The 57277-nt window shown below is 72.3% G+C and carries 45 protein-coding genes and 1 riboswitch (2 of these 46 cut by a window edge); of the genes, 24 read left to right on the top strand and 21 right to left on the bottom strand.

Features of this window, described 5'->3' with window-relative positions; translation table 11 throughout:
• A protein-coding gene (locus EDC50_RS00770) for a ligand-binding sensor domain-containing protein (RefSeq protein WP_123768576.1) crosses the window boundary here: on the bottom strand, positions 1–1529 show its start. The gene continues 2047 nt to the left of window position 1, outside the view; the window shows 1529 of its 3576 coding nt (coding positions 1–1529); the start codon lies at positions 1527–1529; its stop codon lies beyond the left edge, outside the window.
• Between the two features lie 300 nt (positions 1530–1829).
• Here EDC50_RS00770 and EDC50_RS00765 point away from each other — a divergent pair, with 300 nt between their 5' ends.
• Genes EDC50_RS00765 through EDC50_RS00755 form a run of 3 tightly spaced genes read left to right on the top strand, consistent with a single transcriptional unit; the run spans position 1830 to position 3654 of the window.
• On the top strand, positions 1830–2513 hold the full coding sequence (locus EDC50_RS00765) for a YceI family protein (RefSeq protein ID WP_123768575.1): 684 nt from the start codon (positions 1830–1832) through the stop codon (positions 2511–2513).
• Complete coding sequence (locus tag EDC50_RS00760; RefSeq protein WP_123768574.1) at positions 2510–3100, top strand: cytochrome b; 591 nt, start codon at positions 2510–2512, stop codon at positions 3098–3100. Before EDC50_RS00765 ends, EDC50_RS00760 begins: the two co-directional genes overlap by 4 nt.
• On the top strand, positions 3100–3654 hold the full coding sequence (locus EDC50_RS00755; protein WP_123768573.1) for a YceI family protein: 555 nt from the start codon (positions 3100–3102) through the stop codon (positions 3652–3654). Before EDC50_RS00760 ends, EDC50_RS00755 begins: the two co-directional genes overlap by 1 nt.
• 125 nt (positions 3655–3779) lie before the next feature.
• Here the strand turns inward: EDC50_RS00755 and EDC50_RS00750 are convergent, their stop codons facing one another.
• Positions 3780–4046, bottom strand: coding sequence for a glutaredoxin family protein (locus EDC50_RS00750; protein ID WP_123768572.1), 267 nt, complete (start codon positions 4044–4046; stop codon positions 3780–3782).
• 96 nt (positions 4047–4142) lie between these two features.
• On the opposite strand from EDC50_RS00750, the gene EDC50_RS00745 reads away from it, so the two are divergent.
• Together EDC50_RS00745 and EDC50_RS00740 are read left to right on the top strand one after the other, a co-directional pair.
• Positions 4143–5525: an L-serine ammonia-lyase gene (locus EDC50_RS00745; RefSeq protein ID WP_123768571.1), complete on the top strand. Its 1383-nt coding sequence runs from the start codon at positions 4143–4145 to the stop codon at positions 5523–5525.
• 177 nt (positions 5526–5702) lie between these two features.
• Positions 5703–6707, top strand: coding sequence for an alpha/beta fold hydrolase (locus EDC50_RS00740; RefSeq protein ID WP_123768570.1), 1005 nt, complete (start codon positions 5703–5705; stop codon positions 6705–6707).
• A gap of 93 nt (positions 6708–6800) precedes the next feature.
• On the opposite strand, the gene EDC50_RS00735 is transcribed toward EDC50_RS00740, so the two are convergent.
• Together EDC50_RS00735 and EDC50_RS00730 are read right to left on the bottom strand one after the other, a co-directional pair.
• The gene (locus EDC50_RS00735) at positions 6801–8669 is read right to left on the bottom strand and encodes a S8 family peptidase (protein WP_123768569.1); all 1869 of its coding nucleotides are present in this window, start codon (positions 8667–8669) and stop codon (positions 6801–6803) included.
• Positions 8670–8842: 173 nt separating this feature from the next.
• A complete protein-coding gene (locus EDC50_RS00730) occupies positions 8843–12937 on the bottom strand; it encodes an ESPR-type extended signal peptide-containing protein (protein ID WP_123768568.1) in 4095 nt (1364 codons plus the stop codon).
• Positions 12938–13305: 368 nt separating this feature from the next.
• Here EDC50_RS00730 and EDC50_RS00725 point away from each other — a divergent pair, with 368 nt between their 5' ends.
• On the top strand, positions 13306–14667 hold the full coding sequence (locus tag EDC50_RS00725; protein WP_158635687.1) for a sensor histidine kinase: 1362 nt from the start codon (positions 13306–13308) through the stop codon (positions 14665–14667).
• 73 nt (positions 14668–14740) lie between these two features.
• Here the strand turns inward: EDC50_RS00725 and EDC50_RS00720 are convergent, their stop codons facing one another.
• The 4 genes from EDC50_RS00720 to metX form a co-directional block, all read right to left on the bottom strand.
• On the bottom strand, positions 14741–15439 hold the full coding sequence (locus EDC50_RS00720; protein WP_242002998.1) for a response regulator transcription factor: 699 nt from the start codon (positions 15437–15439) through the stop codon (positions 14741–14743).
• A gap of 97 nt (positions 15440–15536) precedes the next feature.
• Positions 15537–16640: a homoserine dehydrogenase family protein gene (locus EDC50_RS00715; protein ID WP_123768566.1), complete on the bottom strand. Its 1104-nt coding sequence runs from the start codon at positions 16638–16640 to the stop codon at positions 15537–15539.
• The gene (locus EDC50_RS00710; RefSeq protein WP_123768565.1) at positions 16637–17830 is read right to left on the bottom strand and encodes an O-succinylhomoserine (thiol)-lyase; all 1194 of its coding nucleotides are present in this window, start codon (positions 17828–17830) and stop codon (positions 16637–16639) included. The genes EDC50_RS00715 and EDC50_RS00710 overlap by 4 nt, the downstream gene beginning before the upstream one ends.
• Complete coding sequence (metX, locus tag EDC50_RS00705) at positions 17827–18885, bottom strand: homoserine O-succinyltransferase MetX (RefSeq protein ID WP_123768564.1); 1059 nt, start codon at positions 18883–18885, stop codon at positions 17827–17829. Before metX ends, EDC50_RS00710 begins: the two co-directional genes overlap by 4 nt.
• A gap of 82 nt (positions 18886–18967) precedes the next feature.
• Positions 18968–19094: riboswitch (SAM riboswitch) on the bottom strand.
• 171 nt (positions 19095–19265) lie between these two features.
• On the opposite strand from metX, the gene EDC50_RS00700 reads away from it, so the two are divergent.
• Entirely contained in the window at positions 19266–20309 is a 1044-nt protein-coding gene (locus EDC50_RS00700; RefSeq protein WP_123768563.1) for an NHL repeat-containing protein, read from the top strand.
• Between the two features lie 5 nt (positions 20310–20314).
• Entirely contained in the window at positions 20315–21232 is a 918-nt protein-coding gene (locus EDC50_RS00695) for a peptidoglycan DD-metalloendopeptidase family protein (RefSeq protein WP_123768562.1), read from the top strand.
• 72 nt (positions 21233–21304) lie between these two features.
• Here EDC50_RS00695 and EDC50_RS00690 read toward each other — a convergent pair whose 3' ends face one another.
• A complete protein-coding gene (locus EDC50_RS00690) occupies positions 21305–22390 on the bottom strand; it encodes an HDOD domain-containing protein (protein ID WP_123768561.1) in 1086 nt (361 codons plus the stop codon).
• 288 nt (positions 22391–22678) lie between these two features.
• Here EDC50_RS00690 and EDC50_RS00685 point away from each other — a divergent pair, with 288 nt between their 5' ends.
• The 4 genes from EDC50_RS00685 (at position 22679) to EDC50_RS00670 (ending at position 27425) form a co-directional block, all read left to right on the top strand.
• Complete coding sequence (locus tag EDC50_RS00685; protein WP_123768560.1) at positions 22679–24283, top strand: peptide chain release factor 3; 1605 nt, start codon at positions 22679–22681, stop codon at positions 24281–24283.
• The gene (locus EDC50_RS00680; protein WP_199742077.1) at positions 24283–24570 is read left to right on the top strand and encodes a DUF1294 domain-containing protein; all 288 of its coding nucleotides are present in this window, start codon (positions 24283–24285) and stop codon (positions 24568–24570) included. The genes EDC50_RS00685 and EDC50_RS00680 overlap by 1 nt, the downstream gene beginning before the upstream one ends.
• Positions 24571–24686: 116 nt before the next feature.
• Positions 24687–25370: a PAQR family membrane homeostasis protein TrhA gene (gene trhA, locus EDC50_RS00675; protein ID WP_123768559.1), complete on the top strand. Its 684-nt coding sequence runs from the start codon at positions 24687–24689 to the stop codon at positions 25368–25370.
• A gap of 123 nt (positions 25371–25493) precedes the next feature.
• A complete protein-coding gene (locus EDC50_RS00670; RefSeq protein WP_123768558.1) occupies positions 25494–27425 on the top strand; it encodes an AsmA family protein in 1932 nt (643 codons plus the stop codon).
• Between the two features lie 83 nt (positions 27426–27508).
• Here EDC50_RS00670 and EDC50_RS00665 read toward each other — a convergent pair whose 3' ends face one another.
• Both EDC50_RS00665 and EDC50_RS00660 read right to left on the bottom strand, forming a co-directional pair.
• A complete protein-coding gene (locus EDC50_RS00665; RefSeq protein ID WP_123768557.1) occupies positions 27509–27937 on the bottom strand; it encodes a CBS domain-containing protein in 429 nt (142 codons plus the stop codon).
• A complete protein-coding gene (locus tag EDC50_RS00660) occupies positions 27897–28913 on the bottom strand; it encodes a glycosyltransferase family 2 protein (RefSeq protein ID WP_123768556.1) in 1017 nt (338 codons plus the stop codon). The genes EDC50_RS00665 and EDC50_RS00660 overlap by 41 nt, the downstream gene beginning before the upstream one ends.
• 66 nt (positions 28914–28979) lie before the next feature.
• Between EDC50_RS00660 and EDC50_RS00655 the strand changes: the two genes are divergently transcribed.
• The 4 genes from EDC50_RS00655 to arsB all read left to right on the top strand — a co-directional run bounded on the left by EDC50_RS00655 (position 28980) and on the right by arsB (position 31472).
• Positions 28980–29309: an ArsR/SmtB family transcription factor gene (locus EDC50_RS00655; protein WP_123768555.1), complete on the top strand. Its 330-nt coding sequence runs from the start codon at positions 28980–28982 to the stop codon at positions 29307–29309.
• A gap of 1 nt (position 29310) precedes the next feature.
• Positions 29311–29796 carry an ArsI/CadI family heavy metal resistance metalloenzyme gene (locus EDC50_RS00650; protein ID WP_123768554.1) on the top strand — a complete coding sequence of 162 codons (486 nt, stop codon included), beginning with the start codon at positions 29311–29313 and terminating at the stop codon, positions 29794–29796.
• A gap of 96 nt (positions 29797–29892) precedes the next feature.
• Positions 29893–30399 carry an arsenate reductase ArsC gene (locus EDC50_RS00645; protein ID WP_123768553.1) on the top strand — a complete coding sequence of 169 codons (507 nt, stop codon included), beginning with the start codon at positions 29893–29895 and terminating at the stop codon, positions 30397–30399.
• On the top strand, positions 30396–31472 hold the full coding sequence (gene arsB / locus EDC50_RS00640; RefSeq protein WP_199742078.1) for an ACR3 family arsenite efflux transporter: 1077 nt from the start codon (positions 30396–30398) through the stop codon (positions 31470–31472). The genes EDC50_RS00645 and arsB overlap by 4 nt, the downstream gene beginning before the upstream one ends.
• Before the next feature lie 22 nt (positions 31473–31494).
• Here the strand turns inward: arsB and mtgA are convergent, their stop codons facing one another.
• Positions 31495–32214 (bottom strand): monofunctional biosynthetic peptidoglycan transglycosylase, encoded by a 720-nt coding sequence (mtgA, locus tag EDC50_RS00635; RefSeq protein WP_123769582.1) that lies wholly within the window; start codon positions 32212–32214, stop codon positions 31495–31497.
• A 104-nt stretch (positions 32215–32318) separates the two neighbouring features.
• Between mtgA and hslO the strand changes: the two genes are divergently transcribed.
• The 5 genes from hslO (at position 32319) to EDC50_RS00610 (ending at position 41425) form a co-directional block, all read left to right on the top strand.
• Positions 32319–33242 carry an Hsp33 family molecular chaperone HslO gene (gene hslO / locus EDC50_RS00630; RefSeq protein WP_123768552.1) on the top strand — a complete coding sequence of 308 codons (924 nt, stop codon included), beginning with the start codon at positions 32319–32321 and terminating at the stop codon, positions 33240–33242.
• Between the two features lie 152 nt (positions 33243–33394).
• The gene (locus tag EDC50_RS00625; protein WP_199742080.1) at positions 33395–34207 is read left to right on the top strand and encodes an XOO1806 family protein; all 813 of its coding nucleotides are present in this window, start codon (positions 33395–33397) and stop codon (positions 34205–34207) included.
• Between the two features lie 248 nt (positions 34208–34455).
• Positions 34456–37554: a TonB-dependent receptor domain-containing protein gene (locus tag EDC50_RS00620; protein ID WP_123768550.1), complete on the top strand. Its 3099-nt coding sequence runs from the start codon at positions 34456–34458 to the stop codon at positions 37552–37554.
• 209 nt (positions 37555–37763) lie between these two features.
• Complete coding sequence (locus EDC50_RS00615; protein ID WP_123768549.1) at positions 37764–40703, top strand: TonB-dependent receptor plug domain-containing protein; 2940 nt, start codon at positions 37764–37766, stop codon at positions 40701–40703.
• A 140-nt stretch (positions 40704–40843) separates the two neighbouring features.
• Complete coding sequence (locus EDC50_RS00610) at positions 40844–41425, top strand: 2OG-Fe(II) oxygenase (RefSeq protein WP_123768548.1); 582 nt, start codon at positions 40844–40846, stop codon at positions 41423–41425.
• Here the strand turns inward: EDC50_RS00610 and EDC50_RS00605 are convergent.
• The 3 genes from EDC50_RS00605 to EDC50_RS00595 are packed head-to-tail and all read right to left on the bottom strand — an operon-like array spanning position 41410 to position 45706.
• Positions 41410–43179: a tetratricopeptide repeat-containing sulfotransferase family protein gene (locus EDC50_RS00605; protein ID WP_123768547.1), complete on the bottom strand. Its 1770-nt coding sequence runs from the start codon at positions 43177–43179 to the stop codon at positions 41410–41412. The two genes, EDC50_RS00610 and EDC50_RS00605, sit on opposite strands and share 16 nt — an antisense overlap.
• Positions 43180–43219: 40 nt before the next feature.
• Positions 43220–45019, bottom strand: a complete 1800-nt coding sequence (locus tag EDC50_RS00600; protein WP_242002999.1) for a phosphoenolpyruvate carboxykinase (GTP) — start codon at positions 45017–45019, stop codon at positions 43220–43222.
• Positions 45020–45064: 45 nt separating this feature from the next.
• On the bottom strand, positions 45065–45706 hold the full coding sequence (locus EDC50_RS00595) for a TetR/AcrR family transcriptional regulator (RefSeq protein ID WP_123768546.1): 642 nt from the start codon (positions 45704–45706) through the stop codon (positions 45065–45067).
• A gap of 212 nt (positions 45707–45918) precedes the next feature.
• On the opposite strand from EDC50_RS00595, the gene EDC50_RS00590 reads away from it, so the two are divergent.
• Both EDC50_RS00590 and EDC50_RS00585 read left to right on the top strand, forming a co-directional pair.
• Positions 45919–48387: an acyl-CoA dehydrogenase gene (locus tag EDC50_RS00590; protein WP_123768545.1), complete on the top strand. Its 2469-nt coding sequence runs from the start codon at positions 45919–45921 to the stop codon at positions 48385–48387.
• A 79-nt stretch (positions 48388–48466) separates the two neighbouring features.
• Positions 48467–48955: a hotdog fold domain-containing protein gene (locus EDC50_RS00585; RefSeq protein WP_199742079.1), complete on the top strand. Its 489-nt coding sequence runs from the start codon at positions 48467–48469 to the stop codon at positions 48953–48955.
• 240 nt (positions 48956–49195) lie between these two features.
• Here the strand turns inward: EDC50_RS00585 and EDC50_RS00580 are convergent, their stop codons facing one another.
• Positions 49196–50371 carry an MFS transporter gene (locus EDC50_RS00580; RefSeq protein ID WP_123768543.1) on the bottom strand — a complete coding sequence of 392 codons (1176 nt, stop codon included), beginning with the start codon at positions 50369–50371 and terminating at the stop codon, positions 49196–49198.
• Between the two features lie 361 nt (positions 50372–50732).
• A complete protein-coding gene (locus EDC50_RS00575; RefSeq protein WP_123768542.1) occupies positions 50733–52076 on the bottom strand; it encodes an NTP/NDP exchange transporter in 1344 nt (447 codons plus the stop codon).
• 686 nt (positions 52077–52762) lie between these two features.
• On the opposite strand from EDC50_RS00575, the gene EDC50_RS00570 reads away from it, so the two are divergent.
• Complete coding sequence (locus EDC50_RS00570; protein WP_123768541.1) at positions 52763–54139, top strand: serine hydrolase domain-containing protein; 1377 nt, start codon at positions 52763–52765, stop codon at positions 54137–54139.
• A 648-nt stretch (positions 54140–54787) separates the two neighbouring features.
• Here EDC50_RS00570 and EDC50_RS00565 read toward each other — a convergent pair.
• From EDC50_RS00565 to EDC50_RS00550, 4 genes are all read right to left on the bottom strand, one after another.
• The gene (locus tag EDC50_RS00565) at positions 54788–55189 is read right to left on the bottom strand and encodes a histidine biosynthesis protein HisIE (protein ID WP_123768540.1); all 402 of its coding nucleotides are present in this window, start codon (positions 55187–55189) and stop codon (positions 54788–54790) included.
• 374 nt (positions 55190–55563) lie between these two features.
• Positions 55564–56265 (bottom strand): hypothetical protein, encoded by a 702-nt coding sequence (locus EDC50_RS00560; RefSeq protein ID WP_123768539.1) that lies wholly within the window; start codon positions 56263–56265, stop codon positions 55564–55566.
• 200 nt (positions 56266–56465) lie between these two features.
• Positions 56466–56873 carry a glycine cleavage system protein GcvH gene (gcvH, locus tag EDC50_RS00555; protein WP_123768538.1) on the bottom strand — a complete coding sequence of 136 codons (408 nt, stop codon included), beginning with the start codon at positions 56871–56873 and terminating at the stop codon, positions 56466–56468.
• Between the two features lie 82 nt (positions 56874–56955).
• Positions 56956–57277: the 3' portion of a 2-hydroxychromene-2-carboxylate isomerase gene (locus EDC50_RS00550; protein WP_123768537.1), read on the bottom strand. The gene runs 299 nt beyond the window's last position; the window shows 322 of its 621 coding nt (coding positions 300–621); its start codon lies off the right edge, out of view; it ends in the stop codon at positions 56956–56958.

Genomic DNA, 57277 nt, shown 5'->3' with positions numbered 1-57277 from the left:
TCCGGGCCGCGGCCGATTTCGCGCACCACCGCATCCCTCGCCAGGCCGCCGTCCTCGCCGGGGCGCAGGGTCGCGCGCACGCGGCCGTCGGGCTCGCGCGCCTGCACGATCGACTGGTCGTCGACCAGCCAGACCGTGCCGTCGCCGCTCTGCGCCAGCCAGGTCTCGGTACCGGCGAGCGCGGGATCGTCCGGGTCGTCGTGCAGCCAGCGGCGGAACCGGCCGCTGTGCGGCTCGACCCGGGCCAGCCCGCCCGGGAAGCTGACCCAGACCGCGCCGGCCGCGTCCTCCATCACCGACTTCAGCACCAGGCCGTCGCCGAGATCGCGCGCGACGTGGCGCACCGCGCCGGTTTCGGGATCGAGCCGGTCGAGCACGCCGCCGCTGCCCACCAGCCACATGCCGCCGTCCGCGGCCGGCGCGATGCCGCTGAGCTTGGCGTTGCCGAGCGAGGCCGGGTCGCCGATGCGCCGCGACAGCACCGCGAACTGGCGCCAGTTCGCCGGCAGGTACCACAACCCGTTGGTGTAGCTGGCGAACCACAGGCCGCCCTCGTGGTCCTGGTAGGCGCCGACCCAGGACGGCCGCACCAGGCCCTGCGCGCTCTCGCTGTACAGCGGCACCACGCCGAGCGCGCCGCCGTTGTCGTAGCCCAGCCCCTGCGGCACGTCGAACCAGTACAGGCCGCTGCGGTCGCGCAGCAGCACGTGCAGGATCGGATCGGCGATGCCGAGTTCCGCCCACGGCGCGGCCGAGACGCTGCCGTTGGGGCGGCGCACGCCGACGCCGCGCGGCGTGCCGAACCAGAGCGTGCCGTCGTCCTCGGCGGTGATGCCGTTGATGATCGGCGAGGGCAGCGCCGCATCGGGCAGGCGCTCGAAATCGCGCCCCGTCCAGCGCGCGACGCCGTTCTTGGTGCCGACCCACAGGCTGCCGTCGGCCGCGGTCTCGAGCTGGACCACGCCGCCGCCGGGGAGGCTGCGCGGATCGCCCTGCCGGGGCGCGAAGCGCGCGACCCGGCCGTCCGGATCGAGCCGGTACAGCCCGCCGGCGTCGGTGCCGTACCAGAGCGCGCCGTCGGACGTCGAGGCGATCGTCCACACCGTGTCGCTGTCCATCGCCGGCGTGTTGCGGCGGTCGTAGAAGCGGAACCGCTTGCGCTCCGGGTCGAGCACGGCCAGGCCGGCGTCGTTGGTGCCGACCCATACGCGGTTGCGGGCATCGACGTGCACGTACCAGACGAAACTGTCGCGCAGGCCGTTCTCGGCGCGCCAGACGCGGAAGCCGAGGCCGTCGTAGCGCGCCAGGCCGTCGCTGGTGGCGATCCACAGGTAGCCGCTGCGGTCCTCGGCGATGCCGTTGATGCGGTTCGACGGCAGGCCGTCGGCCACGGTCAGCTGGCGCGGGCGCGGCGTCTCCGGCAGCCCGGCCACGGCCGGCGCCACCGACGCCGCCAGCAGCGCCAGTCCCGCGCCGATTCGACGCGCCCACGCGCGCGCCGCACCGCGCTTCCTTCCGCTCGCCCGCATCGCCCTCTCCCTCGCTTCGCTTTGCTTCCGGCCTGCGCGCCCGCGGCTCGTACCCGGATCCACGACGCGCCTTCCGCCGTCCCTCGCGGGGCCGGCGGCTCCCCTCGGCCGTGGCCGCTAGACTCGGCCAAGCGCGCCGGCGCATCAAGCCCGGGACCCACGACCGCAACGATCCGTCGCGGCCGGGCGCGCCCGCCGTCCGCGGGCCTGGGCCTAGAATCCCCCGAAGATCCGAACGCGCCGCGCGCGGCCGTTCGGCACGGCGGGCCCGGCCGGGTTCGCCCGCACCGGAGCCGTTGCATGCCCTTGCGTTTCGCCGCCGCCCTGCTCGCCGCCGCGCTGCCGTGGCCCGCGTTCGCCGCCGGGCCGCAACCCTACGCGCTCGACCCGGTGCACACGCGGGTGCTGTTCGCGGTCGACCACGCCGGTTTCTCGCGCGCGCTCGGCACCGTCAGCGGCAGCGCCGGCACGCTCTGGTTCGATCCACAGGACTGGCGCAGCGCGCGGCTGGAGGTGAGCGTGCCGCTGCAGCGCCTCGACCTGGGCGACGAGCATTGGAACCGCGCGGCGCTCGCGCCCGCGCTGCTGGACGCGAAGCGCCATCCACAGGCGCGCTTCGTGTCCAGGCAAGTCGAACCGGTCGACGCCGGACGGGCGCGCGTTTGCGGCGAGCTCACCCTGCGCGGCGCCACCGGACCGCTGTGCCTGGACGTGACCCTCAATGCGCTCAAGCGCCACCCGCTGCCGCCGTTCCGCCGCACCGCCGGCTTCTCCGCCACCGCCACCCTGAGCCGCGCGGCGTTCGGCATCGACGCCTGGAAGAACGTGATCGGCGACCGCGTCGAGCTGCGCATCGAGGCCGAGGCGGTGCGCATGCGCGCGGACGACGCCGCCGCCGGCGCGGCGGCGCCCACGCCCGAGCCGCGGCCGGCGGCGCCGGCCGCCGAGCCCCCCGCAGAACCCGAACCGGAGCCGACCCGATGATGCTGAAGAACACGCCCGAACGCTGGGGCGCGGTGAGCCAGCTGCTGCACTGGCTGAGCGTGGTGCTGATCCTGGGGCTGGGCGTGCTCGGCCTGGTGATGGTCGAGCTGCCCAGGTCGCCGCGCTGGTTCTGGGTCTACGACCTGCACAAGTCGCTCGGCCTGAGCGTGCTCGCGCTGGCGGCGCTGCGCCTGGCCTGGCGCGCGTACGCGGGCGCGCCGCGGCCGGTCCCCGGCACGCCGCGCTGGCAGGCGCGGGCCGCCTCTGCGACCCATGCGCTGCTGTACCTGCTGGTGTTCGCGGTGCCGCTGTCGGGCTGGGCCTACGACTCGGTCAGCGGCCTGCGCCCGCTGCGCTGGTTCGGCCTGTTCAAGGTGCCCAAGCTCGCCGCGCCGAGCCAGGAACTGCAGCCGCTGGTGCGCGACGCGCACGAATGGCTGTTCTGGATCCTGATCGCGCTGGTCGCGGTGCACGCCGCGGCCGCGTTCTACCACCACCTGTTCCAGCGCGACGCCACCCTGGCGCGCATGCTGCCGGGGCGCGGCGCCGCGTCCCCGTCCTCCACCCCCGCCGCGGAGATCCGCTGATGCCGTTCCGAACCGTTCCGCTCGCCGCCCTGCTCGCGTTCGCCGCCGCGCCCGCGCTCGCCGCCGACTACGTGCAGGCGCCGGGCTCCACCCTGACCTTCGCCAGCAAGTACGAGGGCGAGGCGTTCACCGGCCGCTTCGCGGGCTTCACCACCCGCTTCAGCTTCGACCCGAAGCAGTTGGCCGGCGCCAGGCTCGACGTGACCATTCCCCTGGCCGGCGTCACCACGAACAACGGCGACCGCGACGGCGAGCTCAAGGGAGCCTCGTTCTTCGACGTGGCCAAGTTCCCGCAGGCGCGCTACAGCGCCCGCAGGTTCCGCAGCCTGGGCGGCAACCGCTACGCCGCCGACGGCACCCTGACCCTGCGCGGGGTGAGCAAGCCGGTCACCCTGACCTTCGCCTGGACGCCCGGCGCGCAGCCGGTGCTGACCGGCCAGGCGACGGTGAAACGCCTGGAATTCGGCGTCGGCGGCGGCGACTGGGCCGATACCGGCCTGATCCCGAACGAAGTGGCGGTCAGCACCAAGGTGGTGTTCGCGCCGGCCAAGTAGCCGGGCGGGGCCTCGCCCCTGCAAGCGGGGAGAGCGGCGAAGGCCAGGAAGGCAGACACGTCACGGCGCGCCGCCGAAGCCCCTCTCCCGCTCGCGCGAGAAGGGTGGGGGGCAGCCCCCGCGCCTCACTCGGCCAGGAACCGCCGCACCGCGCCCGCGTCGAACGGCCAGTCCAGCTCGGCGCCGCGGCGCGCGTCGCGCAGCACCGGCACGCGGGCGCCGTAGCGCGCCTCCAGCGCGTCGTCGCCGTCGACGAACACGCTTTCGAACGCCGGCGCGCGCGCGGCCGCCAGCACGTCCAGCGCCAGGTCGCACAGGTGGCAGTCGTCGCGCTGGAACAGGACCAGCGCCGGCGCGGAAACGGGCGTCGATGCGGAGGCGGATTCGGGCATGGCGATGCGGCCTGGTACGGACGGGCGGCGGCGAGGGGCGGCGTAGAATAGCCGGATCGCCCGCCGCAGGCGGGCCCCAGCTCCGTGGAGTGGCCAGTGGCCGTCAGCAGTTTCGACCTGTTCAAGATCGGCATCGGGCCGAGCTCCTCGCATACCGTCGGGCCGATGCGCGCGGCCGCGCGCTTCGTCCAGCGCTGGCTGCTGGAGAACGGCGACCTGGAGCGCACCGCGCGCGTGCGCGCCGAGGTGTTCGGCTCGCTGGCGCTCACCGGGCGCGGCCACGGCACCGACAAGGCGGTGCTGATGGGCCTGGAGGGGCACCTGCCGAACCAGATCGACCCGGACATCATCCCGGCCGCGCTGGAGCGCATCCGCGGCAGCAAGCGCATCCGCCTGCTCGGCCGCCACGAGGTTGGCTTCGACGAGAAGCACGACCTGATCATGAACAAGCGCCAGAAGCTGCCGTTCCACACCAACGGCATGCGCTTCACCGCGTTCGACGCCGCCGGCGAGGCGATCGCCACGCGCGACTACTACTCGGTCGGCGGCGGCTTCGTGGTCAACCAGGACGAGGCCGCGGAAGACCGCATCGTCGCCGACACCACCGAGCTGCCCTACCCGTTCCACAGCGGCGACGAGCTGCTGGCGCAGTGCGCGCGCACCGGCCTGAGCATCGCCGCGCTGATGTACGCCAACGAGCAGGTCTGGCGCTCGCGCGAGCAGATCGACGCCGGGCTGGACGAGATCTGGGAGGCGATGCAGGCCTGCGTCGCGCGCGGCATCCGCGAGAAGGGCACCCTGCCCGGCGGCCTGCACGTGGCGCGGCGCGCGCCGGCGCTGTACGCGGAACTGGCGGCGCGCCCGGAAGCGGCGATGCGCGACCCGCTGACCACGCTCGACTGGGTCAACCTGTACGCGCTGGCGGTGAACGAGGAGAACGCCGCCGGCGGCCGCGTGGTCACCGCGCCGACCAACGGCGCCGCGGGCATCATCCCCGCGGTACTCCACTATTACGACCGCTTCATCGCCGGCGCCAACCGCCAGGGCGTGCGCGACTTCCTGCTCACCGCCGCGGCGGTGGGCATCCTCTACAAGGAAAACGCCAGCATCTCCGGCGCCGAGGTCGGCTGCCAGGGCGAGGTCGGGGTGGCCTGTTCGATGGCCGCGGCCGGCCTCACCGCCGCGCTCGGCGGCAGCCCCAGCCAGGTCGAGAACGCCGCCGAGATCGGCATGGAGCACAACCTGGGGCTGACCTGCGACCCGATCGGCGGCCTGGTGCAGATCCCCTGCATCGAGCGCAACGCGATGGGCGCGGTCAAGGCGATCAACGCCAGCCGCATGGCGATGCGCGGCGACGGCAAGCACAAGGTCTCGCTCGACAAGGTCATCAAGACCATGCGCGACACCGGCCGCGACATGCAGGACAAGTACAAGGAAACCTCGCGCGGCGGCCTGGCGGTCAACGTCATCGAGTGCTGAACGCGGCGGCCCTTGCGCCCGCCTGGACGCGCCCCGCCACGCGCGGAGCCGCACCGCCGCCGCGCACGGCCTGCGCTTGCGCGATCTGGCGGCAAGCGGGAGGGCCGCGCGCGCGCCGCCGCGCCGTCACGGTCGCGCCGCTATCGTAGCCGCCCCACCCTGCAACGGAGCCTGACGATGCGCCTCACGCTTCTCGCCTCGATCCTTCTCCTCGCGCTGCCCACCGCGCGCGCCGCCGAGCCTGCGTCCGCGCGCTACGGCCTGGAACTGGAAGGCTTCGACTACCCGTATCCGGTGCAGCGCCATCGCTTCCAATCGCAGGGCCAGCCGCTGCAGATGGCCTACCTCGACGTGCGCCCGCAGCGGCCGAACGGCGAGACCGTGGTGCTGCTGCACGGCAAGAACTTCTGCGCGGCGACCTGGGAGGCGACGATCGCCGCGCTGCGCGAGGCCGGCTACCGGGTGATCGCGCCGGACCAGGTCGGCTTCTGCAAGTCCAGCAAGCCCGAGCGTTACCAGTTCAGCCTGCACCAGCTGGCCGCGAACACGCATGGCCTGTTGCGCTCGCTCGGCATCGAGCGCGCGCACGTCGTCGGCCATTCGATGGGCGGCATGCTGGCCACGCGCTACGCGCTGATGTACCCGCAGGCCACCGCGCAACTGCTGCTGGTCAATCCCATCGGACTGGAGGACTGGCAGGCCGAAGGCGTGCCGTGGATCAGCATCGACGACAACTATGCGCGCGAGCTGAAGACCGACTACGCATCGATCCGCAGATACCAGCAGAACAGCTACTACGACGGCCAATGGAAGCCCGAATACGACCGCTGGGCGCGGATGCTCGCGGGCCTGTACGCCGGGCCGGGCCGCGAGCGCGTGGCCTGGACCAGTGCGCTGACCTCGGACATGGTGTTCTCGCAGCCGGTGCTCTACGAATTCCCGCGCCTGCGCGTGCCGACCACCCTGCTGATCGGCCAGCGCGACCGCACCGTGGTCCGCGGCGACACCGCGCCGGCGGAGGTGCGGGCCCGGCTGGGCCAGTACCCGCAGCTCGGCAAGCGCACGGCCGCGGCGATCCCGGACGCCCGGCTGGTCGAATTCGCCGACCTCGGCCACTCGCCGCAGGTGGAGGCGCCGGAGCGGTTCAACGCGGCGTTGCTGGAAGCGTTGGCGACGCGCTGACGTCCGGAGCCCGCACCCGCACGGGTCGACGCGCGAAGGGCCCCTCTCCCCGGGCGGGAGAGGGACCGGCGCACGGGCCCGAGGGGGCGCGCGTCAGTAGACGGCCAGCACCGACACGTCGGCGAATGCCGTCTCGCCCACCACCAGCAGGTAGTACGTGCCTGCGGCGGGGGCGCGGATCACCACCGCTTCGCTGTTGCCGGGCTTGGCCGATTTGCGGTCGTAGTCGGCCGTGGTCGGCGTGCGCTCGAACGCGGTGTACAGGGAGACGTCGCCGCTGCCGCCGTAGGTGCGCAGGTTCAGGCTGGTCTTGCCGGCCGGCACGACGACCCTGAACAACAGCGCGTCGCCGGGGGCGCCGGCCAGGCCGGGCTGCGGCATGCGGTTGTCGATCGGGCTGCCCGGGTCGGCCGGGATGTCCTGGGTGGCGGCGTGGACGGCGGCGGCGGCATCGACGATGCCGGGGCCCTGCGCCTGGCCCGGCGGCGGCGCCACCGTCCACGGCGTGGCCGTGGCACGCAGGATCGACTTCACCTGCGCCGAAGTCAGCGCGGGTTTGCCCGCGGCGACCGCCGCGCTCTGCATCAGCGCGACCACGCCGGCGACGTGCGGGCTGGCCATCGAGGTGCCGATCATGCCGACGTAGCGGTCGCCCTCCGGGCTGGCGACCGGCGCTTGGGTGCCGGCATTGCCCAGCGACCAGATCCAGCGGTCGTCCGGATCGGAAACGCTGGTGGCGTTGCCGCCCGGCGCCGAAATGGCGACGTAGGGACCGAAGTTGGAATAGTACGAACGCGCGCCGTCGACGCCGCTGGCGCCCACGGTGATGACGTTCCTGCAGCTGGCCGGCGAGTAGTACGAGGCGTCGTCGCCGTCGTTGCCGGCCGCGACGACCACGATCGTGCCGCGGCCGACCGCGCTGTCGATGGCGTTCTGGGTGACCGCGTCGCTGCTGCAGGGCCCGTAGCCGCCGAGGCTCATGTTGATCACTTCGGCCGGAGTGGCGTTGTCCGGCACGCCGTCGACGCTGCCGCCCGAGGCCCACACGATGGCGTCGGCGATGTCGGAGGTGTAGCCGCCGCCGGTGCCGAGCACGCGCACCGGCTGCACCTTGGCGTTGAACGCCACGCCGGCCACGCCGAGGGCGTTGTCGGTCACCGCCGCGACGGTGCCGGCGACATGCGTGCCGTGGAACGAGCTCGGCGAACTGCCGCGCCAGTCGCCCGGGTCGTGGGCGTCGGCATCGCGGCCGTCGCCGTCGTTGGCGACCGCCGCGTCGGCGATGAAGTCATAGCCGGGGACGACGTTGGCGTCGAGATCCGCATGGTCCAGGTAGCCGGTATCGAGCACCGCCACGACCACGCCCTCGCCCGTCGCGACGTCCCACGCGGCCGGGGCCCGGATGCCGGTCGCGGAGTCGCGGTAGTGCCACTGGGCGCCGTAGAGGGGGTCGTTGGGAGCGAAGTCGAGCGGCTGCTTGATGTAATCCGGTTGCGCGTATTCGACGCTCGGGTCGGCGCGCAGCTGGGCCAACAGGGCGTCGGCCTCGGTTGGGCCCAGCTTGCGCGACAGGCGCACCAGATCGGCGCCGACGCCCAGACGGCGCACGTGCTGCACGCCCAGCACGGCACGGCTGCCGTCGGGCTGGAGCGCAAGGCCGGCCACGCCGGCGCGCGTCGCGGCGGCGTTCACCGCCGCCAGCAGCGCATCCGGACTGCGCGCGGCGACGGCGCCGCTGCGGTACTTGACGATGAAGCGGTCGAAGCTGGCCTGCTTCGCCAAGGGGGCGGGCATGACCTTGCGGCCGGCCGGGGCTGCGCCCGCCGCCGTGCCGGCGCTCGCCCGGACGCCGGTCGTCGCCGGCGGGACGCCGCGATCGGCGGTGGCGGCAAAAGCGGACAGCGCGGCGATCACCGCGGTGGTCAGCGTGCCGGTGCAGAGAATGCGCGTGCTCTTCTTCATTGTGCTTCTACTCCCCGAGGATCGGTGGTGGAGCGAAAGGCGCCGGGGCCGCATCGGGGGATGCAGCGCCCGACGCCTTTCGCGAACTTTCCAGTGGCCATTCCCGCGCCGGGACCCCGGCGGCGCCGAAACGGGCCGCCGGATCCCGCCGCGCGCGGATGGCGCGATGACGGTTACAGGTCGATGCCGAAGCCGATGCCCGCCGAACGCTCGTCGCTGCTGAACGCACCGCCGATGCTCAGGGAGGCGCGATCGCCGACCGACTTCGAGTACCCCACGGACAGCGCGCTCTCGCCGTTCTGCCAGCCGGCGCCCACGGCGATGCGGCCGCGCGGACTGCGCGAATTGGCGGCGTTGATCGACATGTTCATCATTGCCGCGCTCATCGCGCCCTGGCGGTCGATGCGCTCGTCCTGCTTGCCCAGGCGGACGCCGATTTCGTCGCGCAGGCCGGTGAACTCGTCGGCCAACGCCTGGTAGCGGCTGTCCGTGTAGGCGTTCGCCCGGTTCAACGTCTGCGTCGCGGTGGTATCGGTGTAGGCGTGGGCCGAGGCCAGCGTCGCCGCGTCGCCGGCCTGCATCTGGCCGACGTTGGCGGCGTCGGTCGCCGCGGTGCCGGCGGCGACGTGGCTCACGCGACGCTCGTTGCCGGCGCTGCCGACCGAGACCGTGTTCGCCTCGTTCGCGACCGAGCCCTGGCCGATCGCCACCGCGCCCTCGGCGGTGACCGCGGCGCCCTGGCCGATCGCGGTGCCGGAGGCCGCGGCCACGTGGCTGTCGGCGCCCACCGCGACGGCGTTGGTCGCGGCGGTGCCGACCGCGCTGTTGTTGCCGACCGCGGTGCTGCCGTCGGCGCCGACCACCGCCCCGTTGCCGATCGCGGTGTCGCGCGCATCGGCGGCGACGCTGCCTTCGCCGATCGCGAGTCCGTCGCCACCGCCCATCGGCGGCCCGCCGCCGGGGCCGTTGCCGCCCGCCGCCTCGAGCGCGTCCACGCGGCCGGTCAGGCCGGTCAACGCGCTGTCCAGCGCACCGAGCGCGTCGCCGACGTTGCCGTACTTGCCGCCCTGGATCAGGTAGCTCGGCGCGTTCCACATCCCGTCCGCCCCCATCGCGCTGCCGCCGCCCAGCGCGGAGGCGACCGACGACAGTTGCCCGACGTTGGCTGCCTGGTCGGCCCGCGTGCCGGCCTTGAGGTTGCCGATCGTGGTGCCTTCGCCGCCGCCGAGGGTGATCGCCTCCTTGGTGCCGGCGTCGTCGTACTTCACCGCGGCGGCGTCGAGATCGCCCACCTCGCCGCCGACGCCGGCGATCGCCGCATCGAGTTGCCGCTTGTTGACCGCGTCGGTCGCCTCGGTGCCGTCGGCGACGTGGGTGATCTGCCGGTTGAGGCCCCAGCCGTTGCCGACCGATACGGTGTTGTCGCGGTCGGCCACCGAATCGGCGCCCAAGGCCACCGAGTTGGCGCTCCAGACGGCGGCGCGCGCGCCGAGCGCGACCGCCTCCGCGCCCGACGCATTGGCATAGGCACCCAGCGCGGTGCTGTAGGCCTCGTTGGCCTGCGCCCCGGCGCCCGCCGCCGTGCTGTAGTCCAGCTGGGCGCTGGCGCCCGCGCCGATCGCGGTGCTGTTGGCGCCCCATGCGCCGGTGTTGCGTTCGAGGCACATGAAGCCGGTGCAATGCATCGTCGTCCCCACCGCCACCGCACTGGGGCCGCCGGCCGAGGTCAGCGTGCCGATCGACACCGCATCCTGGGCGTACGCACCCGCCATGCCGCCCAGGGCGATGCTGCGGTGACCGCCGGTGTCCCACGGGTTGGTCTGGACGCCGATGGCGATCGAGTATTCGCCTGCGGCGCGCGCGTCATTGCCGATCGCCAACGCGAAGTCGCCGAGCGCCTGCGCATTCACGCCGTAGGCCGAGCTGGCCCAGCCGGCGGCGTTGCTCAGCGCGCCGGTGGCGGTGCCGTAGCTGCTGGCCGCGCTGTCGGCGCCGACCGCGACCCCGGCCACGCCCTGGGCCAGGCCGTTGCGGCCGATCGCGATCGCGTCCCCGGCCAGCGCCTGGCTGCCTTCGCCGTTCGCCACCGAGGCGTTGCCCGCGGCCACGCTGCCGTAACCGCTGGCGAGGCTGCGCTCGCCCAGCGCGTTGGCGCCGGCGCCGAACGCCGACGCGCCGGCGCCCAGCGCGAGGCTGCTGCCGCCGACCGCCGTCGCGTGGTCGCCCTCGGCAGCGCTCTGGAAACCGTAGGCGCTGCTTTCCACGCCGTTGGCGACGCTGTTGGCGCCGGCCGCCGTGGCGTGCTCGCCGGCGGCGACGGCGTAGTCGCTGCCGTCGCCCGCGCCGTCCGCATCGGCGTAGCCGGTGACCGCGTCCAGCTGCGCCTTGTTGACCGCATCGGTGGCCTCGGTACCGGCGGCGACGTTGGTGATCTGCCGTTCTCTGCCGGCGGCTCCGACCGAGACGGTGTTCTCGCGGTCCGCCACCGAGCGGAAGCCCAGCGCCACCGCGCCTTCGGCGGTGGCCGCGCTGAGCGTGCCGATCGCGGCGCTGTGGTCGCCCCTCGCTTCGGCGGCGGCGCCCAGGCCCATCGCGCCGGTGCCTTCGACGTAGGTGCTCTTGAAGATGATCTCGGAGTCGACCAGGCCGGCGTAGGTGCCGCCGATCGCCATCGAGAAATCGCCCGCCACGGCGGAGTAGACCCCCAGCGCGATCGAGTTCTGCGCCCCGGCCCGGACGCCGGAGAAGCTGCCGATCGCGATCGACTGCAACGCGCCGTTGCCGACCGAGGCCAGCAGGCCCATGGCGATGCCGCCGTCGGCATCGCTGCCGACCCGGCTCAACGTGCCGAAAACCAGTGCGCCGTTCGAAAGGGCGCTGACGTTGTTGCCGAGCGCGAGGCTGGACACGCCGCTGGCCTGGGCCGCGTTGCCGATGGCGGTACTGCCGTCGCCCGCGGCCAGGCTGCCGTAACCGATCGCGGTGGCCTGCGCGCCCAACGCGTTGGTGCCGGCGCCCAGCGCGGTCGCTCCCTGGCCCAGCGCCAGGCTGCCGCTGCCCACGGCCGTCGCGTGGTCGGCGTCGGCGTGGCTCTGGTAGCCGTAGGCGCTGCTTTCCACCCCGTTGGCGACGCTGTCGGCGCCGGTGGCGGTGCTGTTCTCGCCCGCGGCGATGCTCATGGCGCCCGCGGCGGTGGCATTCGTCGCCAGGGCCTGCGCCTGGCCGCCCAGCGCCACCGCGCCGTCGCCGGCCGCGGCCGCCCGGTAGCCCAGCGCGGTCGCGTGCTGACCGCGGGCGAATGTGGCCTCGCCCGGGCCGAGCGCGCCGTCGCCGTCCAGGTCGACGCCGGCACCACCGCCGAGCGCGACGCTGCCCGTGCCGATCGCGGTCGAGTAGTAGCCGGAAGCGAGCGCATGGTCGCCATCCGCCCAGCTCCAACCGCCCAGGCTCATCGCGCCCTCGCCCAGTGCGAAGGCCTCGCCGCCCAGAGCCACGCCGAACGGGCTGGCCACGATGGAATGGGCGCCCAGGGCGACGCCGGCCTCGCCGTTCATGCCGGCGATCGCGCCGAAGCCGCCGACCAGGCTGCCGTTGCCGTAGGCGCTGGCGCTGGCGCCCACCGCCGTCGCGCCGGTGCCGTAGACCTCGCTGGCCGCGCCGATCGCGGTGGCGGCCTGCTCGGCTTCGACCAGGGACGAGGCGCCGATCGCGATATTGCCCAGGCCGTTGATGAAGGCATCCGTGCCGAAGACCTTCGCGCTCTGACCGATGGCCACGGTCGCGTCGCCGAAGGCCGCCGCGCCCTGGCCGAACGCGCTCGCGCCGATGCCATGGGCGATGGCCTCGGAGCCTATCGCGGTGGCGGCGTTGCCGGCCGCGTTGCTGCCGCGGCCCGCGGCCAATGCCCCCTCGCCCGCCACGACCGGCGCATCGCTGCCGTCGCCGGCGCCGTCGGCGAGGAAATAGCCGTCGCCGGTCACCGCGCGGGTGCCAATGCCGCCGCTGGCCTGCTCGAACACGGCGCAGTCGATCGGCCGGGTCGATTCGCCGTCATGCACGGTGCAGGCCTCACCCTCGCGTTCGATGGTGAGCTGCTGTGCGTGCAGCGGCGGCGCCGCCATCAGGCCGCAGGCGAGCGGGACGACCCCCAGCGCCGCCGCCGAGGCGCGGCGGCGCGCGCGCTTCTTGCCCCGTGCCGAGGCAAGCTCCGAGGCGACCACCACGGTCTGCTTGGCGTGGCTCCACACACGGCTGAAAATCTTGTTCATCGAACCTCTCCAACTCACTCGCGTTTCTGAAAGCGAAACGACGCCCACCGGCCCGGAACGACCGGAGCCGGCCGCTGCCGCTGCATCGCATCGGATGGAATTGCTTGTGTCCCGGGGCAGACTTCCCCGACCGCGGCGGATACCCCTGGAACGGTGCGCGGTTGATCCCGACCGTAAGCGGCGGCCGCGAGGCTTGTCACGCTCGCGCCTCTCACCGGAAACTCACCGGAAACTCACCGCGAGGGCCCGGCTCCCGAGCCCGCATGCCGCGAGGACCGACGCCAGGCGCCTGTGCCACCCGGTCCGGACCGCCGCGGGAGCGAAGGGCGGACGCCCGCCTCGCCCACGGCCCCGGACGCACGCCACGCATGTTGAAGACGATCGAAACCTGGCTTCGCGACGCACCGGTCAGCGACGACGTGGATCGCCGCAATGCGCCGGTGATGCAGTTGCTGTTGTTTTTCTACGGCATCGCCCTGCCTTGCAGCTGGGCCTGGCACCTGTCGTCGCGATCGATCCCGCCGGGCTGGGGCATCGTTCTGGCGCTGGACATGGCCACCGCCGCGCTCGCCCTGGCCAGCGTCGCGATGATCCGGTGCGGGCATTTCCGCCCGGCGATCAAGCTGTTCCTCGGCGCGCTGCTGGCGTCGATGGCCTTGGCCTACCACAAGCTCGGCACGCAGGCGCAACTGATCGACCAGACGCCCATGATCCTGGTCCTGGCGATCGGCGGCCTGGTGCTCGGCCGGCGCGCGCTGTGGATGGTGTATGCGCTGGTGATGGCCGTGTTCGGCATCGGCTTCATCACCGATGCGCACAACACCGCGCAGGGGCCGCAGTGGATACGCCGCGCGCTCAACAACGCGCCGGCGGTGGCGGTGAGCTACCTCATCATCGCGATCGTCCTGGACCGCACGATCGCCGCGCTGCGCGAGAGCCTGGCCGAATCCAACGCGCGCGGCCGCGAACTGCAGCGCCAGATGGCCGAGCGCGAACGCGCGCAATCGCAGCTGGTCCACGCGCAGAAGCTGGAGGCGAGCGGGCGCCTGGCCAACGGCGTGGCCCACGACTTCAACAACATCCTCGGCGTGATCCAGGGATTCGCCGCGCAGCGGCATGGCGCGCTCGACGCCGGCGACGATGCCCGGCGCGTCGCCTTGCTGGTCGACGCGCTGGAGGGGGTGGAAGAAGCGGCCGGCCGCGGGATCGCGCTCACCCGCAAGCTGCTCGGCTTCAGCCGGAACGACGCGTTGCGGATCGAGACCTTCGACGCGGCGTCGGCGCTGGCCGACCTCAAGCCGCTGTTGCGCCAGCTGTTCCCGCCCTCGGTCGCCCTGGAGTTGCCGGCGCCGGGCGATACCGCGCCGCTCGACGTGCGGCTGGACCGCAGCGAGTTCGAGCTGATGGTCCTCAACATCGCCGCCAATGCGCGCGACGCGATGCCCGACGGCGGCCGCTTCCGCGCCGGCGTCTCGGCGGCGGCCGGCGGCATGGTCCGGATCGCGCTGAGCGACAGCGGTTGCGGCATGGGCGAGGACGTGCGGCGCCGCGTCTTCGAGCCGTTCTTCAGCACCAAGCCCGCCGCGGTGGGCACCGGCCTCGGGTTGTCGGTGGTGCACGACCTGGTCAAGACACTGGGAGGCGACATCCAGGTCGACAGCGCGCCGGGGCAAGGGACGACGGTCATGGTCTGGTTGCCCTCGCCCGAGCCCCTTGCCGCGGGCAGGTGAGGGGCCTGGCGCTGGAGCGACCGCCCCGGGCCCCGCCCGCCGGCGGGAGGCGTGGGCCGGAAGGCGAAAGGCCTCAGCGCGCCTCCCCGAGCACGTACCCCTGGCCATGCACCGCGACCAGCGGCAAGGGCTCGCCGCAGGCATCGGCGACCTTGCGGCGCAGGCGGTAGAGCAGCGAGTCGAGCCGGTGGGGATCGAAATCGAACACGTCGTCGGTCAGCGCCGCGATCAGCTGGTCGCGCATGACCAGTTGCCCCGGGGTACGGACCAGGCGTTCCACCACGCGTCGCTCGGTCCGGGTCAAGGCCACGGTGCGGCCGGCCGGGGACACCAGGCACCAGCCATTGCCGCCCAGGTGCCAGCCCTGGGGCCCGGCCGCGGGCGCGGCGCCGCGCAGGCGCCGCGCCAGGCTGTGCAGCGTCGCCGCCAGCAACTCGATCTCGACCGGCTTGGCCAGGTAGGCATCGGCGCCGACGCTGAGGCCGCGCACGCGATCGGGCGTCTCGCCGCGCCCGGTCAGCATGACGATGCCGAGATCCGGCCGCGCCGCGTGGATTTCGCAGGCGATGTCGAAGCCGTTGCCGTCGGGCAGGCCGACATCGAGCACGACGACGTCGAACTCGCCCTGTTTCAGCCGTTCGCGCAACGCGGCCGCGGTTTCCACGCCGAACGCGGCGAAGCCGAAGTTGGCGAGCCCGGGCAACAGGACGCGCTGGCGCAGCGTCGCGTCGTCTTCCAGCAGCAGCACGCGCAGAGCGCCTTCGGTCTCCACCACTCACCTCGTCCGGCCCGGTGCGAGCAGGCCGAGGATGGTAGCGAGCCGCGCCGGCGCGCGAAAATGAAGGTTCTTCGAAATCCCGCTGCGGGAATCAGCGCCGGGCCAGGCGCAGCGCGTCGTCGAGCAACGCCGCGGCGGTGACCTCGGCGCCGGCGCCGGGGCCCTGGATGGCCAGCGGCTGCTCGCGGTAGCGGTCGGACCAGATCGCGACGCGGTTGTCGGTGCCGGCGCCGCCGGCCAGCGGGTGCTCCGGCGGCAGCGTTTCGAGCCCCACGCGGGCGCGGCCGTGCTCGAAACGCGCGACGAAGCGCAGCTTCCCGCCGTGCTTGTAGGCATCGGCATAGCGCTCGCGCAGCGGCGCGTCGAGCGCGGGCAAGGCGGCGTCGAGCGCCTCGCGCGACAGGATCGCCAACTCCGGCGGCACCAGCGAGGCGACCTCGACCTCGCCGCTTTCCAGCTCGTGGCCCGCCGCGCGCGCCAGGATCAGCAGCTTGCGCCGCACGTCCTCGCCGGACAGGTCGTCGCGCGGGTCGGGTTCGGTGTAGCCGGCATCGCGCGCCTGCCGCAGCAGCGCCGAGAACGGGCGCATGCCGTCGTAGCGATGGAACAGCCACGCCAGCGAGCCGGAGAGCACGCCGGCGATGGCGTGGATGCGGTCGCCGCCGGCGCGCAGTTCGCGCAGGCTGCGCAGCAACGGCAGGCCGGCGCCGACCGTGGCGCTGTCGCCGTAGCCCGCGCCGCCCGCGGCGGCGGCGCGGCGGATCTCGCGCCAGCGCGCCAGGCTCGTGCCCTGGCCGATCTTGCACGCGGTGACCACGTGGATGCCTTGGGCCAGCCAGCGCGGATGGCAGTCGGCCACCGCTTCGCTGGCGGTGGCGTCGATCACGATGCGCGCGCCGCTTCCCTGCAGCGCCTCGGCCACCGCCTCCAGCCGGCTCGGCTGCGGCGCCAGCACCAGGCGCCGCGACGCCTCTTCCGCGCCCAGCCCGGCGCGCTCGCCGGCGGCGTGGCGCGAATTGGCCACGTGCACCAGGCTCAGGCGCTCGCCGAGCGGCGTGCCGCGCCAGCCGGCCAGCCGCGCCAGCACGGCCTTGCCCACGGTGCCGGTGCCGAGCAGGGCCACGCGCGCCGGCGCCGCCTGCGGCGCGGGCCGCGGTGGGGATGCGAGCGCGGGATCGGCCGCCGCCGCGCTCATCGTTTGCCCGCCTCGGCCGCGACCGCGGTCGCGCGTTCCGCGCGCGCCAGCGCCGCCTCGATGTCGGCGACCAGGTCGTCGACGTGTTCGATGCCGACCGACAGCCGCAGCAACCCGTCGCCGATGCCCGCCGCGGCGCGCGCTTCGGCCGGCATCGCCGCGTGGGTCATGCTGGCCGGGTGCGCGACCAGGCTCTCCACCCCGCCCAGCGATTCGGCCAGGGTGAAGCACTGCAGCCCGTCGAGGAACGCGCGCACCGCCGGCACGCCGCCGTCCAGCTCGACGCTGAGCATCGCGCCGAAGCCGTGCTGCTGGCGCGCCGCCAGCGCATGGCCCGGGTGCGAGGCCAGCCCCGGGTAGTGCACCGCGCGCACCGCCGGATGCGCGTCGAGCAACGCCGCCAGCGCCCGCGCGTTCTCCTGGTGCACGCGCAGCCGCGCATCCAGCGTGCGCAGCCCCCGCAAAGTGAGAAAACTGTCGAACGGCGAGCCGGTCAGGCCGAGCGCGTTGGCCCACCAGACCAGTTGTTCGTGATGCCGCGCATCGCGCGCGACCACCGCGCCGCCGACCACGTCGCTGTGGCCGTTGACGTACTTGGTGGTCGAATGCACGACGACGTCGGCGCCGAACTCGATCGGCCGCTGCAGCGCCGGCGACAGGAAGGTGTTGTCGACCACCGCGAGCGCGCCCTTCGCGTGCGCGGCCTCGATCACGAAGCGCAGGTCGGTGATGCGCAGCAGCGGGTTGGACGGGGTTTCGATCCACACCACCGCCGGCGCGGCCGCCAGCGCCTCGGTCAGCGCGCGCGGATCGGTGAGGTCGGCGGTGACCAGCTCGAACGCGTGCTTCCTCGCCAGCGCGTTGAACAGGCGCCAGCTGCCGCCGTAGCAGTCGTGCGGCACCAGCAGGCGCCGGCCCGGCTCGAGCAGCGCATTCAACACCAGGGCGATCGCGGCCATGCCGGTGGCGGTGACCACGCCGCCGGCGCCGCCTTCCAGTTCGGCGAGCGCCTCGCCGAGCAGGTCGCGGGTGGGATTGCCGCTGCGGGTGTAGTCGTACTGCCGCTTCTGCTCGAAGCCGGCGAAGCTGAAGTTCGACGACAGCACGATCGGCGGGGTGACCGCGCCGAACGCGGCGTCGCGGTCGATGCCGGCGCGGACCGCCGCGGTGCAGGGCTTGCGCCGGCTCATGCCGCCGCCTCCGTACAGTCGTCCAGCGCTTCCCCGAGCACCGCGGCGATCGCCTGCTCCTCCTTGAGGAAGGCGTCGTGGCCGTACAGCGAGCGCAGCACGCGCAGGCGGGTCTCGCCGCGCAGGCGTTCGACCAGGTCGTAGGCCTCGCTCGGCGGCACCAGGCGGTCCTCGGCCACGGTCACCACGGTGACCGGCAGGCGGATCGCGCCCGGGTCGACGTCCTGCAGGTCGATCGATTCGGACAGGCGCAGGTAGGCGGTGGGCGAAGTGCGCTCGACGTAGCGCGCGCCGCAGTGGTCGAGGTAGTCCTCGGCGCCGACCCGCACCCGGCCGTCGCTGACCCGGGCGGCGCCGAAGCGCTCGGCGAACTCTTCCGGGGTGCGGTAGCTGAGGATCGCCAGCTGCCGCGCCAGCGCCAGGCCGTGGGTCTCGTCGCACTGCAGCGCGCCGAGCGCGACCGCGCGCCGCTGCAGCGCGCGCCAGGCGCTGGCGTAGGGATGGGCGCGGTGCGCGCCGCTGATCGCGACCAGCTGGCGCAGGCGGCGGCCGTGGCGCGCGGCGAACTGCAGCCCCACCATCGCGCCGTAGGAGCAGCCGACGAAGGCGTCCAGTCCGGCGACGCCGAGCACATCCAGCAGCGCGGCGATCGCGTCGGCCTGGTCGGCCGGGTCCAGCGGCGCGTCCAGCGCGCCGTCGGCGCCCAGCCAGTCGAACGCGATCAGCCGGTGGCGGCGCGGATCGAGCGCGCGGCCGGCGCCGACCTGCTGCGGCCACCAGCCGGGTTCCGGGAACGCCGCGCTCGCGGCCAGGTGCCGGTGCGCGGAGATGCCGCCGGCGACGAAGATCGCCGGCAGGCGCGCCTCGCCGAGGATCTCGTAGCGCAGGCGCAGCGTGCGGCGGCCGGCATGGCGCAGCGCGAGTTCGAGTTCGAGCTCGCCGCGCCGGGCGCGGAACGCGGCGGGGCCGGAAGCGGCGAGTGCGGCGGCGGCGGGCGCGAGGGCGTCGCGCGGTGCGGCGAATTCGGCAGGGGTAGCGGCGTTGGCGAGGCTCATCGTGGGCATCCGGTGTGACGGGGCCATCGAGCCTGCGAGTCGCCGAGCGCACTCCCGCGCCGGGGAGGAGGAATGCGCAACGCAACCATCTTCCGACCGGCCGAAGCCCGTCGCAGGAATTGGCACCTTCGCTCCGCGGCACTCGCATGCCGCGTCGCTGGGTTGCCCCGGCTTCGTAGGGCCTGTCCCTCAGCCGGTCTCGATGGATGCGGCCAGTCTGCCGGCGGCCGCGACCGATGTCAATCGCTTCATCCGCATATAGCGATTTATTATTTCGGCGCTTGCGTCGCGCGGAGCGGCCGCGGCGCGCACGCGACCGGCGTCGCCTCGCCGCGTCCGCGGGAAAGGACCCGCGGAGCGCATCGCATAAACTCCCGCCCATGACCCTGCGCGCCTTCGCCGTTTCGCTGCTCGCGGCCGTGCTCCCGGCCTGCACCAGCGCGCCGCCCGCCCCGCCTGCGCCTTCCGCGGACGGCCCGCGCGAGGTGCTCGAGCGCTACGTGTCCGCGGCGCAGCCGGAGGCGCTCGGCGCGCTCGCGACCTGGCCGGCCGAGGACGGCGGCGCCTGGCTGATCGCCGCCGCGCCGGCGGCCGACCGCCTGCTCGTGTTCGATGCCGACAGCGGCGCGCGCCTGCGCACGGTCGGCGCGCGCGGCCGGGGGCCGGGCCGGTTCCTGCGTCCGGCAGGCGTGGCGGCGTTCGGCGAGCGCCTGTTCGTGGCCGAGCGCGGCAACCGCCGCGTGCAGGTGCTGGGCCTGCCGGACTTCGCCCCGCTCGGCAGCTTCGGCGAGGCCGAGCTGCACGCCCCGGATGCGCTCTGGGTCGACGAGACCGCGCCGGACGAACTGCGGGTCTACGTCGTCGACGCCGACGCGCCGGAGGCCGGGCCCGGTCGCCGCGTGCACCGCTACGTGCTCGGCTTCGACGAGGACGGCCGCGCGCGCGCGCGCCACCTCGGCGCGTTCGGCGACCGCGGGACCGCGGCGCTGCGCGGCGCCGCGGCGATCGCCGGCGACGATGCGTCCGGACGCCTGCTGCTCGCCGACGCGGGCGCGCACGGCACCGCCCTGCGCGCCTACCGCTTCGATGGCGGCGACGCGCGCGGCGCGGCGCCGGCTCTGGACGGCGCGGCCGCGGGCCTGGCGCTGTGGGCCTGCCCGGACGGGAGCGGCTACTGGATCGCGGCCGAGCGCCGCGCCGCGCGCACCGGGTTCCGCCTGTTCGACCGCGCCGCGCTGGCGCCGCGCGGCGGCTTCCGCGGCGAAACCGTCGCCGGCACCGGCGCCATCGCCGTGCACGCCGCGGCGACCGCGGCCTTCCCGTTCGGCGCGCTGTTCGCGGTGCACGACGACCATGCCGTGGCCGCGTTCGACCTGGCCGAAGTCGCGCGCGTGCTGGACCTGCCGCCCGGCTGCCTCGACTGAAGCCCATGCGCGCACGCACTTTCGCCTGGACGCTCGGGGCGGCGCTGGCGACGGCCGCGTCCGCCGCCGGCGCGGCCAAGGTCTACCGCTGGACCGACCGCAACGGCGTCACCCATTACGGCGACCACGTGCCCGACGCGCCGCCGGCCGCGGTGCAGGCGATCCCGGTGCAGGCCGAGCCCGGCGCGATCGCGCGGCTGCGCCTGGAGCAGGACGGCGAACGCTACCTGGCCTGGGCCGACAACCGCCTCGCCGGGCCGGTCGAGGTCGAACTCGGCTTCGCCCGCAGCCACAACTTCGCCTCGCGCCCGAGCCTGCCGGCGCGCGCCACCGTGCCGGCACGCGGCAGCGCGCTGGTCGCGGTGCTGGGCCTGGCCGATCCGGACAGCGGCGGCGACTTCGAACTGGCGCTGACCGGCACCCCCGGCGACCCGGCCGCGCGCGCGCGCGACGTCGAGTACCTGCTGCCGCTGCGGCAGGCGGACTTCCGCATCGACCAGGGCTACGGCGGCCATTTCAGCCACGCCGATCCGCAGAACCGCTACGCGGTGGACTTCGCCGCGGCGGTCGGCACGCCGGTGCTGGCCGCGCGCGAGGGCACGGTGATGCAGGTCGAATCCGACTTCGACCAGGCCGGGCTCAACCGCGAGCGCTACGGCGGCCGCGCCAACTTCGTGCGCATCCTGCACGACGACGGCAGCATGGCCCTGTACGCCCACCTCAACGCCGACAACGGCGTGCTGGTGCGGGTCGGCCAGCGCGTGCGCGCCGGCCAGCAGATCGGCCTGTCCGGCAACACCGGCTTCAGCACCGGCCCGCACCTGCATTTCGCGGTGCAGGTCAACCGCGGCATGCGCCTGGAGTCGGTCCCGTTCCGGATGGCCGGCCCGCGCGGGCCGCTGCGGATCGCCGGCGGACGCTGAGCGGGAAACGGGGCGTCGGCAACGGGAGACGGGGTGATGCCCCGTGGCCCTCGCTCCTCGCCGCCCGCTCCTTCAGGCGGCTTCCTGCGCCGGCGGCTCCACCATGTCGCGCCACTGCGGCAGGCGGTCGATCATGCCGACCGAGCGCAGGTAGGCCTCGTCCACCGGCGTGCCGGCGACCAGCGCCGCGGCGACGTGCACCGCGCCGGCGACCCAGAAGCCGGTCGAGCGCAGCCGCGCCGGGCGGTGGTGGTAGGCGACGCCCTCGACGATCGGCATCGGCAAGCCCCACAGGCCGAGCAGGTACGCGCCCGCTTCGGCGTAGTGCGGCCCGGCATCGCCCTCCTGCGCCGCGACGCCCGGCAGCAGCCGGCCGACCTCGGCCAGCAGCCCCGCGGTCGCGGCCAGTTCGGCGCTGGGGCCGGCGAGCAGCCGCCGCGCCAGCCTGGAGGTGCGCAGCGCGCGGTCCTGCATCGCCGCGCGGTCGACGCCGCCGCCGAACTGCGGCGCGTGGAAGGTCTCGCTGGCCAGCACCAGCCGCAGCAGCGCCTGGTGGCCGAGCCGGGTCACCGCGGCGCGGATGTCGGTGGTTTCGCGGCCGCCGGAGAAATACGCCGAATTGCACAGCCGCAGCACCTTGGCGACGATCGCCGGGTCCTGCGACAGGGTCTGCGCGATCGCCGCGTTGCTGGCGTCCGGGTCGCGCAGCAGCCGGGTGAGCTCCAGGTACAGCCGCGGCGGCGGCGGCAGCGAGCCGATCCGGCCGATCGCCTGCTTGAGCTCGTCGCCGTCGAGCATCTGCCGCAGGTCGGCGACGCTCTCCACCGCCTCGATCAGCTCCTCCGCCCGCAGCGGCCGCGACAGCAGCCGGTGCGCGCAATCCAGCCCCTGCAGCAGGGCGGCGTCGCGGTCCTCCAGCAGCAGCACGCGCACCGCCTGCGGGTACAGCGCCGCCAGCTGGGCCAGCAGCACCGGGCCGGGCAAGGGGCCGGCCTGCATGCCGGCGACGAACACGTCGATGACGGCGTCGGCCGGCAGGTTCAGCGCCTGCGCCGGATCGGCCAGCCACTGCGCCTGCCAGTCCAGGCCGAAATCGGCCAAGGCCTGCTCGAACGCGCCGGCCTGGCCGACGTCCTCGCCCACGATCACGATGCGCACTGCCACCTCTCCGGAAAGCCACGGTTCCTGAGCCGATAGCGGCCGCGCCCGGCCGCGCTTTAGCCCCGGGCCGGCGCGGCACGCACGAACTGCGGCGCGCCGCACACTTCGTGCGCTCCCGGCGCGTCGGCGCGCCGGTCCAGGGCGCCGGCGCCGCGCCTCGGCGGCGGTGCGCACCGGCCACGCCAGGGCCTGCGGACGGCGGCCGCAGCGCAGGCGGTATAATGCCCGGCTTCCCCAAGCCTCCCGCCCGCGGGCCTTCCGTCCGGCCGCCGCGCGCCCCTCGCCATGTCCGACGTCGCCACCGAAGCCGCCCGCCGCCGCACCTTCGCGATCATCTCGCACCCCGACGCGGGCAAGACCACGCTGACCGAGAAGCTGCTGCTGTTCGGCGGGGCGATCCAGATGGCCGGCTCGGTGAAGGGCCGCAAGGCCGCGCGCCATGCGACGTCCGACTGGATGGCGCTGGAGAAGGAGCGCGGCATCTCGGTCACCAGCTCGGTGATGCAGTTCCCGTACGAGGGCCGCATCGTCAACCTGCTCGACACCCCGGGCCACGCCGACTTCGGCGAGGACACCTACCGCGTGCTGACCGCGGTCGACTCCGCGCTGATGGTGATCGACGTCGCCAAGGGCGTCGAGGAGCGCACGATCAAGCTGATGGAGGTGTGCCGCCTGCGCGACACGCCGATCATGACCTTCATCAACAAGCTCGACCGCGAAGGCAAGGACCCGATCGAGCTGCTGGACGAGGTCGAGAGCGTGCTGAAGATCCAGTGCGCGCCGATCACCTGGCCGATCGGCATGGGCCAGCGGCTCAAGGGCGTGGTCCACCTGCTCACCGGCGAGGTGCACCTGTACGAGCCCGGGCGCAACTTCACCCGGCAGGATTCGACCATCTTCGCGTCGATCGACGACCCGGCGCTGGCCGAACGCATCGGCGAACAGACGCTGGCCGAGTTGCGCGAGCAGCTGGAGCTGGTCGAGGGCGCCTCGCACCCGTTCGACCCGGACGCCTACCTGCGCGGCCGGCAGACGCCGGTGTTCTTCGGCTCGGCGGTGAACAACTTCGGCGTGCAGCTGCTGCTGGACTTCTTCGTCGAGCACGCGCCCGCGCCCAAGCCGCGCGCGACCACCGGCCGCGAGGTGCAGCCGACCGAACACAGGCTCACCGGCTTCGTGTTCAAGATCCAGGCCAACATGGATCCGCAGCACCGCGACCGGGTGGCGTTCATGCGCGTCTGCTCCGGCGAGTTCAAGGCGGGAATGAAGGCCTTCCACGTGCGCAGCGGCAAGGAGCTGAAGCTGGCCAACGCGCTGACCTTCATGGCCTCCGACCGCGAGATCGCCGAGAGCGCGTTCCCGGGCGACGTGATCGGCATCCACAACCACGGCACGATCTCGATCGGCGACAGCTTCACCGAGGGCGAGGCGCTGAGCTTCGTCGGCATCCCCAACTTCGCGCCGGAGCTGTTCCGCCGCGCGCGCCTGCGCGACCCGCTCAAGCTGAAGCAGCTGCAGAAGGGCCTGGCGCAGCTGTCGGAGGAAGGCGCCACCCAGTTCTTCCGCCCGCTGATGAGCAACGACCTGATCCTCGGCGCGGTCGGCGTGCTGCAGTTCGACGTGGTCGCCTACCGGCTGAAGGACGAGTACGGCGTCGACGCGACGTTCGAGCCGGTGCAGGTGGCCACCGCGCGCTGGATCCGCTGCGACGATCCGAAGAAGCTCGAGGAGTTCCGCGACAAGCACGCGCCGAACCTCGCGCTCGATGCGGCCGGCGAGCTGGTCTACCTCGCCCCGACCCGGGTCAACCTGCAACTGGCCGAGGAACGCGCGCCGGCGGTGCGCTTCCTGGCCACCCGCGAGCACGCGCACGCGGTGGAGATCGCCTGATGCTGGAAGCGATCCTCGCCTGGCTGCTGGTCGCCAACGTGCTGGCCTTCGCCGTGTACGGCTACGACAAGGCGATGGCGCGCCGCGGCGCGGCGCGGGTGCCGGAGAACTCGCTGCTCGGCCTGGCCGCGGTCGGCGGCTCCGCCGGCGCCTGGCTGGCGATGCGCGCGTTCCGCCACAAGACCGAGAAGCGCGGCTTCCGCGTCGCGTTCTGGGCCATCGTCGCCGTGCAGCTCGCCGCGCTGGGCGCGTGGGCGGCCTGGTGGCTGGGACTGTTCGGCCGATAGCGGCCTCCTGCGGGCGCACGGCGCAGGGCACGGCCGAGCGCGCGCGATCCGGTCGGCGCCGTGCCGTCGGGCGCCCGCCCGCCGCCCGCCATCGATGCGCTACGATGCCGTTCCGTATGGACAGCGCTCGTTCGCTCGCGACCTCCTCCGCGCCGCCGCCGCACCCGGGCGGCGCGTCGCCGCGCGAGGAGTTCGCCAACGCGCTCACCCACGGCCTCGGTGCGGCCGCTGCGCTGGCCGGCGGGACGGTGCTGGTCGCGCTGGCGGCCCGCTCGGGCGACGGCTGGCGCCTGGCCGGGGCGATCGTGTTCGGGCTGTGCCTGCTGCTGCTCTACCTCGCTTCGACCCTGTATCACGCGGTGCCGCACCCGCGCGCCAAGGCGCGGCTGAAAGTCTGCGACCACTGCGCGATCTACCTGCTGATCGCCGGCACCTACACGCCGTTCACCCTGGTCGGGCTGCGCGGGCCGTGGGGCTGGGGCCTGTTCGCCGCGATCTGGACCCTGGCGTTGGCCGGCGTCGCGTTCAAGCTGTTCTTCACCGGCCGCTTCAAGCGGCTGTCCACCGCGATCTACATCGCGATGGGCTGGCTGGTGGTCGTCGCGATCGAGCCGCTGCTCGACGCGCTCGACGGCTGGACCTTCGGCTGGCTGCTCGCCGGCGGCGTGTTCTACACGCTCGGCACGGTGTTCTACCACCGGCCGTCGCTGCCCTACTCGCACGCGATCTGGCACCTGTTCGTGGTCGCCGGCAGCGCCTGCCACTACGTCGCCGTGCTGGCCCAGATGCTGCCGGCCTGAATCGGCCCCAACGCATTCACCGCCGTTTGACCGGCGGCGGACGATGGTGGGGGCCGACCCCGCCGGCCGTGCCTCCCGTCGTGCCCCGGCGGCGCGGCGACGGCCCCGAACCCCATGCCGGACATGCCGCGCCACGCCAGCCCCGCTTCCGCCGCCGGACCGCCGCGGCGCTTCGTCCGCCGCCATCCGTGGCTGGCCGCGCTGGCGCTGCTGCTGGTGGCGGTCGCGGTGCTGATCGCGCTCTGGGACTGGAACTGGTTCCGCGGGCCGGTGGAGCGCGCGGTGCACGCGAGCACCGGACGCAGCTTCGACATCGGCGGCGATCTCGACGTCGACCTCGGCTGGACCCCGCGGATCTCGGCGGAACGGGTGCGCTTCGGCAACGCCGCCTGGGCGCGCGAGCCGACCATGGCCGCGGCCGAGCGCGTCGACCTGCGCCTCGAGCTGGGCGCCCTGCTGCGCGGGCGCGCGGTGGTGCCGGAGTTGCGCCTGCGCCGGCCGACCGTGCTGCTCGAGATCGACCCGGCCAGCGGCGCCGGCAATTGGGCGTTCGGCGAGCGCGGCGGCGAAAGCCGCGTGCGCCTGCGCAGCCTGTGGGTCGACCAGGGCCGGCTGCGTTTCGTCGACCCGCGTCGGCGCACCGACATCCGCGTCGGCCTGGCCAGCGAGCGTGTCCGCGGCGGCCCGGCGCCGGTGCGGATCGCCGGCGGCGGGCTCTGGCGCGGCAGCGCGTTCCGCCTGAGCGGCGTCGCCGCCTCGCCGCTGGGCCTGCGCGATGCCGACGCGCCCTACCGCATCGACCTGCGCGCCCGCGCCGGCCGCACCCGGGCGCACGCGCGCGGCACGCTGTTCGATCCGCTGCGCCTGCGCCACTTCGATCTGCAATTCGCGCTGTCCGGCCAGGACCTGGCCGAGCTGTATCCGCTGGTCGGCCTGGCCCTGCCGCCGACGCCGCGGTACGCGCTCGACGGCCGCCTCCGCCGCGAGAACACGCTGTGGCGCTATTCCGGCTTCCGCGGCCGGGTCGGCGACAGCGACCTGTCCGGCGAAGCCGGCATCGAGACCGGCGGCGCGCGCCCGTACTTCCGCGCCGACCTGCATTCGCGGCTGCTCGATTTCGACGACCTCGCCGGCCTGGTCGGCGCGCCGCCCGACGTCGGCGACGACGCGAGCGCGGCCGCGCGCGAGCGCCGCGACGGCCGCGTGCTGCCGGACACGCCGTACGAACTGGAGAAGCTGCGCGCGATGGACGCCGACGTGCGCCTGCGCGCGGCGCGGATCCAGGCCCCGAAGCTGCCGCTGGACGACATGGACGCGCACCTGCTGCTGGAGAACGGCCTGCTGCGGCTGGACCCGCTGGACTTCGGCGTGGCCGGCGGGCGGCTGCGCTCCACCGTGCGGATGGACGCGCGCGGCGCGCCGATCCGCACCGCGGTGCAGGCCGAGGCGCGCGGCATGGACCTGTCGCGGCTGCTGCCGCAGGTGCAGCTGATGCGCAACGCGGTCGGCAAGGCCGGCGGCCGCGTCGACCTGCGCGGCACCGGCAACTCGATCGCGGCGATGCTCGGCAGCAGCGACGGCGAGGTCGCGCTCGGCATGGGCCCCGGCCGGATCAGCAACCTGCTGATGGAGATGGCCGGCATCGACCTGGCCGAGATCCTCAAGTTCAAGCTCGCCGGCGACCGGATGATCCCGGTGCGCTGCGCGTTCGCCGATTTCGCCGTCGCCGACGGCGCGATGACCGCGCGCTCGCTGGCGTTCGACAGCACCGACACCATCCTGATCGGCGCCGGCACGATCGGCCTGCGCGACGAGACGCTCGACCTCACCATCCGCCCGCGGCCGAAGGACCGCAGCCTGCTCGCGCTGCGCACGCCGCTGCGCGTCGACGGCACCTTCGCCAAGCCGCGGGTGCGGCCGGACCTGGGCGCGCTCGGCCTGCGCGGCGCGGTCGCGCTCGGCCTCGGCAGCATCGCCCCGCCCGCCGCGCTGCTGGCGACGCTGGAACTCGGCCCCGGCCAGGACGCCGCCTGTGGCGGGCGCTATGCGCGGTGATCCGCGGCGCGGCCTGCGGCCGGGCCGCGAGCCGGACCGGCCGCCCGGCGCGACCAGGGACGGGACCGGCCGGCGAACGCGCCTCAGCTGGCGATGTAGCGCTGCAACTGCGCCAGCTCCACCTGCTGGTCCTCGATCACCGCCTTGACCAGGTCGCCGATCGACACCACGCCGATCACCTCGCCGCGGTGCATCACCGGGAGATGGCGGATGCGCTGCTCGGTCACCACCTGCATGCAGTGGTCGACGGTGTCGTCCAGGCCCACCGTGATCACCTCCGGGGTCATGATCGTGCGCACCGGCGTGTCCGACGAGGACCGCCCCTGCAGCACGATCTTCCGCGCGTAGTCGCGCTCGGACATGATCCCCGCCAGCCGCCCCTCCTGCATCACCAGCAACGCGCCGATGCGCTTCTCGGCCATCAGCCGGATCGCCTCGATGACCGGCTCGTCGGGACCGATCGCGTAGACCTCAGACGCTTTCGCTTCGAGCAGTTGCCGCACGGTGCGCATGGACCACTCCTTCCGCTGCCGGGGACCCCGAGGATACTCCCGCCGCGGGCAGCCAGGTGTCGACGAGATACAGCGGCCGCTGCTTGGCCTCGTCGTACAGCCGGCCCAGGTATTCGCCGATCATGCCCAGCGCGATCAGCTGCACGCCGCCGAGGAACAGCACCACCGCCATCAGGCTCGGCCAGCCGGCGACGGGGTCGCCCCACAGCAGCGCCTTCGCCACCACCCACACGCCGTAGGCGAAGGCGGTCAGCGCGGTCAGCAGGCCGAGGTAGGTCGCCAGCCGCAGCGGCGCGGTCGAGAAGCTGGTGATGCCTTCCAGGGCGAAGTTCCACAGCCGCCAGAAGTTGAACTTGCTGCGCCCGGCCGCGCGCGGGTGGCGATGGTAGGGGATGGCCACGCGGTTGAAGCCGACCCAGCCGAACAGCCCCTTCATGAAGCGGTGGCGCTCGCGCAACTGGCGCAGCGCCGCCAGCGCGCGCGGCGAGAGCAGGCGGAAGTCGCCGGTGTCGGCGGGGATCGGCGTCTTCGACAGCCGCCCGATCACCCGGTAGAACGCATGCGCGGTCGCGCGCTTGACCCAGCCTTCGCCCTCGCGCTCGATGCGGGTGCCGTAAACGTCGTCGTGGCCCTCGCGCCATTTGGCGACGAACTGCGGGATCAGCTCCGGCGGATCCTGGCCATCGGCGTCGAGGATCACCGCCGCGCCCGTTTCCACCCGGTCGAGCCCGGCGGTCAGCGCCAGCTCCTTGCCGAAATTGCGCGACAGCCGCAGCAGGGCGATGCGGGGGTCGGCCCGCGCCAGCCGCCGCAGCACCTCCCAGGTGCCGTCGGTGCTGCCGTCGTCGACGTACAGCACGCGCGCCTCCAGGTCGGGCAGCGCCTCCAGCGCGGCGGCGATGCGCGGCTGCAGCAACGGCAGGCTCTCGGCCTCGTTGTAGGCGGCGACGACGACGGTGAGGCATTCCTTGTGCATCGACAGATGGTAGCCGCTGCGCACGGTCCGCTTGCCGTAATTCTATATTTCTGGAAACATGGAATTATGAAGACCGAAGACGCCCTCGACGCCCTGCGCGCCCTCGGCCAGGAGCACCGCCTCGCCGCCTTCCGCGCCCTGGTCCAGGCCGGCCCGGCGGGGCTGGCCGTGGGCGAGCTGCGCGAACGGGTCGGCGTGCCCCCGGCCACCCTGACCGCGCATCTGAACGTGCTGCGCGGCGCCGGCCTGGTCGCGGACGAGCGCGAAGGCCGCTCGATCCGGGTGCGCGCCGACTTCGCGCGCATGGACGCCCTGCTCGCCTACCTCACCGAGAACTGCTGCGGCGGCGCGCCCTGCCCGCCCGGCTCCCTCCCCACCGGCCGCCGGAGTTGCTGACATGCCCGCGCATCGCTTCCACGTCCATCTCCGCGTCGCCGACCTCGACGCCAACGTGCGCTTCTACTCGACCCTGTTCGGCGCCGGGCCGAGCGTGCGCAAGGCCGACTACGCCAAGTGGCTGCTCGACGATCCGGGGCTCAACTTCGCGATCTCCAGCCACGCGCACGACGCCGTTGGTCTTGCCCACCTCGGCCTGCAGGCGAACGGCGCCGAGGCGCTCGGCGCCCTCGGCGCACGCCTGCGCGCCGCCGATGCGGTGGCGCTCGCCGAACGCGCGGCGACCTGCTGCTACGCGCGCTCGGACAAGTTCTGGGCCGAGGATCCGCAGGGCCTGCGCTGGGAAGCCTTCCACACCCACGGCGAGGCCGCGACCTACCACGCGCCGGACGCCGATCCCGCGCCCGCGGCCTGCTGCGGCCCATCCGCCGCGCCGCCCGCCGCCGCGGCGACCGCGTGCCGCACGCCGACGGCCGGTTGCGGCTGACCTCGCGCCCGCTCCACGCCGGCGACGCCACCCGCCGCGCTTGCGCGCTCGCGCTTCACGCCGGATACCGCCTTCGTTCCGTCCGCCAGCCTCGCCATGACCGACACCGCCAAGACCTACAACGTGCTGTTCCTGTGCACCGGCAATTCCGCGCGCAGCGTGATGGCCGAAGCCCTGCTCGAGATGCTCGGCCAGGGCCGCTTCCGCGCCTACAGCGCCGGCAGCCGGCCGAGCGGCCGGGTGCAGCCGATGGCGGCCGAGCTCGCCGCGCAGTTGGGCTACGACGCGCGCCGGCTGCGCAGCAAGAGCTGGGACGAATTCGCCGGCCCCGATGCCACGCGGATGGACCTGGTGATCACGGTGTGCGACGACGCCGCCGGCGAAGCCTGCCCGGTCTGGCCCGGCGGTCCGGTCACGGCGCACTGGGGCGTGGACGACCCGGCCGCGGTCGAAGGCGACGAAGCCGCGCGCCGCCAGGCCTATTTCGCCGCCTTCGCCGCGCTGCGCCGCCGGGTCGAACTGCTGGTGGCGCTGCCGCTGGACAAGCTCGATCGCCTGGCCGCGCAGCAGCGCATCCGCGCGATCGGCGAGCCGCCGGCATGAGCGCGTCCGCCGTCGCCGCCGCGCCCGCCCGGATCGGCTTCTTCGAGCGCTGGCTGAGCCTGTGGGTGGCGCTGTGCATCGTCGCCGGCATCGCCCTGGGGCGGGCGTTCCCGGACGCGTTCGCGGCGCTCGGCGCGGCCGAGGCCGCCCGGGTCAACCTGCCGGTGGCGGGGCTGGTCTGGCTGATGATCGTGCCGATGCTGGTGAAGATCGACTTCGCCGCGCTGCGCGAAGTCGGCGCGCACTGGAAGGGCGCGGGCGTGACCGTGTTCGTCAACTGGGCGGTCAAGCCGTTCTCGATGGCGCTGCTGGCGTGGCTGTTCGTCTCGGTGCTGTTCCGGCCGTGGCTGCCGGCGGAGCAGGTCCCGTCCTACGTCGCCGGGCTGATCCTGCTCGCGGCCGCGCCGTGCACCGCGATGGTGTTCGTCTGGAGCGGCCTGTGCCGCGGCGAGCCGCACTTCACCCTGGCCCAGGTCGCGCTCAACGACGTGGTCATGCTGGTCGCGTTCGCACCGATCGTCGGCCTGCTGCTGGGCCTGTCCGAGGTGGCGATTCCGTACCGCACCCTGCTGCTTTCGGTGCTGCTGTACATCCTCGTGCCGATCGCGATCGCGCAGGCATTGCGCCGGCTCCTGCTCGCGCGCGGCGGGCCCGCCCTGCTCGATGCCGCGCTGGCGCGGTTCGCGCCGGTGGCGCTGGCGGCGCTGCTGGCCACGCTGGTGCTGCTGTTCGGCTTCCAGGGCGAGGTCATCGTCGAACGGCCGCGGGTCATCGCGCTGCTGGCGGTGCCGATCCTGATCCAGGTCTACTTCAACGCCGGCCTGGCCTACTGGCTCAACCGCCGGCTCGGCGTCGCCCACTGCGTGGCCGCGCCGAGTGCGTTGATCGGCGCCAGCAACTTCTTCGAACTGGCGGTGGCCGCCGCGATCGGCCTGTTCGGGCTGAAGTCCGGCGCCGCCCTGGCGACCGTGGTCGGCGTGCTGATCGAGGTGCCGGTGATGCTGTCGGTCGTGCGCCTGGTCGAACGCAGCCGCGGCTGGTACGAGCGCGGGCGCGCGGCTGCGGCGCCGTGACTTGCCGCGTCGCCGCGCGCGGCTATTCGATCCGCTCCAGGTAGGCGCTGCCGCCGATGTAGCGCATCTGCCGCTGGATCGCCCGGGTGCGCCGCTGCACGTACGGGCCCGGCCGGGCGATGCTGTAGCGGCGCGGGCTCGGCAGCACCGCAGCCATGCGCGCCGCCTCGGCGGCGCTCAGGCGGGCGGCGTCCTTGCGGAAGTAGGTACGCGCCGCCGCCTGCGCCCCGTACACGCCGTCGCCGAACTCGGCGACGTTGGCGTACACCTCGATGATGCGCCGCTTCGGCCACAGCGCCTCGATCAGCAGCGTGTACCAGGCTTCGATGCCCTTGCGCACCCAGCTGCGCCCGCTCCACAGGAACAGGTTCTTCGCGGTCTGCTGGCTGATCGTGCTGCCGCCGCGCAGCTTGCGGCCGCGTTCGTTGGCCCTGCGCGCCTTCTCGATCGCCTCCAGGTCGAAGCCGAAATGCTCGGCGAAGTTCTGGTCCTCGGCGGCGACCAGTGCGACCGGCAACTGCGGCGAGATCCGGTCGAGGTCGCGCCAGTCGTAGGCGAGGCGGAAGCGCCAGTCGCCCTCGCCCCAGGCCTCCAGCTGGCGCGCCAGCATGAAGGCGCTGAACGGCGGATCGACAAAGCGCAGCACCGCCACCTGCAGCACGCTCGCCGCCAGCAACAGCGCAGGCGGAAGCAGCAGCCAGCGCCACCCGCGCCGGCGCCGCGCCGGCCCGGGGTACGTCATCGTCTCTTGCACCGCGGCCGCTCCGTCCCCATTGAGGCGCTATCCCCGCTTCACTCTGCCGCGCGCATTATCCGCGATGCGCCCGCCCGCCGTCCGAGCCGACCATGACCGACGCCACCGACACCGCCCCGCATGCCGACGACCGCCTGCTCCGCTTCCTCATCGAAGGCGCCGGCGTGCGCGGCGTGCTGGTGCGGTTGGGCGACACCTGGCGCCAGATCCGCGAGCGCGCCGAGTACCCGCCGGCGGCCGCCGAACTGCTGGGCGAGGCCGCGGCGGCGGCGGCGCTCTTCACCGGGCACGCCAAGGTCGATGGCCGGCTGTCGATCCAACTGCGCGGGCACGGCGCGCTGCGCACCCTGTTCGCCGAATGCACCGCCGCCGGCACCCTGCGCGGGATCGCCCGCCTGGCCGAGGACGGCGCCGGCGCGGTGTCGCGCGACCTGCGCGAACTCGGCCCGGACGCGGTGCTCGCGATCACCATCGAGAATCCCGGCGGCCCCGGCCGCGAACCCACCCGCTACCAGGGCCTGGTCGCCCTCGAGGCCGACTCGCTCGCGGGCGCGTTCGAGGACTATTTCCGCCAGTCCGAGCAACTGCCCACGCGGCTGCTGCTGGCCGCGGGCGCCGATCGCGCCGCCGGCCTGATGTTGCAGAAGCTGCCCGGCGACCAGGGCGACGAGGACGGCTGGCGCCGCGCCGGGAGCCTGTTCGACACGCTGCACACGTCCGAATTGCTGGAATGGCGCGCCGAGGACGTATTGCAGCGCCTGTTCCACGAGGACGGCGTCCGGGTGCTGGGCGAGCGGCCGCTGCGCTTCGCCTGCTCGTGCTCGCGCGAACGGGTCGAGGTGATGCTGGTCTCGCTGGGCCGGGAAGAGGCCGACGCGGCGGTGGCGGCGGCCGGCGGCGAAGCGGTCGTGCGTTGCGAGTTTTGCGGACGCAGTTACCGTTTCGACGCCCGGGAAGTCGCTAGCTTGTTCGCCAAGCCGGCCGCCGAACTGGCCGCGCCCGAGCGATTGCAGTAGCGCGCGCCGCGGGGGAGGGCTCTGGGCACCGATTGTTAAAGAAACATAAACACCGTATAGTGGTCTGGCCGCCAGACCCGGGAACTTCGCCGCCTTTACTCGGTCGTAACCACGCCATGCGCACACGCCTGTTCCGACTGCCGCTCGCTTTGCTGCTCGCCCTGGGCGCAGCCGCGGGCGCGCACGCGCAGGCCGGCGTGACCGAAACCACCTACCTGCCGGTCTGGAACCAGAGCAGCGGCAAGCTCGAGTACCTGTTGCAGCTGGAGCCGACCAGTCCGGTCGCCGGCGCGCGCTGGAAGGTCGGCGGCAATACCCTGAGTGCCGCCTTCGGCCTGGATTCGGGCGACACCCTGGGGCTGGTCTGCGATCGCAAGACCGGCCTGGCCGGGGCGATCGGCAACCTGGCCAACCACTGCCTGCTGGCCGCGCTCGACAACGACGCCAGCGACTCCAACCGCCAGGCCGGCTTCGGCGCCAGCCTCAGCCGCGCCGGCGGCAAGGTCGGCGTCACCTTGGCCAGCGGCCGCGACACCCTGCCGGCCTGGCTCAGCCCGAACAGCCGCACCAGCCGCGTCGACCAGAACACCCTGACCGTCTACGGGCAGAAGAACATCGGCCGCGAAGCCACGGTGTCGATCGGCGGCACCTGGGCGCGCGCGCGGCTGATTCCCGCGGGCGAGGTCCCGGACCTGGCGGACCGCTGGAACAGCAAGAGCATCACCGTCGGCGCCGGCTACGGCAACTTCGGCGCCAACATCGTCGGCCGCGTGGTCGATACGCCGGGCGAGCCCGGCCAGTGGGAGGGCCTGGGCGTCGGCCTGACCTGGCGCACGCCCTGGAGCGGTCAGCTCACCGTCGGCGCCGAGAACGTCGTCACCCGCGGCAAGAACCCGTTCTCGCCGAGCAGCGGCGACAAGGACGAAGGTACGGTGCCGTACGTGCGGTACGAGCAGGATCTCTGACCGGCGGGCCGGCCTTCGCCACCTTTCGCGGTACCGGCCCCGTTCACGCCCCCGCCCTCTTTCCCGATACGCCACCGCATTCCAGCAGCGGGACGCCGGCGGCGGTTTCGGCGCGTTTTTGTCGTTAACGACTCTTTCACTCTTCCAGAACACCGAGTAGGATCGGCCTCGCCTTTGCCGAATTTGGTCGTCTACTTGGCTTCCGCCGGCGGAGGAACCCTTGGGGATCCACAGTTTTGGAGAGAGAGATGAGCTTGAAGACCACCCAGCTCCGCGAGGCGATCGCGTTCGCCCTCGCCGTGAGCGCCACGGCTGCCGTCGGAACGGGCGCCGCCATCGCACAGGAAGCCGAGCAGGAGACGACCACCCTCGACCGCATCGAGGTGACCGGTACCCGGATTCGCCAGGTCGATCTGGAAACCGCGCAGCCGGTGTTGCAGATCACCCGCGAAGACATCGAGAAGCAGGGCTTCCAGTCGGTCGGCGACATCCTGCAGAACATCTCGGCCACCGGCACGCCGCCGATCAGCCGGGTCGCCCCGCTGTCGTCCGGCGAGAACGTCGGCGGCACCTACATCAGCATGCGCAACCTGGGCGCGGCGCGCACCCTGGTGCTGCTCAACGGCCGCCGCCTCGGCATCTCCACCTCCGGACTGGCCGACATCTCGACCATCCCCGCCGCCGCGGTCGAGCGCATCGAAGTGCTGAAGGACGGCGCGTCGTCGATCTACGGCTCCGACGCCATCGCCGGCGTGATCAACATCATCACCCGTTCCAACTACGAAGGCGCGTCGGCCGGCGTCTACTTCGGCCAGTACGGCGAAGGCGACGGCACCATCGCCAACGGCAGCTTCGTGATGGGCTTCACCGGCGACCGTGGTTCGGTGACCGTGGCCGCGGAATGGGCGGACGAAGACGAAGTCTGGGCCAAGGACCGTCCGTACAGCAAGTTCCCGCGCAGCGACCGGCACCCCGACGACAACTGGACCGCGGTGCACGAGGGCGGCGGCTTCCAGCCACGGTACGCGCAGCGCGCGCTGTTCCCGCAGGCGGCGTTCGGCACGCCGACCGCGACCAACCCGAACCCGGCCGGCAGCCGCCTGGTGCTGCGCGACGGCGGTGATCCGCGCAATCCGGCCGACTACATTCGCCAGGACCTCAACACCGGCGCCTGCGCGCCGAACACCGTCGCCAACCCCGGCCCGGGCACCTGCACCGCGGGTTCGCCGCTGCACAAGGCGAACTCGAACGTGCAGATGTCGCTGCGCGCGCCGATCGAGCGCCAGTCGCTGTTCGTCGACGGCATCTACGACATCACCGATGCCGTGCGCTTCCGCACCAACCTGCTGTACAGCCATCGCTCCTCCACGCGCCAGATCGCGGGTTACCCGATGCAGGCGGCCTCGTTCAACACGCCGATGGCCGCGGACAGCTACTTCAACCCGACCGGCGCCCCCATCGACACGTGGTGGCGCCGCACCTGGGAGCAGCCGCGCATCACCGAGGGCGAGCTCACCACCTACCGCTTCCTCGGCGCGTTCGAGGGCAGCTTCGAATGGGCGGACCGCTACTTCGACTGGGACGTCTCCTACCTGCACAACAAGAACCGTTCGACCCAGTCGACGATCGGCAACCTGAACCTCGCCAACGTCCGCGCGGCGGTCGGCCCCTCGTTCCTCAACGCGCAGGGGCAGGTGCAGTGCGGCACCGCCGCCAGCCCGATCCCGCTCTCGCAGTGCGTGCCGTGGAACCCGCTGCTCGGCTACGGCGTCGCCGGCCCCGGCAGCCTGACCGGCAACCAGGCCCTGCATGACTTCCTGTTCCAGGAAGAACACAACCGCGGCGAGACCTCCACCACGGTGTTCTCCGCCAACCTGAGCGGCTCGCTGTTCAGCCTGCCCGCCGGCGACCTCGGCTTCGCGGTCGGCTACGAGAACCGCAAGGAAGAAGGCGAGTTCGTGCCGGACGCCCTGGCCGTCACCGGCGGTTCGACCAACCTGGCGGCCGGCCCCACCCGCGGCAGCTACAAGGTGAACGAGGTCTATGCGGAGCTGCAGATCCCGATCCTGGCCGACATGGCGTTCGCACGGGAGCTGACCCTCGACATTGCCAGCCGCTTCTCGGACTACGACACCTTCGGCGAGACCACCAACAACAAGTTCTCGCTGAAGTGGAAGCCGTTCGATTCGCTGCTGATCCGCGCCACCCATGCCGACGGCTTCCGCGCGCCGACCATTAACGACCTGTACGGCGGCGCCTCGCAGACCTTCGCGTTCTACACGGATCCTTGCGACACCGTGCGCGGTCAGTCCACGCCAGGCTCGACCGTTCGCCAGAACTGCGTGAACGGCGTTGGCGGCAACGGCGGGCTGGGCGCGCTGGGCGACACCTATCGCCAGCTCGGCCAGGGCTTCACTCCGGTGGGCACAACGCCGGCGCAGACGCCGGTCGCGTTCCTCAGCGGCTCCAACCCGAACCTGACGCCGGAACTGTCCAAGTCCGATACGATCGGCGCCGTCTGGAGCCCGGGCTTCCTCGAAGGCTTCAGCATCGCCGTCGACTGGTGGAAGATCCGCATCGGCGACACGATCGTGGCCGACACGCCGAGCAACATGCTCAACGACTGCTACGTGCTGGGCATCGCTTCGCGTTGCGTGCCCTCCGTCAACGGCGCACCGGGCTTCTCCCGCGACTTCACCAACGGCGGCATTCCGCTCATCAATTTCGCGAACATCAACGCCGGCTTCCGCAAGGTCGAAGGCTTCGACGTCGACATCAACTACCGCTGGACCACGGCGAACTGGGGCGAGTTCAGCCTCAGTTCGAACAGCACGTACACGGCGAAGGACTACTTCGTCTCCACCAACACGCCGCAGTACGCGGTTTCGTCGGTGGGCGTCGCCGGCGCCAACCAAGCGCACCGGATCCGTTCCAATCTCAACCTCACCTGGGAGATGGGCGCGTTCGGGATCAGTTGGATGGCCCGCTACTACTCGGGCATGAAGGAGGCCTGCACCTACTTCACCCCGACCGGCGCCGGCGCGCCGAACGTGACGGAGCCGCACCTGGAGTGCAACGAGATCCGTTGGGCTCCGAGCGGCGCGCTGACGGCGAACGGCGAACCGGCCAGCTATCTGCAGCGTCGTCGCAAGGTGGGTTCGCACACCTTCAACGACATCCAGGTCCGCTGGGAAGCGCCGTGGAACGCGACCGTCGCCATCGGCGCCAACAACGTGTTCGACAAGCAGCCGGCCATCATGTACTCGGCGCCGAACTCGAACTTCAGCTTCAACGGCGAGTACGACATCGGCCGCTTCCTGTACATGAAGTACACGCAGCGCTTCTGATTCGTGAAAAACCGCAACAAAGACACGGCCCCGCAAGGGGCCGTGTCCGTTTTCGCCGGGCGTTCATCTCACCGCCACGAGAGATCGTTAACGACACTTTAATTGTCGGGCGGACAGGACTACCATCGGACCGGACTTTGCCGATTTAGGCCTACTTCTTTGCGCCAGCCGGCGAAGCGCCTCCCGTAACTACGGACTTGGAGAGAGAGATGACCCTGAAAACCACCCAGCTCCGCGACGCGATCAAACTCGCCATCGCCGTGGGCGCCGGCGTCCTGGCCAGCACCGCCTTGGCGCAAGAAGCTCAACAGGAAGAAGCGACCACCCTGGACCGCGTCGAGGTTACCGGCACGCGCATCAAGCGCGTGGATGCGGAGACCGCCAGCCCGGTATTCGTCATCGACCGCCAGGCCATCGAGGCTTCCGGCGTCGTGACCATCGGCGAGTTCCTGCAGACCACGCCGGCGGTCGCCGGCGCGGCGACCAACCCCCAGGTGAACAACGGCGGCGGCGGCGGTGCGGCAACGATGGATCTGCGCGGCCTGGGGCCCAACCGCACCCTGGTGCTGGTCGATGGCCGCCGCTGGATCGGCTCCGTCGCCAACGCCGGCAGCGCCGTGGACGTCAACTCGATCCCGATGGCGCTGGTCGAACGCGTCGAGGTGCTGAAGGACGGCGCATCGGCCATCTACGGCTCCGACGCGATCGGCGGCGTGGTCAACTTCATCCTGCGCCGGGAGTTCGAGGGGCTCGAGGTCAGCGCGATGACCGGCGTGTCCTCGCGCGGCGACGCCGACACGGTCCGCTATGAAGCGATGTGGGGCGCCTCGAGCGAGAAGGGCCGGATCATGTTCGGGGCGAGCTACGACGACATCGGCGAAGTGGCAGCCGCGGATCGTCCGTTCTCCAGCCAGCCGTTCCAGCTCTACAACGGCGAACAGACCATCGGTGGCACCAGCCGCATCCTGACCGGCTATTACCTCCTGCCGCGCGCCGCGGCCGCGGCGGCCGGCGCCGACCTCAGCGACCCGGCTTGCGGCAACCAGGCCGACGTGGTGCTCACCCGCCGCGAGGGCACGTCCGGCGCGAGCGGCAGCGACTTCCGCTGCTACAACCCGCTCGTCGACGTCTACAACTTCCAGGCGGACGGCAATCTCAACCTCACCCCGCAGGAACACCTGTCGCTGTTCGTCAACGGCAGCTACGACCTGGGCGACTTCGCCGAGGCGTTCCTCGTCGGCGCATGGAACAAGACCCAATCCAAGTTCCAGATCGCGCCGCTGCCGTTCGACGGCCGTCCCGGCGTGGACAACGTGCCGATCTCCGCCGACAGCATGTACAACCCGTTCGGCGTGGACATCACCGACGCGCGCCTGCGCCTGCGCGGGTTCATCCCGACCCGCCAGACCAGCTTCGAGACCGACACCTACCAGTTCACGATGGGTCTGCGGGGCGACATCGGCGACAGCTCCTGGAGTTGGGACGCCTACTACACCTATGGCAGGACCCCGCAGACGCAGACCGTCAGCGGCTACCTCTACGCGCCGGCGCTGACCGCCGCGCTCGGCCCCTCGATGATCGATCCCGCCACCGGGAGTCCGATCTGCGTCTCGACGCCGGGCGATCCCACCACCGCCATTCCGGGCTGTTTGCCGGTCAACTTCTTCGGCCCGGCACCGGACCCGAGCACGCCGGAAGGCCAGGCCCAACTCGAAGCGCTCAGGCTGATCAACCCGACCATCATCAACAAGAACGAGAACGAGCTGCAGGTCTACAGCGTCAACGCCACGGGCGATCTTTTCGACATGCCCGCCGGCCCGCTCGGCTTGGCGGTCGGCCTCGAACATCGCCGGGAAAGCGCGACCTCGACGAGCGACTTCCTGACCATCATTCCGCCGGGCGAGACCACTTGCCTGATCGCGCAGGAAGCCTGCACCTTCGGCGACATCAACGGCCGCTTCGACGTCACCGAGGCGTACCTCGAGGCCTTGATCCCGCTGCTGGCGGACGTGCCGTTCGCGCAGCGGCTGAGCCTGTCGCTGGGCGTGCGCTATTCGGACTACTCCAACTTCGGCGAGAACACCAGCTACAAGGGCGGCCTGGAGTGGAAGCCGATCGACGACCTGCTGGTCCGCGCCACCTACGCCAACCCGTTCCGGGCGCCGACGGTGGCGGAGCTGTTCTCGCCGACGGTGCCGAGCGCGCAGACCTACATCGACCCGTGCAACGACTTCACCGGCGCGCCCCCCGGGAGCCCGCAGGCCGGAGCCTGCGTGAACGTGCCGACCGACGGCTCGTTCGAGCAGAGCAACAACCAGACCACGTCGTTCCAGCTGTCCAACCCCGATCTGGGCCCCGAAAAGGCGAAGGTCCAGACCCTCGGCTTCGTCTATTCGCCGGCATGGCTCGAGGGATTCAGCACGACGGTGGACCTGTGGAAGGTCAAGATCGAGGACTTCATCACCATCGTGCCCGAGCAGACCGTCATCAACCAATGCTTTGATTTCGGCCGGTTCTGCGATCAGATCAACCGCGACTCCCGCGGCGACATCGTCTCGATGGTCAATCCGATCGGCAACTTCGGCGTGATCGAAGCCAAGGGCGTGGACGTCGGCTTCCGCTACAACTTCCCCGAGACCAGCTGGGGCCGCTTCACCTGGAGCCTCGACACCAGCTACCTGGCCGAGTTCGAAGGCGAATTCCTCGAAGGCGATCCGACCACCCGCATCGGCGTGTTCCCCGGCAGCTACGGCCTCGCCGGCACCTTCCAGGACAACGCCACCAACGGCTTCGGCAACTTCGCCCGCTGGCGCGCGCTCAACGACCTGCGCTGGAGCAAGGGCGATTTCAGCGCCAGCGTCACCACTCGGTACGTCCACCACGTCGACGAGAACCCGGCCGACACCGGCGATCCGGACGACCCGAACTACGTGACCCGGCGCACCGTGCCCGCCTGGGCCAAGACCGACGTCCAGGTGGCCTACCGCTTCGGCGACGAGACCTGGCAGAGCCGGGTCGAGCTCGGCGTGCGCAACGTGTTCGACCGCCTGGCGCCGCTGGTCTACTCGGGCTTCAACGGCTCTACCGACATGCGCACCTACGACGCGGTCGGCCGTTTCTTCTGGATGCGCTACACCGCTCGCTTCTAACAACAACGATCGAAACGCACCTGCGCCACGCGGCCTTGCCGCGTGGCTTTTTTTGGCGCCCGCCCAGCCCTTCCGGCGACGGGCCTGGCCGCCACATCGGCGGCCAGGCACGACCGCTGCCACGGGTGCACAATCCGCCCATGGACCTGAAGCACTACATCCGCGTGTATGACGACAGCCTGGAGTCGCAGCATTGCGCGCGGCTGATCGCGTTCTTCGAGTCGCAGCGGGCCGCCCACTTCCGCAACGGCCGCGACCGGCGCGGCGGCCTGGAGGACAGCGCCTGGACCGAACTCAACCTGAGCCGCATGCTCGATCCCCCGTCGATGCTGTTCTTCCGCCGGCTCATCGACAGCGCCCTGGAGCGCTACAACCGGTCGGTCCAGCTGCCGATCGCGGTTCCGAACAGCCCGCTGCTCAGCCCGCTGATCCTCAAGCGCTATTCGGCGCGGGACGGCGACAGCTTCCAGCTCCATTTCGACTCGATCTACGACGTCAGCGACCGCTATCTGGTCTTCCTCTGGTACCTCAACGACGTCGACGTCGAGGGCGGCACCCGTTTTCCGCACTTGGACCTGACCGTCGCGCCCAAGGCGGGCCGGCTGCTGATGTTCCCGCCCTATTGGATGTACCAGCACCAAGGCCTGCCCTCGCCCCGCCAGGACAAGTACATCCTGTCGACCTACCTGCGTTTCCCGCGGCTGGCTCAATCCACCGTATAGCCGTATTCGCGCGCGAACGGCGCCAGGGTCTCCAACGTCCGTTCCGAAAAATAGGCGCGGTAGCGGCGCCAGCGTTCGCTGGCGTGGCGATGGACCGGCTCGACCACCTGGTGATAGCTCGGCGTGCGGATCCGCTCGCCGCGTTCGGCCTTCGCGGTGCGATAGCGGCCCATGCCCTCGGCCCAGGCCAGGCCGAGGAACGCCAGCACCCGCGCGATCTCGCCGTCGAAGTCCGCGACGAGGTCTTCGTAGCGCAGCACGTGCGCCGGCAGTTCGACGCGATGCCGCTGCTCGTTCCAGTAAGCCATCACCGCCGCGTAGGTATCCGCGGCGCGCTCGAGGCTCGAGAACGAGGCCGCGCCGCCGTTGACGCCGAAGCTCTGCATGTAGCAGCTGAGCACGCAGTCGCAGGGATGGCGCAGCAGAACCACGAGCTTCGCCTCGGGAAACAGCCGCGCGATGTACGGCAGGCGCGTCAGATAGAGCGGGTACTTGTCGACCAGCCGCACGGCGGGGTCCAAGGGCATCCGCTGCGCGACCTCGGCCCAGTACCGCTTCCGCGCGGACACGACATCGGCCGTCGCCGCCGCGGCGAGCCGCGCGACCGGCCGCAGCGCCTCTATCGCGGTTTCCAGCGCCGGCCACTCGTCCAGGGCCGCCAAACCAGGGTGGCTGTCGAGCACGTTTTCCAGCAGCGTGGTCCCGGAACGGGGGAACCCCACCAGGAACACGGGATCCGCCGGCGAGGCGTCGGCGAAGGGGCGCCGCCATTCTCGCGGCGCGGGTTGCTGCAATCGCTCGCCCAGCCAACCCAGATCGGCCTGCGCGATCGATCTCGACTTCAACGCCTCGTCCAACGCCGCGTGGGCCGTCCGCAGCGCTCGCATGACCCGATCCTCCCGGCGCTGCGCTTCGTACGCCTTGGCCAGTTCGAAGTTCAAGACAGCGGTCAATGCCGGGTTTGGGCCGAGCGCCAGCCCCTGCTCCAGCCAGGCCGAGGCCTCTTCGTAGCGCTGCCGCCGGCGCGCCACGCGCGCGCAGGCCAGGCTGCGGGTGGCGCTGGCCCGGCCGTGAAGGACGCTGGGGTGCGCGAGCTGCGTTTCCGCGTCCTCCAGCCGGTTGATGCGCTCGAGCAGCAGGGCGAAATCGACGCGCAGATCGCCGCGGTCGGGACATGCCTCGAGAAGGGCCTGGTACAGCTCGCAGGCCGCCCGGTCCTGTCCGGTCTGCGCGTACACCCAGGCCAAGGCTTCGCGCTGGCGGGCCGTCAAGGCCGCCGGCCGCAATCCCGCCACGATCCTGGCCGCCTGGTCGAACCGCTCCAGCTCGCACAGGCATTGCGCATAGGGCAACGCGGTGTCCGCGGCAGGGCCCAGGCGAAACGCCGCGGCCAGATGGACGCGCGCCTGCTCCGGCGCGCCGCAGGCCAGCAGCGCCAGGCCGTAACCGAGGCGGAACTCCACCCCGTCCAGGCCCGATCGTTCGGCGGCGGCGAAACTCGCACGCGCGTTCTCCGGCTCCCCCAGGTGCAGATACGCGTTGCCCAGGTTGATCCGGTGCTCGGGGACCGCCGGCTCCCGCTCGGCGAGCGCGCGGAACAGCGCCGCCGCGTCGGCATGCCGCCCCTGGGCGCCCAGGCTCAGCCCGAGCACCGTCGCCCAGACCGGATCGTGCCCGCCGCGCAGGACCGCGGCGGCCATATGCTCGACCTCGGCGGCCTTGCCGCCGGCCAGCAGCGAAAGGGCGCGCTCCACGGAATACGCGCCGGCGCTCAATTCGCCCTCGCGACGGCGATCAGCCGCCCAGCGCCTGCGCGATACGCCGCTGCTCGTCCTTGAGCGCCTGCGGCATGCGCGGGCCGTATTCGTCCAGGTAGGCGCCGATGCTCTCGAACTCGGCCTGCCAGCCGGCGCGGTCGAACGCGAACAGCCGGGCCCGCGCCTCCTCGCTCAGCTCGACCCCGTCGAGGTTCAGGTCGCTCGCCCGCGGCAGGTGGCCGATCGGCGTTTCCACCGCGCCGGCCCTGCCCTCGACGCGACCGATCATCCACTCCAGAACGCGCAGGTTCTCGCCGAATCCGGGCCACAGGAAGCCGCCGTCGTCGCCCTTGCGGAACCAGTTGACGTGGAAGATCTTCGGCAGCCTCGCGCCGGGCTTGTCGAACGACAGCCAATGCGCGAAGTAGTCGGCGAAGTTGTAGCCGCAGAACGGCTTCATCGCCATCGGGTCGCGGCGCAGCACGCCGACCGCGCCGGTGGCGGCGGCGGTGGTCTCCGAGCCCATCGCGGCGCCGACCAGCACGCCGTGGGTCCAGTCGCGGGCCTCGAACACCAGCGGCACCAGCGACGGCCGGCGGCCGCCGAAGACGATCGCCGAGATCGGCACGCCCTGCGGGTCCTCGGCCTTCGGCGACCAGCTCGGGCACTGCTGGGCGCTGACGGTGAAGCGGGAGTTCGGATGCGCCGCCGGTCCCTTGCCCGGGTCGAACGGCCGGCCGCGCCAGTCGAATGCCGGCGTGCGTCCGTCGTCCAGGCCTTCCCACCAGGGCCGGCCGTCCTCGGTCAGGGCGACGTTGGTGAAGAGGGTGTCGCGCTGGATCGTCGCCAGCGCATTCGGGTTCGACTTCGCCGAAGTCCCCGGCGCGACGCCGAAGAAGCCGGCTTCCGGATTGATCGCGTACAGCCGGCCGTCCGCGCCCGGACGCATCCAGCAGATGTCGTCGCCGACCGTCCACACCTTCCAACCCTGCGCGCGGTAGCCCTCGGGCGGGATCAGCATCGCCAGGTTGGTCTTGCCGCACGCGGACGGGAACGCGGCGGCGATGTAGTGGGTCTCGCCCTGCGGGTTCTCCACGCCGAGGATCAGCATGTGCTCGGCCAGCCAGCCCTCCTGGCGCGCCTGCCAGGAAGCGATGCGCAGCGCGTGGCACTTCTTGCCGAGCAGCGCGTTGCCGCCGTAGCCGGAGCCGTACGACTTGATCGTCGCCTCTTCCGGGAAATGCATGATGAAGCGGCGCTCGGGATCGAGCTCGCCGATCGAGTGCAGGCCTTTCACGAAGCGGCCCTCGCGCTCGATCCGCGCCAGCGCCGGCGCGCCCATGCGGGTCATGATGCGCATGTTCGCGACCACGTACGGCGAGTCGGTGATCTCCACGCCGCAGCGCGACAGCGGCGAGTCGATCGGCCCCATGCAGTACGGAATCACGTACATCGTGCGGCCGCGCATGCAGCCGTCGAACAGCGCGTCGATCTTCGCGTGCGCCTCGGCCGGCGCCATCCAGTGGTTGTTCGGGCCGGCGTCGTCGCGCTCGCGGGTGCAGACGAAGGTCAGGTGCTCGACGCGGGCGACGTCGTCCGGGTGCGAGCGGTGCAGCCAGCTGTTCGGGTGGGCCTTCTCGTCCAGCTTGATCAGCGTGCCGTCCGCCTGCATCCGCGCGACCAGCGCCGCGTTCTCGGCGTCGCTGCCGTCGCACCAGTGGATCGCATCCGGGCGGGCCAGCGCGGCGACCTCGGCGACCCAGGCGTTCAGCGCGGCCAGCCGGCTGCCTGCGGCGCCGGCGACGGGTTTCGATGCGTCCTTGGTGATCGCGTTCACGGGCAATACGTCCTTCCAGCAGCGCTGGGTCGAAAACGGGGGAATTCAGGATGACGGAATGAGCGTGGCCATCATGTGCTCGACATAGGCCTCGAACTCGTCGTGCTGCATGCGCGCCTGGTGCAGCTGCAGGTTCAATTGCAGGAAGCCGACATAGGCGGCGTAGAGCAGGCGCGCGCGGTGCTGGGCGTCGGTGCGGCTGAGGCCGGCCTGGCGGAACGACGCGGTCAGATAGTCGAGCCGCCGCTGCGAGACGCGGCCGATCACCGGCTGCACCGCCGGATGGTCGAGCGCCTTGAGCAGCTCGGAATAGATCACGTGCGACTTGTATTCGTGCGCGACCAGGGTGAACAGCGCGCGCAGGCGCTCGCGCGGGTCGGGGATCGGCTCGAGCTGGCCGAACACGTTTTCCTGCTCATTCTTCTCCCAGCGCTCCAGCGCCGCGACCAGCAGCGCGTCGCGCGAAGGGAAATGCCAGTAGAAGCTGCCCTTGGTCACACCCAGGCGCCGCGCCAGCGGTTCCACCGCGACCGCGGCCACGCCCTGCTCGGCGATCAGGTCGAGCGCGGCCTGGGCCCAGTCGTCGGCGCTGAGGCGGCCGGTCCGTTCCGGCGGGCGCTCGCCGCTTTCCTGGCTGCTGCGTTCCGAGGGGCTGCGGGCCGTTTTGGTGTGTGCGGGCGCGGTCATGGCGTCGAGTTTATCCATACGCCCCCGGCAGGGACAGTATGTAGGGCCGCCGCGGTTGACAGCGGCCGCGGAAGCTTACCATACTCGTGCGTATGGCAAGCGTCCGATGCGCTCGCTCGAGGCGTCCGCCGCGGCGCCGATGCGCACCGTAACGCTTCCCGCCTCAACCCGCCGTCAATCGACATCGCCGCATCGTCGCCCGGAGCGCCGCCATGAGTATCGCGATTCCCTTCCTTGCCTTCCTGCTGGTCGGCGCGATCGCCGCGTACCACCGGCTGCGCCTGCCGGTGTGGGCGGCGCTGACCGCGACCGTGCTAGTCGCCTGCTGGCTGCTCGGCGCGAGCGGCGCGGCCACGCTGGTCGCCGGCGCGATCACCGCGCTGATCGCGGTGCCGTTGCTGCTGCCGCAGATCCGCCTGCCGTTCATCACCCGGCCGCTGCTGGGCTTCTACACCAAGATCCTGCCGCCGCTGTCGGAAACCGAGCGCACCGCGCTGGAGGCCGGCACCGTCGGCTTCGAGGGCGAGCTGTTCTCCGGCAAGCCCGACTGGCGGGTGCTGCTCGACCAGCCCAAGCCGCAGCTGAGCGCGGAGGAGCAGGCCTTCCTCGACGGTCCCTGCGAGGAGCTGTGCCGGATGGTCAACGACTGGGACATCACCCACGTCCGCGCCGACCTGCCGCCGGAGGTCTGGGAGTTCATCAAGAAGAACAAGTTCTTCGGCATGATCGTGCCGAAGGAGTACGGCGGGCTCGGCTTCTCGGCGCTCGCCAACCACAAGGTGATCCAGAAGCTGGCCTCGGTGTCGAGCGTGGTCAGCTCCACCGTCGGCGTGCCGAACTCGCTCGGCCCGGCGGAGCTGCTGATGCACTACGGCACCCAGGAGCAGAAGGACCACTACCTGCCGCGCCTGGCCGACGGCCGCGAGATCCCCTGCTTCGGGCTGACCGGTCCCTGGGCCGGCTCCGACGCCACCTCGATCCCGGACTACGGCATCGTCTGCATGGGCGAGTGGAACGGCGCGCGCGTGGTCGGCGTGCGCCTGACCTTCGAGAAGCGCTACATCACCCTGGCGCCGGTGGCGACGCTGATCGGCCTGGCCTTCCGCATGTACGACCCGGACGGCCTGATCGGCGACAAGCGCGACATCGGCATCACCCTGGCGCTGGTGCCGCGCGACACCCCGGGCGTGGAGATCGGCCGCCGCCACTTCCCGCTGAACTCGCCGTTCCAGAACGGCCCGATCCGCGGCAAGGACGTGTTCATCCCGCTGAGCCAGCTGATCGGCGGCGAGGCCTACGCCGGCAAGGGCTGGCAGATGCTGGTCGAATGCCTGTCGATCGGCCGTTCGATCACCCTGCCCTCCACCGCCAGCGGCGGCGCCAAGCTCGGCGCCGTCGTCACCGGCGCCTACGCCCGCATCCGCAAGCAGTTCGGCCTGTCGGTCGGCCGCTTCGAGGGCGTGGAGGAGGCGCTGGCGCGGATCGGCGGCAAGGCCTACGCGATCTCGGCGCTGGCCCAGGCCACCGCCGCCGCGGTGGCGCGCGGCGAGAACCCGGCCGTGCCCTCGACCATCGCCAAGTACCACTGCACCGAGATGGCGCGCGAGGTCGCCACCGACGTGATGGACATCCACGGCGGCAAGGGCATCATCCTCGGCCCGAGGAACTACGCCGGGCGCAACTGGCAGGCGCTGCCGATCATGATCACGGTGGAAGGCGCGAACATCATGACGCGCTCGCTGATGATCTTCGGCCAGGGCGCGATCCTGTGCCACCCGTGGGTGCTCAAGGAGATGCGCGCGGCGACGCTGCCGGACCCGGACCAGCGCCTGCGCGAGTTCGACCGCAACCTGTTCGGCCACATCGGCTTCGCCCTGTCCAACGCGGTGCGCGCGCTGTGGTTCGGCCTGACCGCCGCCCGCTTCGGCGCCGCCCCGGGCGACGACTACACCCGCCGCTTCTACCGCAAGCTCAACCGCTATTCCGCGGCGCTGGCGCTGATGGCCGACACCTCGATGTTGCTGCTGGGCGGCAAGCTCAAGTTCAAGGAATCGCTGTCCGGCCGCCTGGGCGACGTGCTCAGCCACCTGTACATGACCAGCGCGATGCTCAAGCGCTACGAGGACGAGGGCCGGCCGGAAGCCGACCGCCCGCTGCTGGCCTGGGCGTTCCACAACAGCATCCACCGCACCGAGATCGCCCTGTCCGCGGCGCTGCGCAACTTCCCGGTGCGCCCGGCCGGCTGGCTGCTGTGGGCGCTGATCTTCCCGCTCGGCCGCCGCGCGCAGGCGCCGAGCGACCGCTTGGGCCACAAGATCGCCAGCTTGCTGATGTCCCCGAACGAAGCGCGCGACCGCCTGGCCGCGGGCGTGTTCACCACGCCGACCGCGAACAACCCGGCCGGGCGCATCAACAGCTACCTGCCGAAGGTGGTGCTGGCCGAGCCGGTCGAACGCAAGTTCCTCAAGGCGCTCAAGACCCGCGACATCGAGGCGCTGAGCTTCGGCGAGCAGCTCGACGAGGGCGTGCGCGAAGGCTGGATCACCGCCGAGGAGCGCAGGCAGCTGGAGGAACTGCGCGAGATGACGATCGACGCGATCGGCGTCGACGACTTCGATCCGGAGGAACTGCGCTCGGCGGGCTACCGCCGCGAGCAGATCGACAACCGCGCCGCGGCCTGAGGGGGCCAGCGGAGGAACGGATGAAGAGGGACGAGCGGGAGCTTTCCGCTCGTCCCCTGGTTCCCGGAGCCTGGCGATCATGGCCGACGTGCTCGCGCTGTACCGACGGATGAGCCGCTGGCCCGGCGGGCGCTGGCTGTTCTCGCGCGCGGTGTGCCTGAAGGCGCCCTACTTCGCGACGATCGCGCCGCGCTTCGTCGCGCTGGAACCGGGGCGATGCGAAGTGCGCATCCGCGACCGGCGGCGCGTGCGCAACCACATCGGCACCGTGCACGCGATCGCGCTGTGCAACCTGGCCGAGCTCGCCGCCGGGGTGATGACCGACGCCAGCCTGCCCGCGACGATGCGCTGGATCCCGAGAGGCATGGCCGTCGAATACCTGAAGAAGGCGGTGGGCGCCCAGCATGCGGTGGCCGAGCCCGAAGCGCCGGTCGTCGAAGCCGCGTCCGGCTACGAACTGCCGGTCGCGGTGACGGTGACCGACCCGGGCGGCGAGGCCGTGTTCCGCGCCCGCATCGCGATGTGGGTCTCGCCCAAGCGCGAAGCCCGGGGGGCCAGGAAGGGGTGAGAGGAACGAGGGAAAGCCATCCGTCCCCGGTTCCTCCCGATTCGTTCCCCGGAACGGGCTCGTAGCCCGGGTTCCCGCCGTCGTGGACCAGGCGCAGGGACTTCATGGCGCTTCTCCGCGTGGCGGGGCCGACGGCCCCGCCGGAATAGGCGTCCTCGCGGAGGCCGGATCGGCATCCCGGCGCCCGCGGCCGCGGCATAGCGCGCAGGCCGTCGTGGGGCCCGGACGCAGGCGGTGCGCTCAGGCCGCGCGGCCGTCCGCCTGCGGCCGCGCGGCGCGGACCGGGGCCAGCGCCAGGACCGCCGCGAGCGCCATCGCGGCGGCGACGATCGCCGCCGCGGCGTAGCCGACGCCGACCACGCCCACGGCGTCGATCACCCGGCCGCCCGCGACCGCGCCCAGGGCGATGCCGAGGTTGGCGCCGGAGATGTTCAGCGACGCGGCGAACGCGGGGGCTTCCGGCGCCGACTTCATCACCCGCACGTGGCTGACGATGAACAACGCCGACTGGGTCACGCCCCACAGCGCCAGCACCGCGGCCAGCGCCGGGAGCGAGCCGATCGCCGGCGCCGTCGCCAACAGGGCGAAGGCCAGCGGCGCGCCGAACAGCAGGGTCGCCCCGAGCGGCCGCCGGTCGACCAGGCGGCCGCCCAGCGCGTTGCCGATCAGGCCTACCGCGCCGAAGCCCATCAGCGTCCATCCGACCGTGCCGCCGTCGAAGCCGGCGCCGCGCTCGAGCAGGTCGGCCAGGTAGGTGTAGGCGGTGAACATGCCGGTGAACAGCAGGATCGACAGCAGCACGTGGCCGAGCACCCGCGCCTCGCGCAGCACGCGCAACTGCCCGCGCAGCGGCGCCGGCGCCTGGCGCGGGCGCACGTCCGGCAGGAACGCCTGCAGCAGCGCGGCCTTGCCCAGGGACATCGCCGCCAATGCGGTGAAGGCCGCACGCCAGCCGAACGCGTCGGCGAGCAGCGTGCCGATCGGCACGCCGAGCACGGTCGCGCAGATCACGCCGAAGGAGATCACCGAGATCGCGCGACCGGCGCGCGCCTCCCCGGCGAGGTCGACCGCGGTCTCGCTGGCCAGCGCCCAGAACACCGGCACCCCGAGCGCCGGCAACAGCCGCGCCAGCGCCATCACGCCGATGTTCGGGGCGAGCGCCGCGAGCGCGTTGGCCGCGGCGAACGCCAGCAGCACGGCCACGAACAGCCGCTTGCGCTCGAAGCGGGAGAAGTACGCGGTGAGGAAGGGCCCGCTCGCGGCGATGGTCAGGCCGAACAACGTGACCAGCAGGCCCGCGGCGGACACGCTCACGCCCAGGTCGCGCGCCAGCGGCGGCAGCAGCCCGACCAGGATGAATTCGGTGGTCAGCACGGTGAAACCGGCAGCGGACAGCAAAAGCAACGAGAGAGGCATGCCTGTCGACCTCGCGAAAACAGAGCCGCCGCGACGCCGGCGCGCCGCGGAACGCAGTGGAAGGAAGCAGCGGCCGAAGCCGCACGGCGAGCAAATCTAGGGAAGGCGGCGTGCGGCGATAAGGCGCAACGATGTGGGCTCAGCGTTCCCGCCGCCGCATCGATCGCGGCAGGGCCGCAACCGCGCCGCTTGCGTGCGCGCGCGCCGATTCGGGAAGGTCCATCCCTGGGCGCGATCTAGTCCGCGCACGCGGGTCGTGGCAGATTGCGGCGCGATGCCATGCTTCGGCCGCGTGCCCGGCTTCCGTGCGCCGCCGGCGGTTCCCGGATTGGGAGAGCCGTCCGGCTCTCCCGCGGCGGCGTCAGTCGGCGCCGCGTTCGGCCGGCAGCGTCCGTTCCTCGCGCAGCAACCGCCAGGCGCCGAAGGTCAGGCTGGCGGCGAGCAGCACGCCGGCGCCGAACACCGCCTTCGAGCCGAGGCCCGACAGCAGCTTGTGCAGCCAGACGAAGGTCAGGTCGCCGCCGCGGTAGATCACCGTGTCGATGGCGGCGCCGGCCTTGTAGCGCCACTCGCGCCCGACGCGGGTGTAGATCGTCTCGCGCGCCGGCTTGGCCAGCGAGAACTCGCTGGAGCGGGTGACCACCTGGACGACGGCGACGATCGCCGGCAACGGCGAGGCGGCCAGCGCCGCGTAGCCGAGCAGGATCGCGAAGCCCGGAATCAGCAGCGCGGGGGCGATGCCGAAGCGCGACAGCAGCCAGCGGGTGACGAACAGCTGCACGACCAGGGTCAGCGCGTTCACCGCCAGATCGAGCGTCGCGTAATAGGCGGTGCGCGCCTCCGGGTCGGGGTAGAACCGGCGCGCGATCGCGGCCTGCTCGTTGTACAGCAGGGTGCCGACCCCGACGCCCAGCAGCACCAGCACCGCGAGCCAGCGCAGCAGCGGCTCCCGGGCGATCAGCTTCAGGCCGGCCAGCACCTCGCCGCCCATCGGCACCTCGCCGCTGGCGAGCCGGCGCTCGCGCTCGCGCAGCACCGCCCAGGCGCGCAGGCGCAGGATGCAGACCATGCACACGCCGAGGAAGCCGGCCGAGACCAGCATCAGCTGGGCGATGCCGACCCGCTCGACCAGGCTGCGGGTCAGGATCGGGCCGAGGAAGGCGCCGACGGTGCCCGCCGCGCCGATGTAGCCGTAATAGGCGCGGGCCTCGGCGTTGCCGTAGACGTCGGCCATGAAGCTCCAGAACACCGCCACCGCGAACAGGTTGAACACGGTGATCCAGAGGAAGAACGCCATGCCCCGACCCGGCACGCCGCTGTCGAACAGCACGTAGAACAGCAGCAGGGTGGCGATGAAGAAGCCGTAGATGACCGGCAGGAACACCCGCCGCGGATAGCGGCTGACCAATGCCCCGTAGACCGGCTGCAGCAGCACCATGATCAGGAAGGTGCAGGTGAACAGCACCTGCAGGGTGAACTCCTGCAGCGGCAGGCCGCGCGCGGCGAAGAACGCGATCATCCCGGGCGGAAACACCGCCTCGACGTCGTGGGAGGCGCCCATCGCCTCGCGCACCGGGCGCAGCACGTAGTAGCCGCTGAGCAGGCAGAAGAAGTACAGGAACGACCACCACAGCGCCGGCGATTCCGACAGCGCGGCGCGGAAGCGGAGATGCCAGGGAAGGCGGGGATCTGCGGCGGCGCTCATCGCGGTTTTCCTGGTGCCGGCGTGGCGACGGTCGCGCGCACCCGTGCCGCCGATCCGTTCGGCGCCGCAGTATACGTCGCGACCGTGGCCCGCCGCCGCACGGTTCGCTCGAGGACCGCGCGGCTGCAGTCTTCGGCCGGCGGCCGCCGCGTATGCGCGAATGCCCCGCGCGTTCGAACGCACGCGTCGGTTCGGGCGCGGCCGCGCCACCGGCGCTGGAGTTCGTGGCGGATCGCAGGCGCGCGATCTTCGCGGCCGGGGACGGCGGCTTCGGCGGCGGTGGGCGGTGGCAGCCGGCCCGCCCTGTGCTCCCGGCGCGCCGGCTTTCACGCGGTTCCGAGGCGGGCCGATCCATTCTCGGCGCGACGACCGGAAAGCGCGCCCGCTCGGCGGCGGGGCTCGAGCCCGGCTCGGGCGACGATCGGCGGACGCGCGCGGATCGCTCCGCGGACGTTGCGCGGCAACGGACCGATGGAGCCCTACGAGGCCTGCGTCGGCGCCGCATCGTCCGGCCGACGCGGAGATCGCGCATGGCAACGCAGCGCGGCAGGCGTGCGGCCCGGGTTCTGCGACCGCGGCAACAATTCCAAGCAAATCATCAAGCTGAACGAGATATCTGCCCAAATTCTTGAATTCGGCGCTAGAATCGGCCCGTTCTCTGCATCTCTTGCAAGGCGCTGCGACCTATGAAACCGGACGCGAAGCGGCGGTCACGCATTGTCTCCCGTTTGAGCGCCATCGCGTTCCTGCTGCCCATGACGCTCGGCACCACCGCGCAGACCTCGCTGCGCGGGACCCCGTCGCAGCACGCCGCGCCGGGGTCGCACGCCGACGTCGTCGCGCCGGCCGCGCCCGCGCGCCCGCCGGCGCCGCCGCTGCCGGGCAGCTTCGACGTCCGCCAGTTCGAGGCGATGGCGCAGGCGCTGGTCGCCGAGCAGCGCGTGCCCGGCCTGGCGATGGCGATCGTCCACAACGGCCGCGTGCTCAGCGCGCGCGGCTACGGAGTCACCGACGTCAGCGCGGGGCAGCCGGTGGACGCCCACACCGTGTTCCGCCTGGCCTCGCTGTCGAAGAGCTTCGCCGGCACCCTCACCGGGCTGCTGGTCAACGACGGCAGCCTGCGCTGGGACAGCAAGCTCAGCCAGTATCTGCCGAACTTCCGCCTCAGCGACCCGGACGCGGCGCGCCGCCTCACGGTCGCCGACGTGCTCAGCCACCGCGTCGGCCTGACCCACAACGCGTTCGACCGCGACCTGGAGCAATACGTCGACTACCGCACGCTGACCCAGAAGATGGCCTACGCGCCGCTGCGGTGCCTGCCCGGCACCTGCTACGGCTACCAGAACGTCGCCTTCAGCCTGATCGGCGACGTGGTGTTCGCCGCCACCGGCGACTTCTACGCCGAGGAAGTCCAGCGCCGGCTGCTCAAGCCGCTCGGCATGAACGACGCCAGCCTCGGCCTGGAAGGCATCCAGGCCAGTCCGAGCTGGGCGCGGCCGCACGTGCGCGGGCGCGGCGGCTGGGTCTCGGTGATGCCGAAGGCGACCTACTACCAGGTGCTGCCGGCGGCCGGGGTCAACGCCAGCGCCAGCGACATGGCGCAGTGGCTGATCGCGCATACCGGCCACCGCCCCGACGTGCTGCCGGCGCCGCTGCTGGCGACCCTGCACCAGCCGCTGGTCGACACGCCGAGCGAGATCCGCGGTTCCTCCTGGCGCCGCCAGCGGCTGCAGTCGGCCGGCTATGCGCTGGGCTGGCGCGTGTACGACTACGCCGGGCACCGGCTGGTCTTCCACGGCGGCGCGGTGCAGGGCTACCGCGGGATGATCGCGATGCTGCCGGACCTGGACTTCGGCGTCGCCCTGATGTGGAACAGCGAGAGCGCGTTGCCGTCCGGGCTGCTGCCGACGATGCTCGACCGCGCGCTCGGCCTGCCGGCGCAGCGCTGGCTGGACGAGGAGTTCGAGAGCCCGACCTACTTCGTCGAGGCGTCGCAGTCCAAGCCCACTGCACCTGCCGCCCCCGGCAGCGCCGCCTCGGCGTCGACCGCCGCGCCCAACTGAGCGCGTCCCGGGCGCTCCGTCGCGCCGGCGAACCTCCGCATCACGCCCGCGCGATGCGCGTCCGCACGCTCGCGCCCGCGTCGTCGCGCTTGCAGGCGAACGCGGAAGCGGATGCTGCGGGCCTCGCGTTGCGCGCCGGCCGGGTTCGCGGCGTTCGCCGGCGCGGCCGCCCCCGCTCCCTGGCCGCTCCGCCGCTCGGCGCGTCCGGGAATCGGCCGCAGCGCCACGCGCGCGGGCGGTCTTCGCCCCGGCCGTGCCTGCCGACGGCCCGCGCCGACGCGGGCCCCGACGCCGTGGCCGGCGCTGGCCAAACCGGGTGCGGGTGCACGGCGGCCCGCCGGCGCTGACCCGCGACCGGGCTCGCGGCCGAGAGGGTCGCGCATCCAGGTTCGACGAGGCGCGGGATGGCGGGCCGCGATCCACGCGTCGCAAGCTGTTCGCGATGGCCCCGCCTGCCCGGCGGCGGTCGACGCAGGCCGCACCGCATGCAACGCCCACCGCAGGGCCAGCCGGCCTTGCGCCCGGCACCGGACGCTCTCGCTTCACGCGCCTGCCCGGCGGCTGCGGACGGCGCAGGCCCATAAAAAAAACTCTCCCCCCGCCTGGGCCGCGGGGAGAGAGTCGGATTACGGCTAATCGGGGTCGTTATTAGATCATCGGCGCCGGGGTGGCCGGCATCGTGGTCACGGCCGGCTTCTTGGCGGCCTTCTTGCGGGCGGCCGGCTTCTTGGCGGAGGCCTTCTTCGCGGTCTTCTTGGCGGCCTTCTTCGCGCCGCTCTTCTTGGCCGCCTTCTTCGCGGTCTTCTTGGTGGCCGCCTTCTTCGCGGTCTTCTTGGTGGCCGCCTTCTTCGCGGTCTTCTTGGTCGCCTTCTTGGCGGTCTTCTTCGCCGGGCGACGCGCGGTCTTCTTCGCCGCCTTCTTCGCGGTCTTCTTGGCCGCGGCCTTCTTCGCGGTCTTCTTGGTCGCCTTCTTGGCGGCCGACTTCTTGGCTACCTTCTTCGTCGCCTTCTTGGCGGCGGGCTTCTTCTTCGCAGCTTTCTTAACGGCCATGGTATGGCTCCTCGTCAGTGGTTGATCAGCGATCGATCAGGGTTGTTGCAGGTATAGAGCCCAGTGCGAACAGGGCCGCGGGAGTCGGACCCGCGAGCAGCCGCCGGCGCGCCAGGCGCACCGGAACGGATGGGGACGGCCCGCGGCGAAGCGGGCACGGCGCGTCGGCCGGCGGCGACGGGATCGGACCGGACGAGGCGGAATGAAAAAGGCGACGACGTCGGAAGCGACGTCGGGGCGGAGCGCGTTTTCGCGGGGGAAACGAATCCTGCGTCCACCGTTACGACTGCCAGGGCGGAGGTCCGTGTTGTGCCGCGAGTTGTCGCGTTGGTCGTACTCACTCGCTTCCGCAGGAAACGTCTGCTGGGCGAAACCTAATCACGGTTTTTTCGACTGTCAACAACCGTGCGCCGATTTCCTTGCCGCGGCGGCGGCGCACCGGCACCGGTCTTCGCCCCGCGCGCGCCGCGTCGACGCGCGCGCGCATCGCCCCGCGCGCATCGGCCGGAAATCAGCGCGTGAAAAAAAACCGCTTGTTTTTGGCCGTTTCCGTCGCGCGCGCAGCGGCGCGGCGACGCATGGCGCGGCCGCGAACGGCGGCATCGAATGCGCCTTCGGACGCTCCGCAACGGCGGCTGACGGATCGCGCGAAGCGATCGCCGAAGGCGCCGCCTTTCGCGTCGCACAAGCCGGTTTGCGCGAAAACTGCGCGAACTTCTCCGCCCGGTCGCCCGACCGGAAACGCGTCGAGCGAGCGCGTCGGCGTCGGTCGGTTCGCCGCCCTTCGCGGCGCGCGCGCCGCCGCAGAGATCGACGCGGCGCGCCCATTGCGGCGTCGCTCGCGCGGCATTGCCTTCGACGTCGGCATCGACGTGCTCTTCACGCCGATCGACGAGACAGGCCGCCGGCGCGTGGGCGGCCCGAACGACGTCCGCCGCCGCGCCGCTCCGCACCGGTGGAATTCCCTCGCAAACCGGCGGGTTTCGCGCACCCGCAATACCGGTGCCGCCTTCGGCCGGCGCCAGGACGCGGTCGCGCGGGGAGCCGGCGTGCCTGCGGTCGGACGCGACGCGCATGCCCGTTCCGGCCGATCGCCACGACCGCGTCGGCCAGCGGCGCGTTCCGGTCGGGCGCGCCGGCCGTTCGGCGCGATCGCGCAAGCGCCGCCCGCGCCTCCCTCGTTCCCGCCGGCGTGCCGGCCGCACAAAAAAACACCGGCCGCGCGAGGCGGCCGGTCGTGTGCACAGCGGCCGGCGGCGGGCCGGCGCGGAGGGGATCAGTGGTCCTCGTCCTCGAGCAGCTCCGCGTAATCGTCCGGATCGAGCAGCTCGTCGAGCTGTTCCTTGAACTGGTCGGCGTCGTCGATCTGCAGGGTGAACAGCCAGCCTTCGCCGTAGGCGTCCTCGTTGATCGTCTCCGGCTTGTCCGCCAGTGCCGAGTTCACCGCCAGCACCGTTCCCGACACCGGCGCGTACACGTCGGATGCGGCCTTCACCGATTCGACCGTGGCGCAGGCGTTGCCCGCCTCGATCCTCTGCCCGACCTCCGGCAGTTCGACGTAGACCAGGTCGCCGAGCTGCTCCTGGGCATGGTCGGAGATGCCGACGGTGACCTTACCGTCGCCATCGACGCGGACCCACTCGTGGGACTTGAGGAATTTCAGATCGCCGGGGATTTCTTGCATGGCTGGCCTCGAAACGGTGCGGGGGCGGCAGGAACGGCGCCTAGTGTAAGCGGCGGCGGCGGCGCTTGCGAACGCCGCGCGTCTATTGCGCGGCGCGGTACGGCGCGCGGCCGCTGCGCAGCGCGGCGTGCAGCATGTCGATCCGGTCCTGGCCCCAGAACGGTTCGCCCTCGAGCACGTACCCGGGCAGGCCCGGCAGGTCGGCGGCGATCGCCCGCTCGGTGTTGCCGCGGTAGATCGCCTCGATCGCGTCGGTTCGCGCCGCGGCCAGCACCGCCTCCGCGTCGGCGCCCTGTGCGGCGAGCAGGCGCGCCAGCTCGGCCGGGTCGGCCAGGTCGCGATCCTCCGCCCACAGCGCGCGGAACGCCGCGTCCATGTAGCCGGCCGGGTCGGCGCCGGCCTCT

This window comes from Vulcaniibacterium tengchongense, from assembly GCF_003814555.1.
Taxonomy (GTDB): domain Bacteria; phylum Pseudomonadota; class Gammaproteobacteria; order Xanthomonadales; family Xanthomonadaceae; genus Vulcaniibacterium; species Vulcaniibacterium tengchongense.
Note: the sequence above shows the minus strand (reverse complement) of the source record. Positions and strands in the feature narration are given on the sequence as shown.

Excerpts from the sequence above, each read along its gene's own strand:
- EDC50_RS00765 (WP_123768575.1), top strand. The coding sequence starts at position 1,830 with ATGCCCTTGCGTTTCGCCGCCGCCCTGCTCGCCGCCGCGCTGCCGTGG.
- EDC50_RS00760 (WP_123768574.1), top strand. The coding sequence starts at position 2,510 with ATGATGCTGAAGAACACGCCCGAACGCTGGGGCGCGGTGAGCCAGCTG.
- EDC50_RS00755 (WP_123768573.1), top strand. The coding sequence starts at position 3,100 with ATGCCGTTCCGAACCGTTCCGCTCGCCGCCCTGCTCGCGTTCGCCGCC.
- EDC50_RS00750 (WP_123768572.1), bottom strand. The coding sequence starts at position 4,046 with ATGCCCGAATCCGCCTCCGCATCGACGCCCGTTTCCGCGCCGGCGCTG.
- EDC50_RS00740 (WP_123768570.1), top strand. The coding sequence starts at position 5,703 with ATGCGCCTCACGCTTCTCGCCTCGATCCTTCTCCTCGCGCTGCCCACC.
- EDC50_RS00735 (WP_123768569.1), bottom strand. The coding sequence starts at position 8,669 with ATGAAGAAGAGCACGCGCATTCTCTGCACCGGCACGCTGACCACCGCG.
- EDC50_RS00730 (WP_123768568.1), bottom strand. The coding sequence starts at position 12,937 with ATGAACAAGATTTTCAGCCGTGTGTGGAGCCACGCCAAGCAGACCGTG.
- EDC50_RS00725 (WP_158635687.1), top strand. The coding sequence starts at position 13,306 with ATGTTGAAGACGATCGAAACCTGGCTTCGCGACGCACCGGTCAGCGAC.
- EDC50_RS00715 (WP_123768566.1), bottom strand. The coding sequence starts at position 16,640 with ATGAGCGCGGCGGCGGCCGATCCCGCGCTCGCATCCCCACCGCGGCCC.
- EDC50_RS00710 (WP_123768565.1), bottom strand. The coding sequence starts at position 17,830 with ATGAGCCGGCGCAAGCCCTGCACCGCGGCGGTCCGCGCCGGCATCGAC.
- metX (WP_123768564.1), bottom strand. The coding sequence starts at position 18,885 with ATGAGCCTCGCCAACGCCGCTACCCCTGCCGAATTCGCCGCACCGCGC.
- EDC50_RS00700 (WP_123768563.1), top strand. The coding sequence starts at position 19,266 with ATGACCCTGCGCGCCTTCGCCGTTTCGCTGCTCGCGGCCGTGCTCCCG.
- EDC50_RS00695 (WP_123768562.1), top strand. The coding sequence starts at position 20,315 with ATGCGCGCACGCACTTTCGCCTGGACGCTCGGGGCGGCGCTGGCGACG.
- EDC50_RS00685 (WP_123768560.1), top strand. The coding sequence starts at position 22,679 with ATGTCCGACGTCGCCACCGAAGCCGCCCGCCGCCGCACCTTCGCGATC.
- EDC50_RS00680 (WP_199742077.1), top strand. The coding sequence starts at position 24,283 with ATGCTGGAAGCGATCCTCGCCTGGCTGCTGGTCGCCAACGTGCTGGCC.
- trhA (WP_123768559.1), top strand. The coding sequence starts at position 24,687 with ATGGACAGCGCTCGTTCGCTCGCGACCTCCTCCGCGCCGCCGCCGCAC.
- EDC50_RS00670 (WP_123768558.1), top strand. The coding sequence starts at position 25,494 with ATGCCGCGCCACGCCAGCCCCGCTTCCGCCGCCGGACCGCCGCGGCGC.
- EDC50_RS00665 (WP_123768557.1), bottom strand. The coding sequence starts at position 27,937 with ATGCGCACCGTGCGGCAACTGCTCGAAGCGAAAGCGTCTGAGGTCTAC.
- EDC50_RS00660 (WP_123768556.1), bottom strand. The coding sequence starts at position 28,913 with ATGCACAAGGAATGCCTCACCGTCGTCGTCGCCGCCTACAACGAGGCC.
- EDC50_RS00655 (WP_123768555.1), top strand. The coding sequence starts at position 28,980 with ATGAAGACCGAAGACGCCCTCGACGCCCTGCGCGCCCTCGGCCAGGAG.
- EDC50_RS00650 (WP_123768554.1), top strand. The coding sequence starts at position 29,311 with ATGCCCGCGCATCGCTTCCACGTCCATCTCCGCGTCGCCGACCTCGAC.
- EDC50_RS00645 (WP_123768553.1), top strand. The coding sequence starts at position 29,893 with ATGACCGACACCGCCAAGACCTACAACGTGCTGTTCCTGTGCACCGGC.
- arsB (WP_199742078.1), top strand. The coding sequence starts at position 30,396 with ATGAGCGCGTCCGCCGTCGCCGCCGCGCCCGCCCGGATCGGCTTCTTC.
- mtgA (WP_123769582.1), bottom strand. The coding sequence starts at position 32,214 with ATGACGTACCCCGGGCCGGCGCGGCGCCGGCGCGGGTGGCGCTGGCTG.
- hslO (WP_123768552.1), top strand. The coding sequence starts at position 32,319 with ATGACCGACGCCACCGACACCGCCCCGCATGCCGACGACCGCCTGCTC.
- EDC50_RS00620 (WP_123768550.1), top strand. The coding sequence starts at position 34,456 with ATGAGCTTGAAGACCACCCAGCTCCGCGAGGCGATCGCGTTCGCCCTC.
- EDC50_RS00615 (WP_123768549.1), top strand. The coding sequence starts at position 37,764 with ATGACCCTGAAAACCACCCAGCTCCGCGACGCGATCAAACTCGCCATC.
- EDC50_RS00610 (WP_123768548.1), top strand. The coding sequence starts at position 40,844 with ATGGACCTGAAGCACTACATCCGCGTGTATGACGACAGCCTGGAGTCG.
- EDC50_RS00595 (WP_123768546.1), bottom strand. The coding sequence starts at position 45,706 with ATGACCGCGCCCGCACACACCAAAACGGCCCGCAGCCCCTCGGAACGC.
- EDC50_RS00590 (WP_123768545.1), top strand. The coding sequence starts at position 45,919 with ATGAGTATCGCGATTCCCTTCCTTGCCTTCCTGCTGGTCGGCGCGATC.
- EDC50_RS00585 (WP_199742079.1), top strand. The coding sequence starts at position 48,467 with ATGGCCGACGTGCTCGCGCTGTACCGACGGATGAGCCGCTGGCCCGGC.
- EDC50_RS00580 (WP_123768543.1), bottom strand. The coding sequence starts at position 50,371 with ATGCCTCTCTCGTTGCTTTTGCTGTCCGCTGCCGGTTTCACCGTGCTG.
- EDC50_RS00575 (WP_123768542.1), bottom strand. The coding sequence starts at position 52,076 with ATGAGCGCCGCCGCAGATCCCCGCCTTCCCTGGCATCTCCGCTTCCGC.
- EDC50_RS00570 (WP_123768541.1), top strand. The coding sequence starts at position 52,763 with ATGAAACCGGACGCGAAGCGGCGGTCACGCATTGTCTCCCGTTTGAGC.
- EDC50_RS00565 (WP_123768540.1), bottom strand. The coding sequence starts at position 55,189 with ATGGCCGTTAAGAAAGCTGCGAAGAAGAAGCCCGCCGCCAAGAAGGCG.
- EDC50_RS00560 (WP_123768539.1), bottom strand. The coding sequence starts at position 56,265 with ATGCGCGTCGCGTCCGACCGCAGGCACGCCGGCTCCCCGCGCGACCGC.
- gcvH (WP_123768538.1), bottom strand. The coding sequence starts at position 56,873 with ATGCAAGAAATCCCCGGCGATCTGAAATTCCTCAAGTCCCACGAGTGG.